At 74.7% G+C, this 56,048-nt stretch carries 52 protein-coding genes and 1 tRNA gene (1 of these 53 running past the window's edge); 35 read left to right on the top strand and 18 right to left on the bottom strand.

Going from position 1 to position 56,048, the window contains the following annotated elements; genetic code table 11:
• Positions 1-394 carry the 3' portion of a ribosomal protection-like ABC-F family protein gene (gene abc-f / locus KVS67_RS01210; RefSeq protein WP_098092828.1) on the top strand. 1,205 nt of this gene lie to the left of the window's left edge, so the window shows 394 of its 1,599 coding nt (coding positions 1,206-1,599); its start codon lies beyond the left edge, outside the window; its stop codon occupies positions 392-394.
• A 30-nt stretch (positions 395-424) separates the two neighbouring features.
• On the opposite strand, the gene KVS67_RS01205 is transcribed toward abc-f, so the two are convergent.
• Genes KVS67_RS01205 through KVS67_RS01195 form a run of 3 tightly spaced genes read right to left on the bottom strand, consistent with a single transcriptional unit; the run spans position 425 to position 2,174 of the window.
• Entirely contained in the window at positions 425-1,342 is a 918-nt protein-coding gene (locus KVS67_RS01205; protein WP_217564706.1) for an SURF1 family protein, read from the bottom strand.
• On the bottom strand, positions 1,339-1,710 hold the full coding sequence (locus KVS67_RS01200; RefSeq protein WP_217564705.1) for a hypothetical protein: 372 nt from the start codon (positions 1,708-1,710) through the stop codon (positions 1,339-1,341). Before KVS67_RS01200 ends, KVS67_RS01205 begins: the two co-directional genes overlap by 4 nt.
• A complete protein-coding gene (locus KVS67_RS01195; protein ID WP_166437592.1) occupies positions 1,707-2,174 on the bottom strand; it encodes a DUF3099 domain-containing protein in 468 nt (155 codons plus the stop codon). The genes KVS67_RS01200 and KVS67_RS01195 overlap by 4 nt, the downstream gene beginning before the upstream one ends.
• 171 nt (positions 2,175-2,345) lie before the next feature.
• Between KVS67_RS01195 and fabG the strand changes: the two genes are divergently transcribed.
• On the top strand, positions 2,346-3,092 hold the full coding sequence (gene fabG / locus KVS67_RS01190; RefSeq protein WP_166437591.1) for a 3-oxoacyl-ACP reductase FabG: 747 nt from the start codon (positions 2,346-2,348) through the stop codon (positions 3,090-3,092).
• A 37-nt stretch (positions 3,093-3,129) separates the two neighbouring features.
• On the top strand, positions 3,130-3,888 hold the full coding sequence (locus tag KVS67_RS01185) for an SDR family oxidoreductase (RefSeq protein ID WP_060974144.1): 759 nt from the start codon (positions 3,130-3,132) through the stop codon (positions 3,886-3,888).
• 73 nt (positions 3,889-3,961) lie between these two features.
• On the opposite strand, the gene serB is transcribed toward KVS67_RS01185, so the two are convergent.
• Positions 3,962-4,798 carry a phosphoserine phosphatase SerB gene (serB, locus tag KVS67_RS01180; RefSeq protein WP_041103833.1) on the bottom strand — a complete coding sequence of 279 codons (837 nt, stop codon included), beginning with the start codon at positions 4,796-4,798 and terminating at the stop codon, positions 3,962-3,964.
• A gap of 86 nt (positions 4,799-4,884) precedes the next feature.
• Between serB and KVS67_RS01175 the strand changes: the two genes are divergently transcribed.
• From KVS67_RS01175 to KVS67_RS01150, 6 genes are all read left to right on the top strand, one after another.
• Positions 4,885-5,709, top strand: coding sequence for an ABC transporter ATP-binding protein (locus tag KVS67_RS01175; RefSeq protein WP_052520061.1), 825 nt, complete (start codon positions 4,885-4,887; stop codon positions 5,707-5,709).
• On the top strand, positions 5,706-6,551 hold the full coding sequence (locus KVS67_RS01170; protein ID WP_036315227.1) for a sulfite exporter TauE/SafE family protein: 846 nt from the start codon (positions 5,706-5,708) through the stop codon (positions 6,549-6,551). Before KVS67_RS01175 ends, KVS67_RS01170 begins: the two co-directional genes overlap by 4 nt.
• On the top strand, positions 6,544-7,386 hold the full coding sequence (locus KVS67_RS01165; RefSeq protein ID WP_217564704.1) for an RNA methyltransferase: 843 nt from the start codon (positions 6,544-6,546) through the stop codon (positions 7,384-7,386). Before KVS67_RS01170 ends, KVS67_RS01165 begins: the two co-directional genes overlap by 8 nt.
• Before the next feature lie 109 nt (positions 7,387-7,495).
• Positions 7,496-7,753, top strand: coding sequence for a type B 50S ribosomal protein L31 (locus tag KVS67_RS01160; RefSeq protein WP_002855042.1), 258 nt, complete (start codon positions 7,496-7,498; stop codon positions 7,751-7,753).
• A gap of 103 nt (positions 7,754-7,856) precedes the next feature.
• Positions 7,857-8,915: a biotin/lipoate A/B protein ligase family protein gene (locus tag KVS67_RS01155; RefSeq protein ID WP_217564703.1), complete on the top strand. Its 1,059-nt coding sequence runs from the start codon at positions 7,857-7,859 to the stop codon at positions 8,913-8,915.
• Positions 8,916-9,288: 373 nt separating this feature from the next.
• Entirely contained in the window at positions 9,289-9,933 is a 645-nt protein-coding gene (locus KVS67_RS01150) for a hypothetical protein (RefSeq protein WP_233437075.1), read from the top strand.
• A 79-nt stretch (positions 9,934-10,012) separates the two neighbouring features.
• On the opposite strand, the gene pepN is transcribed toward KVS67_RS01150, so the two are convergent.
• Positions 10,013-12,661 carry an aminopeptidase N gene (gene pepN / locus KVS67_RS01145; protein WP_095695718.1) on the bottom strand — a complete coding sequence of 883 codons (2,649 nt, stop codon included), beginning with the start codon at positions 12,659-12,661 and terminating at the stop codon, positions 10,013-10,015.
• A 103-nt stretch (positions 12,662-12,764) separates the two neighbouring features.
• On the bottom strand, positions 12,765-14,009 hold the full coding sequence (glgC, locus tag KVS67_RS01140; RefSeq protein ID WP_036336851.1) for a glucose-1-phosphate adenylyltransferase: 1,245 nt from the start codon (positions 14,007-14,009) through the stop codon (positions 12,765-12,767).
• Between the two features lie 113 nt (positions 14,010-14,122).
• Between glgC and glgA the strand changes: the two genes are divergently transcribed.
• The gene (gene glgA, locus KVS67_RS01135) at positions 14,123-15,319 is read left to right on the top strand and encodes a glycogen synthase (RefSeq protein ID WP_095695719.1); all 1,197 of its coding nucleotides are present in this window, start codon (positions 14,123-14,125) and stop codon (positions 15,317-15,319) included.
• 75 nt (positions 15,320-15,394) lie between these two features.
• Here glgA and KVS67_RS01130 read toward each other — a convergent pair whose 3' ends face one another.
• Both KVS67_RS01130 and KVS67_RS01125 read right to left on the bottom strand, forming a co-directional pair.
• A complete protein-coding gene (locus KVS67_RS01130; RefSeq protein ID WP_063190060.1) occupies positions 15,395-17,518 on the bottom strand; it encodes an acyl-CoA dehydrogenase in 2,124 nt (707 codons plus the stop codon).
• Positions 17,515-18,228: a TetR/AcrR family transcriptional regulator gene (locus tag KVS67_RS01125; protein WP_063190059.1), complete on the bottom strand. Its 714-nt coding sequence runs from the start codon at positions 18,226-18,228 to the stop codon at positions 17,515-17,517. Before KVS67_RS01125 ends, KVS67_RS01130 begins: the two co-directional genes overlap by 4 nt.
• Positions 18,229-18,346: 118 nt before the next feature.
• Here KVS67_RS01125 and KVS67_RS01120 point away from each other — a divergent pair, with 118 nt between their 5' ends.
• The 3 genes from KVS67_RS01120 to KVS67_RS01110 are packed head-to-tail and all read left to right on the top strand — an operon-like array spanning position 18,347 to position 21,962.
• Positions 18,347-19,690, top strand: a complete 1,344-nt coding sequence (locus KVS67_RS01120; protein ID WP_063190057.1) for an acetyl-CoA C-acetyltransferase — start codon at positions 18,347-18,349, stop codon at positions 19,688-19,690.
• Positions 19,691-19,722: 32 nt separating this feature from the next.
• Entirely contained in the window at positions 19,723-21,072 is a 1,350-nt protein-coding gene (locus tag KVS67_RS01115; protein ID WP_036383386.1) for a 3-oxoacyl-ACP reductase, read from the top strand.
• Positions 21,073-21,074: 2 nt separating this feature from the next.
• Entirely contained in the window at positions 21,075-21,962 is an 888-nt protein-coding gene (locus KVS67_RS01110; RefSeq protein WP_063190055.1) for a MaoC/PaaZ C-terminal domain-containing protein, read from the top strand.
• A gap of 64 nt (positions 21,963-22,026) precedes the next feature.
• Here the strand turns inward: KVS67_RS01110 and malQ are convergent, their stop codons facing one another.
• A complete protein-coding gene (gene malQ, locus KVS67_RS01105; RefSeq protein WP_208011444.1) occupies positions 22,027-25,497 on the bottom strand; it encodes a 4-alpha-glucanotransferase in 3,471 nt (1,156 codons plus the stop codon).
• A 124-nt stretch (positions 25,498-25,621) separates the two neighbouring features.
• Positions 25,622-25,705 (bottom strand) — tRNA-Leu (locus KVS67_RS01100).
• Positions 25,706-25,821: 116 nt separating this feature from the next.
• Here KVS67_RS01100 and KVS67_RS01095 point away from each other — a divergent pair.
• On the top strand, positions 25,822-27,147 hold the full coding sequence (locus KVS67_RS01095; RefSeq protein ID WP_036315197.1) for a M20/M25/M40 family metallo-hydrolase: 1,326 nt from the start codon (positions 25,822-25,824) through the stop codon (positions 27,145-27,147).
• A 52-nt stretch (positions 27,148-27,199) separates the two neighbouring features.
• On the opposite strand, the gene KVS67_RS01090 is transcribed toward KVS67_RS01095, so the two are convergent.
• A complete protein-coding gene (locus KVS67_RS01090) occupies positions 27,200-27,439 on the bottom strand; it encodes a DUF5703 family protein (RefSeq protein ID WP_036315193.1) in 240 nt (79 codons plus the stop codon).
• Between the two features lie 93 nt (positions 27,440-27,532).
• Here KVS67_RS01090 and KVS67_RS01085 point away from each other — a divergent pair, with 93 nt between their 5' ends.
• The 3 genes from KVS67_RS01085 (at position 27,533) to mshC (ending at position 29,987) form a co-directional block, all read left to right on the top strand.
• Positions 27,533-27,751 carry a hypothetical protein gene (locus KVS67_RS01085; RefSeq protein WP_036315190.1) on the top strand — a complete coding sequence of 73 codons (219 nt, stop codon included), beginning with the start codon at positions 27,533-27,535 and terminating at the stop codon, positions 27,749-27,751.
• A gap of 69 nt (positions 27,752-27,820) precedes the next feature.
• Positions 27,821-28,654 (top strand): undecaprenyl-diphosphate phosphatase, encoded by an 834-nt coding sequence (locus KVS67_RS01080; protein WP_036315183.1) that lies wholly within the window; start codon positions 27,821-27,823, stop codon positions 28,652-28,654.
• Between the two features lie 64 nt (positions 28,655-28,718).
• Complete coding sequence (gene mshC / locus KVS67_RS01075) at positions 28,719-29,987, top strand: cysteine--1-D-myo-inosityl 2-amino-2-deoxy-alpha-D-glucopyranoside ligase (RefSeq protein ID WP_036315180.1); 1,269 nt, start codon at positions 28,719-28,721, stop codon at positions 29,985-29,987.
• A gap of 22 nt (positions 29,988-30,009) precedes the next feature.
• On the opposite strand, the gene KVS67_RS01070 is transcribed toward mshC, so the two are convergent.
• Positions 30,010-30,960 (bottom strand): proteasome assembly chaperone family protein, encoded by a 951-nt coding sequence (locus KVS67_RS01070; RefSeq protein ID WP_036315178.1) that lies wholly within the window; start codon positions 30,958-30,960, stop codon positions 30,010-30,012.
• 91 nt (positions 30,961-31,051) lie between these two features.
• Here KVS67_RS01070 and KVS67_RS01065 point away from each other — a divergent pair, with 91 nt between their 5' ends.
• From KVS67_RS01065 to dop, 5 genes are read left to right on the top strand one after another with little or no spacing between them, the layout of a single operon-like run.
• Positions 31,052-31,792 carry an HAD family phosphatase gene (locus tag KVS67_RS01065; protein ID WP_051995261.1) on the top strand — a complete coding sequence of 247 codons (741 nt, stop codon included), beginning with the start codon at positions 31,052-31,054 and terminating at the stop codon, positions 31,790-31,792.
• Positions 31,789-32,916 carry a site-2 protease family protein gene (locus tag KVS67_RS01060; RefSeq protein WP_036315175.1) on the top strand — a complete coding sequence of 376 codons (1,128 nt, stop codon included), beginning with the start codon at positions 31,789-31,791 and terminating at the stop codon, positions 32,914-32,916. Before KVS67_RS01065 ends, KVS67_RS01060 begins: the two co-directional genes overlap by 4 nt.
• A gap of 16 nt (positions 32,917-32,932) precedes the next feature.
• Positions 32,933-33,997, top strand: a complete 1,065-nt coding sequence (locus tag KVS67_RS01055; protein ID WP_036315172.1) for a tRNA (adenine-N1)-methyltransferase — start codon at positions 32,933-32,935, stop codon at positions 33,995-33,997.
• Positions 33,998-35,752: a proteasome ATPase gene (arc, locus tag KVS67_RS01050; RefSeq protein ID WP_036384806.1), complete on the top strand. Its 1,755-nt coding sequence runs from the start codon at positions 33,998-34,000 to the stop codon at positions 35,750-35,752.
• A complete protein-coding gene (gene dop / locus KVS67_RS01045) occupies positions 35,749-37,476 on the top strand; it encodes a depupylase/deamidase Dop (protein ID WP_036336871.1) in 1,728 nt (575 codons plus the stop codon). The genes arc and dop overlap by 4 nt, the downstream gene beginning before the upstream one ends.
• 15 nt (positions 37,477-37,491) lie before the next feature.
• Here the strand turns inward: dop and KVS67_RS01040 are convergent, their stop codons facing one another.
• Together KVS67_RS01040 and KVS67_RS01035 are read right to left on the bottom strand one after the other, a co-directional pair.
• A complete protein-coding gene (locus KVS67_RS01040) occupies positions 37,492-38,085 on the bottom strand; it encodes a cyclodeaminase/cyclohydrolase family protein (RefSeq protein ID WP_082836666.1) in 594 nt (197 codons plus the stop codon).
• Positions 38,086-38,125: 40 nt separating this feature from the next.
• Positions 38,126-38,590 (bottom strand): pyrimidine dimer DNA glycosylase/endonuclease V, encoded by a 465-nt coding sequence (locus KVS67_RS01035; protein ID WP_036315163.1) that lies wholly within the window; start codon positions 38,588-38,590, stop codon positions 38,126-38,128.
• 124 nt (positions 38,591-38,714) lie between these two features.
• Here KVS67_RS01035 and KVS67_RS01030 point away from each other — a divergent pair, with 124 nt between their 5' ends.
• The 10 genes from KVS67_RS01030 to KVS67_RS00985 all read left to right on the top strand — a co-directional run bounded on the left by KVS67_RS01030 (position 38,715) and on the right by KVS67_RS00985 (position 50,139).
• Complete coding sequence (locus KVS67_RS01030) at positions 38,715-38,906, top strand: ubiquitin-like protein Pup (protein WP_017488237.1); 192 nt, start codon at positions 38,715-38,717, stop codon at positions 38,904-38,906.
• Positions 38,903-40,297, top strand: a complete 1,395-nt coding sequence (gene pafA / locus KVS67_RS01025; RefSeq protein ID WP_063190053.1) for a Pup--protein ligase — start codon at positions 38,903-38,905, stop codon at positions 40,295-40,297. Before KVS67_RS01030 ends, pafA begins: the two co-directional genes overlap by 4 nt.
• Positions 40,298-40,334: 37 nt before the next feature.
• Positions 40,335-41,426: an FKBP-type peptidyl-prolyl cis-trans isomerase gene (locus KVS67_RS01020; RefSeq protein WP_036315158.1), complete on the top strand. Its 1,092-nt coding sequence runs from the start codon at positions 40,335-40,337 to the stop codon at positions 41,424-41,426.
• A 32-nt stretch (positions 41,427-41,458) separates the two neighbouring features.
• Complete coding sequence (locus KVS67_RS01015) at positions 41,459-41,854, top strand: FKBP-type peptidyl-prolyl cis-trans isomerase (protein WP_010078659.1); 396 nt, start codon at positions 41,459-41,461, stop codon at positions 41,852-41,854.
• A gap of 11 nt (positions 41,855-41,865) precedes the next feature.
• Positions 41,866-43,965 (top strand): WYL domain-containing protein, encoded by a 2,100-nt coding sequence (locus KVS67_RS01010; protein WP_166437581.1) that lies wholly within the window; start codon positions 41,866-41,868, stop codon positions 43,963-43,965.
• A gap of 37 nt (positions 43,966-44,002) precedes the next feature.
• Positions 44,003-44,260: a twin-arginine translocase TatA/TatE family subunit gene (locus KVS67_RS01005; protein WP_002855080.1), complete on the top strand. Its 258-nt coding sequence runs from the start codon at positions 44,003-44,005 to the stop codon at positions 44,258-44,260.
• Between the two features lie 20 nt (positions 44,261-44,280).
• On the top strand, positions 44,281-45,138 hold the full coding sequence (tatC, locus tag KVS67_RS01000; protein ID WP_041103787.1) for a twin-arginine translocase subunit TatC: 858 nt from the start codon (positions 44,281-44,283) through the stop codon (positions 45,136-45,138).
• 74 nt (positions 45,139-45,212) lie between these two features.
• Entirely contained in the window at positions 45,213-48,203 is a 2,991-nt protein-coding gene (locus tag KVS67_RS00995; RefSeq protein ID WP_063190049.1) for an RNA helicase, read from the top strand.
• A 19-nt stretch (positions 48,204-48,222) separates the two neighbouring features.
• Positions 48,223-49,317, top strand: a complete 1,095-nt coding sequence (locus tag KVS67_RS00990; RefSeq protein WP_063190044.1) for a hypothetical protein — start codon at positions 48,223-48,225, stop codon at positions 49,315-49,317.
• Positions 49,318-49,407: 90 nt separating this feature from the next.
• Positions 49,408-50,139 carry a polyprenol monophosphomannose synthase gene (locus KVS67_RS00985; protein WP_036315073.1) on the top strand — a complete coding sequence of 244 codons (732 nt, stop codon included), beginning with the start codon at positions 49,408-49,410 and terminating at the stop codon, positions 50,137-50,139.
• A 76-nt stretch (positions 50,140-50,215) separates the two neighbouring features.
• Here KVS67_RS00985 and KVS67_RS00980 read toward each other — a convergent pair whose 3' ends face one another.
• From KVS67_RS00980 to KVS67_RS00970, 3 genes are all read right to left on the bottom strand, one after another.
• Positions 50,216-50,563, bottom strand: coding sequence for an RNA polymerase-binding protein RbpA (locus KVS67_RS00980; RefSeq protein ID WP_060774975.1), 348 nt, complete (start codon positions 50,561-50,563; stop codon positions 50,216-50,218).
• Positions 50,564-50,650: 87 nt separating this feature from the next.
• Positions 50,651-51,841: an SPFH domain-containing protein gene (locus tag KVS67_RS00975; RefSeq protein ID WP_063190042.1), complete on the bottom strand. Its 1,191-nt coding sequence runs from the start codon at positions 51,839-51,841 to the stop codon at positions 50,651-50,653.
• Between the two features lie 70 nt (positions 51,842-51,911).
• The gene (locus KVS67_RS00970) at positions 51,912-52,388 is read right to left on the bottom strand and encodes an NfeD family protein (protein ID WP_020624804.1); all 477 of its coding nucleotides are present in this window, start codon (positions 52,386-52,388) and stop codon (positions 51,912-51,914) included.
• Positions 52,389-52,537: 149 nt separating this feature from the next.
• Here KVS67_RS00970 and KVS67_RS00965 point away from each other — a divergent pair, with 149 nt between their 5' ends.
• Both KVS67_RS00965 and KVS67_RS00960 read left to right on the top strand, forming a co-directional pair.
• Positions 52,538-54,643, top strand: a complete 2,106-nt coding sequence (locus tag KVS67_RS00965) for an NADPH-dependent 2,4-dienoyl-CoA reductase (protein ID WP_217564702.1) — start codon at positions 52,538-52,540, stop codon at positions 54,641-54,643.
• Positions 54,644-54,702: 59 nt separating this feature from the next.
• Complete coding sequence (locus KVS67_RS00960) at positions 54,703-55,251, top strand: hypothetical protein (RefSeq protein ID WP_049147365.1); 549 nt, start codon at positions 54,703-54,705, stop codon at positions 55,249-55,251.
• A 16-nt stretch (positions 55,252-55,267) separates the two neighbouring features.
• Here the strand turns inward: KVS67_RS00960 and KVS67_RS00955 are convergent, their stop codons facing one another.
• Positions 55,268-55,513: a superinfection immunity protein gene (locus KVS67_RS00955; RefSeq protein WP_002854519.1), complete on the bottom strand. Its 246-nt coding sequence runs from the start codon at positions 55,511-55,513 to the stop codon at positions 55,268-55,270.
• A 136-nt stretch (positions 55,514-55,649) separates the two neighbouring features.
• Here KVS67_RS00955 and KVS67_RS00950 point away from each other — a divergent pair.
• The coding region (locus KVS67_RS00950) for a hypothetical protein (RefSeq protein WP_217564701.1) at positions 55,650-56,048 on the top strand (399 nt) is incomplete at its 3' end.

The following is a 56,048-nucleotide window of genomic DNA, read 5'->3' as shown; positions in this document are numbered from 1 at the left end:
GGACGCGTCCGTCCTGGACAACATGCGCCACGCCGCCCCGCAGCTCGGCGACACCCAGGCGCGCACGCTGCTCGGCTCGTTCCTCTTCCAGGGCGACGACGTCGACAAGCCCGCCCGCGTCCTCTCCGGCGGCGAGAAGACCCGCCTCGCGCTGGCCACGCTCGTGGCCTCGAGCGCGAACGTGCTGCTGCTGGACGAGCCCACGAACAACCTCGACCCCGCCAGCCGCGAGGAGATCCTCCATGCGCTGCGCCAGTACGAGGGCGCCGTGGTGCTCGTGACCCACGACGAGGGCGCCGTCGAGGCGCTCGACCCCGAGCGCGTGGTGCTGCTGCCGGACGGGGTCGAGGACCTCTGGAACGACGACTACAGGGACCTCATCACCCTCGCCTGAGTGCGCGGGCCGCCGAGGCGGAGGGCGGGCTCAGTCGAAGAGCGCGTCCTCGGCCTCCTCGTCCGTGAGCCGCCCGTCGCGCCGCCGCCGGACCGGCTTGGCGCGGGGGACCCGGTGCGCGGAGAGCAGCCCGTCGTCCGCGGCGTCGTCGAGGGCGTCGGCCCGGTCGTTGCGGGCGCGCATCCACGCGGAGTACCCCCACACCCCGAAGCCCATGGCCGCGAACAGGTACCACTGGATCGCGTAGGACAGGTGCGGGCCCTCGTCGAGGGTGGGCTCGATGAGCTTCTGCGGCATCGGCTCCACCTCCGGGTCCTCCGTGACCATGATCCCGTAGGCAGTTCCGGCCACGGGCCCGCCCACGGTGTCGGCGATCTCGGCGAGGTCGATCGAGGGCACCTGACCGTCCGGGGCGTCGCGGTCCAGGGCCGGCTCCCCGGGCTTGACCCGCACCACGACCTCGGCGTGGCCGGCGGGCGGGGCCGGCACGGCGTCCGGCTGACCCGGACTGTTGCCCACCGGGAGCCAGCCGCGGTCCACCACGACGACGGGGCCCTCGTCCGTCCGGAACGGCACGAGCACCTCGTAGCCGGGCTGGCCGGCCCGGGGGCGGTTGCGGACGATGAGCGTCTCGTCGACGAGGTACTCGCCGGTCAGTGTCACGGGCGTCCACTCGTCGTCGGTCTGGAACGCGGTGAACAGCCGGGAGGCCTCGGCGAACGGAACCGGGTCGTCGTCGTAGTTCTCCAGGACGCGGTTGACGCGGTGCTGGACCTCCACGCGGCGGTCCCACTGCCACTGCGCGAGCGCATGGCACAGGAACGCGAAGAGGACGCACACCACGAAGCCGAGGATCCACGGGCCGGTGGCGAGGAAGCCGAAGCGCAGGGCAGGAAGGCGTTCGGCGTCGCGGGCGGTCGGGGCCGTCATGGGGGCGGGGGTGCTCATGGGCGCGGGGGCTCCTGCGGGGTCTCGGGCGTCTCGACCTCGGGCGCCTCCGTGGCGGGCGGGTCGAGTGGGCGGGAGCGCCGCAGGAAGCCGCGGGCGCTCAGGAAGTCGTCCAGGAAGGGCCGATGGTCCGCGCAGGCCAGCCAGGTCTTCACCCGGTCCGGGGCGTGGACGCGCGGGTTGTTCCACTCCAGGGCCCAGGCGGCCTCCGCGGTGCAGCCGCGACGCGAGCAGACCGGCCGCTCGGGCCCGTCCGCGGCGGCGTGCGGGGATCGGGCGGCGGAGGCACCGGCTGCGGGGTCGAGGCGGCCGGCCGCGAGGGCGCCCAGCAGGTCCACGTCCGGCTCGCCCGGGCCCGCCCCGATCACGCGGCGCCCCGTCCGGGCAGGCCGGGACCGCCGGCGGACGAGGACCCTCGGCCCAGCGCCCGGGGCGCACGGTCGCGCGGGTCGTCCACGAGGTCGCCGGTGAGCACGACCGGCTCGGGCGCCGCCGCGTCGTCGGGGCGGGGGGCCAGGGCCGGTCCCTGGGTGGGCACGGCGCGCAGGGTGCCGGCCTGCTGCGGGCCGGTGTTGTTCACGCGCACGACGGCGACGTAGGGCAGCACGACCGCGCCGAGGATGAACCCGAGCTGCCACCAGCCGTGGGTGAAGAGCGCGGCGACGAAGCAGGCGGTGCGGAGCAGCATCTGGACCAGGTAGACCTTCATGCGCGCCTCCCGGTCCGCGCTGCGGCCGGCGGCGGCGGTGGTGACCCCCTGGACCTCCGGTGTCGTCCCGCGCCCGGCGCGGGCGGGACGGCCGGCTCGGGAGCTGGCGGCGGAGCTGGTCATGGCGCATCCTCCTGGCACGTCGCGCCCTGCGGAGGGCCCCCGCGCGGCCGCGGACGTAGAGTGGTGGTTCACATGTCGGCGCGCCCGCCCTCGGCGGCGTCCCGCAGGACGGCGTCGACGGCGCCGCGCCGGTGCTCCAGTCTAGTCCCGTCCCGTCCGGAAGGTGTTCCCATGGCCGATCAGACCACCACGCCCGCAGCGGACGCACAGGCCGCCGGCCGCAGCGTCCTCGTCACGGGGGGCAATCGCGGCATCGGCCTGGCCATCGCCCGGGCGTTCGCCGCGAACGGCGACCGCGTGGCCATCACCTCCCGCTCGGGGGAGGGGCCGGAGGGGGTCGGCGCGGTCCGGGCCGACGTGACGGACGCGGCCTCCGTGGACGCGGCCTTCCGCGAGGTCGAGCAGGCCCACGGCCCGGTCGAGGTGCTCGTGGCCAACGCCGGCATCACCCACGACCAGCTGCTGCTGCGCATGTCCGAGGACGACTTCACCTCGGTGATCGACACGAACCTCACCGGCGCCTTCCGCGTGGTGCAGCGCGCCACCAAGGGCATGATGCGCCTGAAGCGCGGACGCATCGTCCTGGTTTCCTCCGTGGTGGGCCTGCTCGGCTCGCCCGGCCAGGTCAACTACGCCGCCTCCAAGTCCGGCCTCGTCGGGATGGCCCGCTCGATCACGCGCGAGCTCGGCGCGCGCGGCGTGACCGCGAACGTCGTGGCCCCCGGCTACATCGACACCGAGATGACGCAGTCCCTCGACGACGAGCTCAAGGCCCAGTACAAGACGTCCATCCCGGCCGGCCGCTTCGCCGCCCCGGAGGAGGTGGCCGGCGTCGTGCGCTGGCTGGCCTCGGACGAGGCCGCGTACATCTCCGGGGCCGTGATCCCCGTGGACGGCGGCCTGGGCATGGGCCACTGACGACCACCGACCGCTGAGCAGACAGGAAGCACAGAACATGACCGAGCAGGACCTGGCCGGACGCGGCGTCGTCGTCACCGGCTCCTCCCGCGGCATCGGAGCCGCCACCGCCGAGCTGCTGGCCGCCCGCGGCGCGGGCGTCGTGGTGAACTACCGCCAGAAGGCGCCGCGCGCGAACAAGGTGGTGCAGAGGATCGAGGACGCCGGCGGCCGCGCCGTGGCCGTGGGCGGCGACGTGACCGTCGCCGAGGATCGGGCCGCGCTGCTGGACGCCGCCGTGGAGCACTTCGGCTCACTCGACGTGCTCGTGCTCAACGCCTCGGGCGGCATGGAGTCCCAGTTCGGCGAGGACTACGCCCTGAAGCTCAACCGTGACGCCCAGGCCGCGCTGGCCGACGCCGCGCTCGAGCGCATGGGTGCCGGCGGGCAGATCGTGTTCGTGACCTCCCACCAGGCGCACTTCATCGACGAGGTCGCCACGATGGACTCCTACGAGCCCGTGGCCCGCTCCAAGCGCGCCGGCGAGGACGCCCTGCGCGAGCGCATCCCCGCGTTCACCGAGAAGGGCGTGGGCTTCGTGGTGGTCTCCGGCGACATGATCGAGGGCACCATCACCGCCACCCTGCTCGACCGCGCCGAGCCCGGTGCCATCGAGGCCCGCCGCGAGGCCGCCGGCAAGCTCTACACCGTGGAGGAGTTCGCCGCCGAGATCGCCTCCCTCGTGGGCCGCGAGGGCCTCGAGGTCGGCCACACCGAGCTCGTGGGCGGCGCCGAGGACTTCCTCGGGCAGGACTGAACCCCACCACACCCCAGACGACGAGGGCCGGATCCGTGGGATCCGGCCCTCGTGACCTCCGGGAGCGGACGCCTCAGAGACCGAGGAGCCACCGCAGGGGGGTGAAGGAGGGCACGTCGACGACGACGTCCGCGTGCTCCCGGAGGATCGGCTTCGCGCACAGCGCCACGCCGCAGCCGGCCGCCTCGAGCAGATCGATGTCGTTGGCGCCGTCGCCCACGCCGACGGCCTGCTCGGGGGTGAGCCCCGCGTCCTCGGCCCAGGCGCGCAGCATGGCGGCCTTCGCCGCGCGGTCCACGACGTCGCCGAGCACCTTCCCCGTCAGGTGCCCGTCCCGCACCTCGAGCTCGTTGGCGCAGTAGGCGTGCACGCCCCACGCCTCGGCCAGCGGGGCGAGCACCTGGGTGAAGCCGCCGGAGACCGCGCACACCCGGCCGCCGGCCGCGGTGACGGCCTCGATCAGCGCGAGGGCTCCGTCGGTGGGCCGGATGGCCCGCACCACGTCCGCCACGACGCCCACGGGCAGCCCCGCGAGCGCCTCGACGCGCGCGTGCAGCGAGGCGGCGAAGTCGAGCTCACCGCGCATCGCCCGCTCCGTCACCTCGGCGACCTCGGCCTCGCGGCCGGCGTGGGCGGCGAGCAGCTCGATGACCTCCTGCCGGATCAGCGTGGAGTCCACGTCCGTCACCACGAGGGGCGCCGGCGCGGCGGCGACCGTCGCCGGCACCGTGAGCACGTCCCACCCGGAACCCGGCTCCGGGGCCGCCGCCCACTCGTCCGCGGCGAAGCGCCAGCCCAGCAGGCCGTCGTCGGTGAGCCGCTCGGCGTCGTCGGGCACGCCGGCCGGGGGCGCGTCCGTGACGAGGAGGGCGGGGTCGGCGGTGACGACGAGGCGGCGCAGGGTGCTCATGCGCGGCATCCTAGGCGGGGGTGCGGGCGCGGCCGGGCGTGCGTCGCATCGGCGACGCGCCGGCCGGCCGGACTAGGCTGGCCCCCATGACCACCCCCGCGCCTCCCGACGACTGGTTCCTCCCGGATGAGGACGCCGTGCTGCAGATGCGCCGCGTGCGCGTGCGCCGCGGCACCACCGACATCCTCGGCCCCCTGGACTGGACGGTCCGCGCGGGGCAGCGGTGGATCGTGATGGGCCCGAACGGCGCCGGCAAGTCCACGCTGCTCCAGCTGGCCGCGGCCCGCCTGCACCCGACCGCCGGCGACGTCGGCGTGCTGGACGAGGTGCTCGGCGCCGTCGACGTGTTCGAGCTGCGCCCGCGCATCGGCCTGTCCTCCGCCCAGCTCGCCGCCCAGGTGCCCGCGAACGAGACCGTGCAGGACGCCGTCGTCACCGCCGCCTACGGGATCACCGGCACGTGGCGCGAGCGGTACGAGACGGAGGATCGCGCCCGCGCGCTCGGCCTCGTGGCGACCTGGGGGCTCTCCCGCCTCGCGCACCGCGCGTTCGGCACCCTCTCCGACGGTGAGCGCAAGCGCGTGCTCATCGCCCGTGCCCTGATGACCGATCCCGAGCTGCTCCTGCTGGACGAGCCCGCCGCGGGCCTGGACCTCGCCGGGCGGGAGGACCTCGTGCGCCAGCTGACGGCGCTCGCCACGGACGAGGACGCGCCCGCGCTGGTCCTCGTCACGCACCACCTCGAGGAGGTGCCCCCGGGCTTCACGCATGCCCTGCTGCTGCGGGACGGCGGCGTCGTGGCGGCCGGGCCCATCGAGTCGACGCTCACCGAGGAGCACCTCTCCGCGGCGTTCGGCACGGACCTGAAGGTGACCCGCACCGGCGGTCGGTACACCGCCGTGGCCCGGTGACGGGGCTGCTGACCGCGCAGCTGCTGGGCATGGACCTGTGGCAGGTCCTGCTCGTGCTGCTCGCGGGGTTCTGGGCCGGCACGATCAACTCGGTGATCGGCTCGGGCACGCTCGTCACCTTCCCGACGCTCGTGGCGGTCGGGTTCCCGCCCGTGACGGCCCAGGTCTCCAACGCGATGGGCCTGGTGGCCTCGGGCTTCTCCGGCACGTACGGGTACCGCCGCGAGCTGGCCCAGTCCCGGGCGCTCCTGCCGAAGCTGACCGTCGCGTCCCTGCTCGGCGGGGTCATCGGCGCCGCCCTGCTCACCACGCTGCCCCCGGCCGTGTTCGGCTACGTCGCGCCGGTGCTGCTCGTGGTGGCCCTGACGGTCGTCGTGCTGCAGCCGCGCATCCAGCGGTGGGTCCGGCGTCGGGCGGAGGACCAGGGGCCGACCCCCGGCGCGGACTCTCCCGTGCCGGTGGGCCCCGTGACCCCGACGCTGTGGACGCTCGTGTTCCTGACCGGCATCTACGGCGGCTACTTCGTGGCCGCCCAGGGCGTCATGCTCATGGCGATCTTCGGCGTGCTGCTGGTGGGCGGCACCCTCGTGCACGCCAACGCCGTGAAGACGTGGCTGTCGCTGGTGGTCAACCTCACCGCCGCGGCGTTCTACCTGGTCTTCGCCTTCGACCGCATCGACTGGCGGGCCGTGCTGTTGATCGCGCTCTCCTCGCTCGTGGGCGGGCTCGTAGGCGCGCGGATCGGCCGGCGCATCTCGCCGACGGCGCTGCGCGTCACCATCGTGATCGTGGGCCTGGCCGGGCTGGTGGTCATGGTGATGCGGCAGGTCTCGGGTGGGTGAGGTCGGGACCCGCGAGGTGCGCCTGGAGCGGATCGAGGACCTCGCCGACCCCCGCCTGGCCCCCTACACGACCATGACGGACGCGGCCCTGCGCCGTCGCGTCGACGCGGAGCACGGCGTCTTCCTCGCCGAGTCCTCCCAGGTGGTCCGCCGCGCGCTGGACGCCGGGCACACCCCGCGCTCCTTCCTGCTGGGGGACCGCTACCGCGGGTCCTTCGCGGACGTGCTCGCCGCCCATCCTGACGTCCCGGTCTTCACCGGACCCGACGACGTGCTCGAGGCCCTCACCGGCTTCCACCTGCACCGCGGCGCCCTGGCCGCGATGGACCGCCCCGCACCCCGGCCGCTCGCCGACGTCCTCGCGGGCGCCCGGCGCGTGCTCATCGCCGAGGACGTCGTGGACCACACGAACCTGGGTGCCGTGGTGCGCTCCGCCGTCGCCCTCGGCTGGGACGCGCTGCTGCTCACCCCGCAGGCCGCCGACCCGCTGTACCGGCGCGCCATCCGCGTCTCGATGGGCACGGTGTTCCGCCTGCCGTGGGCGCGCCTGCCCGGCCCGGTCGCCGCGTCGCTGCCCGCGCTGCGGGCGGCCGGGTTCGCGGTGGCCGCCCTCGAGGTGACGGAGCAGGCCGTGGGCCTGGACTCGCCGGAGATCGAGCCGCTGCGGACCGCCGAGCGCCTGGCCCTCGTCCTCGGCCAGGAGGGGCCGGGGGTCCGGCCCGAGACCCTCGCCCAGACCGACGCCGACGTCGTCATCCCCATGCCCGCCGGCGTCGACTCGCTGAACGTGGCCGCGGCCGCGGCGGTCGCGCTGTGGGAGCTGCGCGCGCGCTGACCGGCCCGGGTGCGGTAGAGTGGGCGGCTGGCCCGCCGTCCGGCGGACCCCCTGACCACACCTCTCGCGCCCCTGGTCCCAATCAGGCGGCTGACACGAAGGATGCACCATGAAGTCTGAGATCCACCCGGATTACCGCTACGTCATCTTCAACGACCTCGCCTCCGGTGAGAAGATCCTCACCCGCACCACCGCGAACTCCGACAAGACCGCGGAGTGGACCGATGGCAACACCTACCCGGTGATCGACGTCGAGATCTCGGCCGCCTCGCACCCGTTCTACACGGGCAAGCAGCGCATCATGGACACCGCCGGCCGCGTCGAGCGCTTCAACGCCCGCTTCAAGGGCTTCGGCGGCAAGAAGTGACCGCGGCGGCCTGAGCCGCGCGCCCACCACGACGACGGGCCCCGCGCCCCCGGAGCGATCCGGGCGGTGCGGGGCCCGTCGCGTCGCCCGTAGGCTGACGGGCATGACGACTCTCCACGGTGAATACAAGGTGATCGGCGGCAAGCTGGTCGCGGCGGACCTGACCCTCGCGGACGGCCGGATCGCGACCGCCAGCATCAACGGCGACTTCTTCCTCGAGCCGGACGAGGCGCTCGAGGACCTCAACGCGGCGGTGGCCGGGCTGTCCGCGGACGCCGAGCACCGGGTCATCCGGGAGGCCGTCGAGCGGGGGCTGCGCTCCGAGGCCGAGCTGTTCGGCGTGGACGCCTTCGCGGTCGCCTCGGCCGTGCGTCGGGCCCTCGGCAAGGCGACCACGTGGGGGGACCACGAGTGGGAGGTCATCGGGCCGGAGCCGATGCCGATCGCGCTGACCGTGGCCCTGGACGAGGTGCTCACCCGGCAGGTGGCCGAGGGACGTCGCAAGCCGACCCTGCGCCTGTGGCAGTGGAACGAGCCGACCGTGGTGATCGGCGCCTTCCAGTCGCTCGCCAACGAGGTGGACCCCGAGGGGGCGCGGCGGTACGGCATCAACGTGGTGCGGCGGATCTCCGGCGGCGGCGCGATGTTCATGGAGGCGGACAACTGCGTCACGTACTCGATGCACGTGCCGTCGTCGCTGGTCGACGGGCTGGAGACGGCGGAGACCTACCCGTTCCTGGACGAGTGGACCATGGACGCGCTCTCCCGGCTCGGCGTGCACGCGTTCTACCAGCCGCTCAACGACATCGCCACGGACCAGGGGAAGATCGGCGGCGCCGCGCAGAAGCGGGTGGGCACGGCCGGGCTGCTGCACCACGTGACGATGAGCTACGACATCGACGCGGACAAGATGCTCGAGGTGCTGCGCATCGGCCGGGAGAAGCTGCGCGGCAAGGGTGTGGCCTCGGCGAAGAAGCGGGTGGATCCGCTCCGCCGCCAGACCGGCGTCTCCCGCGCCGAGATCTGGGAGACCATGATGACCACCTTCGAGGAGCGCTACGGCGCCCGCCGCGTCGAGCTGGACGAGGCCACCCGTGAGGAGGCCGAGCAGCTGGCCCGCACCAAGTTCGCGACCCCGGAGTGGACCGCGCGGGTGCCCTGAGCCGCCTGACGGCGTCCCGGCACCGTCCGGCACGCTTCCGTCCGGGGGCGGTTTGCGGTGGTATTCGACGTGAATACCGCCCGAAACCGCCCCCGACGCGTCGAGGTGTGGCGGGGCGGCTCTGTCAGGATCGGACCATGACCCCCGACGACGACGCCCCCGTCCGCCTGATCGCCCGCTCCGACGCCCCGGGGCGCCCACGGTCGACCGTGGACGTCCACTGCGCCCTCGAGCTGGAGCTGGCCTCCGGCCGCCGCGTGCCTCTGCTCACGGACCGCGGCTGGACGAGCCGGGCGGCGGCCGCACGCCTGCCCAGGAGGAGACGCGACACTGGGACGCGCTGGCAGCGGTCGCGGCCGAGGCCGGGGTGCCGGTGGGGGCCGCAACGTTGCGCGAGCTGCCGCTGGTGGGGGAGACCTCGCCCGAGCTGGCCGCCCTCGTGGACCGGGCGCACCGCGAGGCCCGCGCCCTGAACCGGCTGCTCGGCGTCCACCCGCTGGCCCTCGGCACGGTCGCGCCGGCCGACGTGCTGGGCGCCGACGCGACCGCCGCGCTGCGGACCGGGCTGGCCGCGGGACTCGGCGTCGCGCCGACGGCGTGGGAGGACCCGGGCGTCGTGCTCGCGCCCGCCGCGGACGCCGACCCGGAGCTGCTGCACGTGGTCCTGCTCCACACGACCGCGGTGGTCGCCGGGCCACCCGCACTCGTGGCCCGCCTCGCGGACGCCGACGTCTCCGACCTGCTCGACGACGCCTCCCTCGGCGCGCACCTGCGCCGCCCGGTGGAGGACGTGTCGGCGGCCTGGCTCCACGCGGCCGACCGGCAGGCGCTGTCCCTCGACCCGGACGGCGGGGCCGCGCACGTGGCGCGCCACGCCGAACTGACGGCCGTGCTGGAGACGCGGCCCGTCGTCGTCGAGCGGGTGGGGATGCGCGACCGGGACGCCCAGCGCGCCGCCGACGCCGTGGGCCTGCGCCGGGTGGGCCGGGAACGCGTGCTCCGCGTCGCCGCGCCCTGAGCTGGAATGGTCACGACACGCCGCCTCGCCCGAGGGGAGGCGGCGTGTCGTGACCACTCTGCGCGGGAGGACTTACCGCTCAGCCCGCCGGCTGCGCCGCCTGCACGCGCAGGGACCGCCGCAGGGCGTCCGTGTGCTCCACGACCAGGCGCCGCAGGGCCCCCGGGGCGTCGGGGTGCTCGTCCAGCCAGCGCTGGGCCGCGGCCAGCGTCGGGTGCGACTCCTGCGCGTCCGCGTCGCCGGCCACCGCGTCCTGGCGGCCCGGGAACAGCCCGCCGATCGCGCGCGAGGCCAGCCCGTTGGATCGTGAGGCCCACACCGAGGTCAGGCGCGGCCAGAAGCCGGACTCGTAGGGGGCGAGGAGCTCGACCTCGCCCGCGGCGAAGCCGGCCGCCGTGGCCGAGAGCAGGTCGTTGGACAGCTCCGTGCCGGTGGCCGTGCGACCGGACATGACCGCCTCCCACGCCGCGGCCTTGACCTCGGCATCGGGGCGGGCGGCCGTGGCGAGGCGGTGCCACGTGACCGTCTGGGCGGTGCGGCCGGCCTCGAGCTCCGCGTCCAGGCGGTCCTGGTCGGCCCGGCCGGTCGCGGCGAGGGCCTGGAGCACGAGCCAGCGCAGCTCCGCGTCGATCGCCAGGCCCGGCGCCGACGTCGCCGCGTCCTCGCCGAGCAGGGCGGCCTCGAGGGCCGCGGCCATCCCGACGTCGGCCCGCGCCAGCGTCGCCCACATGCGGGCCGCGGTGCGCTGGCGGTCGGAGCCGGCCTCGAGCGTCCGGGTCTGTTCGGCCAGCACCTCGCCCAGCCGGGCGCGCAGCGCGTCCCGGTCCTCGGCGCGGGCGTACTGGCCCACGGCCGCGGCGGCCTGCGCCAGCACCTGCGCGTGCACGCCCACGGTCGCGATCCGCGCGGACAGCGTCGCCACCGCGTCGAGGAACCGGGCGACCGGCAGCTCGCCGTCGCGGGTCATCGACCACAGGGCGGCCCACACGGTGGCCTCCGCGAGCGGGTCCGCGATGGGGTGGGTCAGGGCCGCGCGCAGCGACCCCGCATCGAGCGCGACGGCGGCGTAGGTGAGGTCCTCGTCGTTGGGCAGCACGAGGCGGACGCCCCCGGGGACCTCGAGGTCCGGCAGGGGCACGGCCGCGCCCTCCGCCCCGCCCGGCACGTCGGCGGTGACCTGGGCGGTGCGGCGCAGGACGCCGTCCTGCCCGGGCGTGAAGACGCCGACCTTCAGCACGTGTGGGCGGAGGATCGACTCGCCCGTGACCGGGTCCGTGCCCTCCTGGCGCAGCGCCGGGGCGTCGCCGTCGACGTCGACCCGTAGCCGGGGCACGCCGGAGGTGTGCAGCCACGCGTCCGCCCACGCGCGCATGTCCCGCCCCGAGGCGGCCTCGAGCGCGGCCATGAAGTCGGCGAGGGAGGCGTTGCCCCACGCGTGGGCGGCGAAGTAGCGGTGCGCGGCGTCGAGGAACGCGTCCCGGCCCACGTAGGCGGCCAGCTGCTTGAGCACGGAGGCGCCCTTGGCGTAGGTGATGCCGTCGAAGTTCTGACGGGCGGCCTCGAGGTCGACGATGTCCGCGACGATCGGGTGCGTCGTCGGCATCTGGTCCTGCACGTACGCCCAGGCCTTGCGGCGGGACGCGAAGGTCACCCATGCGGTCCGGAAGTCGGTGGCCTCGTCCACGCCGAGGGCGCCCATGTAGTCCGCGAACGACTCCTTGAGCCACAGGTCGTCCCACCAGTGCATCGTCACGAGGTCGCCGAACCACATGTGCGCCATCTCGTGCAGGATCACGTTGGCCCGGCCCTCGTACTGGACCGCGGTGGCCCGCGAGGTGAACACGAAGTCCTCGGTGAAGGTCACGAGGCCCGGGTTCTCCATGGCGCCGAGGTTGTACTCGGGCACGAACGCCTGGTCGTACTTGCCCCACGGGTACGCGACGCCGAAGAGGTCGTGGAAGAACGTCAGCCCCCGCTTGGTCACGTCGAACACGGCCTCGGGGTCGAACGCGTCGGCCATCGTGCGCCGGGTGAACAGCCGCAGCGGCACGGCCTGCGCGCCGCTGGCCGGGTGACCGTCCCAGGCGTCCTCCCACTGCGCATAGGGGCCGGCGAGCAGCGTCGTGATGTAGGTGGACTGGGGGAGCGTCGGGGCGAACTCCACCCGGACGACACCGTCCCCGGCCGGCGTCCGGGACACCTCCGGCCGGTTCGAGGCCAGCACCCAGTCCTCGGGCCCGGTGAGGGAGAAGGTGAAGGCGGCCTTGAGGTCCGGCTGCTCGAAGTCCGGGAACACGCGGCGCGCGTCGGCGGGCTCGTACTGGGTGTAGAGGTAGACCTCGCCGTCGGCGGGGTCCGTGAAGCGGTGCAGGCCCTCGCCCGACCGGGAGTACACGGACCGGCCGACCAGCTCCACCACGTTCTGCGCCGCCAGGTCGGGCAGCAGAACCCGGGCCTGGCCCACGACCTCGGTCAGGTCCAGCGTCGTGCCGTTGAGGGTCACCGACTCCACACCCCCGTGGATCCAGTCCAGGTGGGTCTGCACGCCCGGCTCGGCGCACGCGAAGCGGATCACGGTGCGGACCGGATAGGTGTCGGTCGCGGCGTCCCGGGCGTCGGAGAGGTCCACGTCCACGGCGTAGTCCTGCACCGTGAGCAGGCGGGAGCGTTCCGCGGCCTCCGCGCGGGTGACGTTGGTGGCGTCGAGGTCGGGGGTGGTGTCGGTCAAGGCGAGCCTCCGGTCGGGGATCCAGCGGGGACGGCGACGCGCGGACACACCGGGGCGTGCCCGCGCGTCGGCGGTGGTCCGGGACCGGCGGCCCGTGGCCGCGTCAGTGCGGCTTCGGGACGGGCTGGCCCTTGGAGAGCACCGTCAGGCCGGATTCTGTCACGGTGTAGCCGTTCGCCTCGTCCTCCGCCCGGTCGAAGCCGATGCGCGCGCCCGGGGGCACGACCACGTTCTTGTCCAGGATCGCGTTGCGCACGTGGGCCCCCTCGCCGATCACCACGGAGTCCAGCAGCACCGACTGCTCCACCCACGCCTCGTTCTGCACGCGCACGTCCGTGGAGAGCACGGACTGGGCCACGGTGCCGCCGGAGATGACCACGCCCTGGGAGAGGATCGAGTCGTTCGCCGAGCCGGGGCGGCGGGTGGACGAGCGCACGAGCTTGGCGGGCGGGGAGACGGACTGGCGGGTGTAGAGCGGCCACTCGCGGTTGTAGAGGTTGAACTCCGGCCACGGCTGCACCAGGTCCATGTGCGCGTCGTAGTAGGAGTCCAGGGTGCCGACGTCCCGCCAGTAGTGCTTGCCGGCCGTGCCGCCGGGCACCTCGTTGGAGGTGAAGTCGTACACCCCGGCCTCGCCGCGCTCCACGAACAGCGGGATGATGTCCCCGCCCATGTCGTTGTTCGACTCGGGGTTCTCCTCGTCCTGGTTCAGCGCCGCCACGAGGGCGTCCGTGTCGAACACGTAGTTGCCCATCGAGGCCAGGAACTGCGTGGGGTCGTCCGGCAGGCCGGGGGTCGTCTCCGGCTTCTCCACGAACGCCGAGATCCGCGTCCTGTCCTGCGGGTCCGTCTCGATCACCCCGAACGAGGAGGCCAGCTCGAGGGGCTGGCGCACCGCGGCCACGGTCGCCTTGGCGCCCGAGGCGATGTGCTGGTCCACCATCTGCTGGAAGTCCATGTGGTAGACGTGGTCCGCGCCGATGACGACGACGATGTCCGGCCGTGCGTCGTGGATCAGGTTCATGGACTGGTAGATGGCGTTCGCGCTGCCCGTGAACCAGTCCTTGCCCCGGCGCTGCTGCGCCGGCACGGAGGCCACGTAGTTGTTCAGCAGCGTGGACATCCGCCACGTCTCGGAGATGTGGCGGTCCAGCGAGTGCGACTTGTACTGCGTCAGCACGACGATCTCGCGGTACCGGCTGTTGACCAGGTTGGAGAGCGCGAAGTCGATGAGGCGGTACGTGCCGCCGAACGGGACGGCCGGCTTGGCACGGTCGGCCGTCAGCGGCATCAGACGCTTGCCCTCACCGCCCGCCAGCACGACCGAGAGGACCTTCTTCTGCACCATCTGTGTCACTCCTCGTGAGCCGGGTCGTCGCGACCCGCACGCGTGCTCTGGGCGTGCGGGGCATCCGTGCCGCCAGACTATCGACCCCCGCCGGGCTGAACTAGGTTGGGGGCGTGCGCATCGACATCGTGAGCAAAGAGTTCCCCCCGTCCATCTACGGCGGTGCCGGCGTCCACGTCGCCGAGCTGACCCGCGTCCTCGCCTCCCGCGTCGACGTCCGCGTCCATGCCTTCGGCGCGCCGCGCGACCCGGACTACCACGGGGCCCGCGTCCTGACGTACCCGAACCCGCCCGGGTTCGACGCCGCCAACGGGGCCGTGCAGACCCTGGCCACCGACCTCACGATCCTCGGGGACCTCGAGGGCGCCGACGTCATCCACTCCCACACCTGGTACGCCAACATGGCCGGCCATCTCGGCAAGCTCCTGCACCAGGTTCCCCACGTCCTCTCCGCGCACTCCCTCGAGCCGCTGCGCCCCTGGAAGGCGGAGCAGCTCGGCGGCGGCTACGCCCTGTCCAGCTGGGCCGAGCGCACGGCCTACCTCGGGGCGGACGCGGTCATCGCGGTCTCGGACGGCATGCGTCGGGACATCCTGGCCTGCTACCCGGACGTGGACCCGGCGAAGGTGCACACGGTCCACAACGGCATCGACACGCAGGTCTGGACCCCGCAGACCGGCACCGCCGCACTGGAGAAGTACGGAATCGACCCGGACAAGCCCTCCGTCGCGTTCGTCGGCCGCATCACGCGCCAAAAGGGCGTGCCCCACCTGCTCCGTGCGGCCCTGCGGCTGCCGGAGGATGTCCAGCTCGTGCTGTGCGTGGGCGCCCCGGACACCGCGGAGCTGGCGCACGAGGTGAACGGGTTGATCTCCGAGCTGCGGCGCACCCGCCAGGGCGTCGTCGTGATCGAGGGGATGATCCCGCGCCACGAGGTGATGGAGATCCTCACGGCCGCCACCGTGTTCGCCTGCCCCTCGGTCTACGAGCCGCTGGGCATCGTCAACCTCGAGGCGATGGCGTGCGGCACCGCCGTCGTCGCCTCCGCCGTGGGCGGCATCCCGGAGGTCGTGCAGGACGGCGAGACCGGCCTGCTCGTCCCCTTCGAGCAGGTCGACGACGGCACGGGGGCGCCCGTGGACGAGGAGGGGTTCGCCGCCGACTTCGCGGCCGCGCTCACCCGCGTCGTGGAGGACCCGGAGCGCGCCCGCGCGATGGGTGAGGCCGGCCGGGCACGCGCGATCGAGCACTTCTCGTGGGAGACCATCGCGGAGCGCACGATCGAGGTCTACGAGGCCGTGCTGCGCTGAGCCCGCCCGATCACACACACGGGCCCCCGCCACCGCGAGGTGACGGGGGCCCGGTGCGTCCGGGGACGGCCGCGGTCAGCCGCGGCGACCCCGCGCCGCCTTCTCGCGGGCGCGCACGGCCTTCTCGTCCTCCGGCTCCTCGCCGGCGGCCCGGCGGGCCGTGAACCAGGCGTGGGCCTCCTCCTGGCGCTGGGTCTCAGCGTCCGTGGCCACCGCCATGCGCAGGTGCTCGGGCTCGAGGCCGAACGCCTCGACGAGCTCGAGGGCGAAGGGGCGCAGCCGCTCGGCGAGCCGGTTGACGTAGCCGCGCAGGGCCCGGGCGCGCTGGCTCGAGACGCGGCCGTGGGCCACGAACCAGCCGAGGTCGTCCTCGATGACGCGCAGCGCGAAGAGGTCGCGCAGCCACGTCAGGACAGTCTTCGTGGTCTCATCCGTGATGCCCTCCAGGGCGCGGGTGAAGGCCTCCCACTGCAGCAGCTCGCCGTGGTTGCGGGCGGCCTCGATGAGCTCGTGCTGGCGCGTGTTGAACGCCTCCGCCTGGGCCGCCTGGCCCTTGCCCCGGGCCCCCGAGAGGGTGCCGGCGACGTCGGCGGTCTTGGCGCGGACGCGCTCGGTGAGCAGCTCATGCTGCACGGCGGGGTCCTTGAACCAGTTCGCGGAGCGGCGCTCGGACCCGCCGTCGGCCACGGACTGGACGACCTTGTGCAGGCCCGCACGGTGGAGGGCGTCCGAGGCCTGATGGACCACGTAGCGGGAGAGGGCGCCCACATTGAGACGTCCGAACTCCTTCGAGTAGTCGGTCAGCAGACGCTTGCCCACCAGCTGCAGGAGCACCGTGTTGTCGCCCTCGAACGTGACGTACACGTCCAGGTCGGCGCGCATCTGGGCCACCCGGTTCTCGGCGAGGAACCCGGCGCCGCCGCACGCCTCGCGGGCCTCCTGCAGGGTGTCCAGGGCGTGCCACGTGGTCAGGGGCTTCACGGCCGCGGCGAGCGTCTCGAGCTCCTGCCGGTCCACGTCCGTGTCGGAGCGGCCGGAGAAGACGTCGTCGAACTTCTCGACGAGCTCGTTGGAGGCGAAGGCGTCCGCGTAGGCGCGGGCCAGGCGGTCGATCAGGCGGCGCTGGTGGTTCTGGTAGTCCAGCAGCACCTCCTCCCGCTGCGGGTCGGAGGCGTTGAACTGGCGGCGCTGCTCCGCGTAGGCCAGCGCACCGTGCAGGCCGAGGAAGGAGGCCGTGGTGGCGGCGAGGGACAGGGAGACGCGGCCCTGGACGAGCGTGCCGAGCATCGTGAAGAAACGACGCCCGGGGGAGGCGATGGGCGAGGAGTAGGTCCCGTCCTCGGCCACGTCGCCGTAGCGGTTGAGGAGGTTGGTGCGCGGGATGCGGACCTGGGTGAAGTGCAGACGGCCGTTGTCGATGCCGTTCAGTCCGCCCTTGAGGCCGTCGTCCTCGCCGCCCACGCCGGGCAGGAAGGCACCCTCCTCGTCCCGGATGGGGACGTAGAAGCAGTGCACGCCGTGGTTGACGCCCCGGGTGATCAGCTGCGCGAAGACCGTGGCCGCCCTGCCGTGCAGCGCGGCGTTGCCGAGGTAGTCCTTCCAGGCGCCCTTGAACGGGGTGTGGATGACGAACTCCTGGGTCGCCTCGTCGTACGTGGCGGTCGTCGCGATCGAGGCGACGTCCGAGCCGTGCCCGATCTCGGTCATGGCGAAGGCGCCCGGGACGCTCAGGTCCATCGCGCCCGGCAGCCACCGGCGGTGGTGCTCCGCGGTGCCCAGGTGCAGGATCGCCGAGCTGAACAGGCCCCACTGCACACCGGCCTTGATCTGCAGGGAGGGGTCGGCGAGCACGAGGTCACCGAAGGCGGAGAGGTTGCCGCCGTGGTTGTCCTCGCCGCCGAACTCGCGCGGGAAGGCGCGGTGGACCGCGTTGCGCTCCACGAGGACGCCCAGCTGCCGCAGGACGCGGGCGCGGTGCTCGTCCATACCGAGCATCGGGTCGCGCCACAGGGCGGGGTCCTTGGCGAGTTCGCGGGATTCGCGGCGCTCCGCCGCCCAGCGGCCGAGGAGGGCCTCCTCGAGGGCCGCGGCGTCGAGGGAGCCGGGCGTCGGACGCTCGGGCGCGATCTCGGCGACGTCGGAGGGGACCTCGGTGCTGGGCGTCGGGGACTGGGGGGCGAGCTTCTCGTGGACGGTCATGACGATGCTCCTGTTCGTGAGTGGGGGCGGGCGCGGTCGGCGTCCGCCGCCGCGGGGTCGAGGGAGGCGCCGGGCGCGGCGCCGAGGAGGCCGACGAGCAGCCAGTCGGCGATGGCGCGGGCCATCGCCTCGACCGGGATGCGCCCGGCGGCCGGGGTCCGCAGCCAGGTCTCGGCGGCGGCCCGGACGAGGCCGACGGCGGCGCGCGGCCACAGGGCGAGCGGGTCCGCCGGCGCCGGGGCGTGGCCCCGCGCGGCCATCCCGCGCGCCAGGCCCGACTCGAGCACGGCGTAGACGCGCTCGAGGAACGGGCCCAGCACAGGGGCCTCGGCCGCGGCGGGGGGCGGGGCGACGGCGAACGCGTACACCTCGGGCGACGTCGCCGCGACCGTGAGGTACACCTCGACCATGCGACGCAGCGCCTCGGGCTCGGAGACCGGTTCGTCCGCGACCTCGAGCAGGCGGCGCTCCATGTGGGCGGTGACCCGCTCGGACACCGCCAGGCGCAGGCCCTCGCGGTCGCCGAAATAGCGGTAGTAGACGGTCTTGGAGGTGCCCGCGTGGGACGCGATCTCCTCCATCGAGGCGTGGGCGCCCAGGGCGTGCACGGCCGACCGGGCGGCCCGGACCAGTTCCAGACGGCGCTCGGCGCGGTGCCGGTCCCAGCGGACGCTGCGACCGTCCCGGGCGGTGGACGTAACGGGGTTCACGAAACCGAGCGTATCAGGTACTGTGGGTCACAGTCACCCACCCCGCCGATGTCCGTATCGTCCGGGGTGGAAACGCCCCCGCCGCGTCGGCGGTGGGCCCGCCGTCGAGAGGACCGTCATGACCCACCACGAGACCCCCGCGTCCGAGACCGCCTCCCGCCCCGCCGTCGCCGGTGGAGCGCTGCGCCCCGCCGTCATCCTGGGCGGCAACCGCATCCCCTTCGCCCGTGCCAACACCGCCTACGCCGAGGCCGGGAACCAGGAGATGCTCACGGCCACGCTCGACGGCCTCGTCGCGCGGTTCGGGCTCCAGGGCGAGCGCATCGGCCAGGTCACCGCCGGCGCCGTCCTCAAGCACCCGCGCAACTTCAACCTCACCCGCGAGGCCGTCCTGGGCTCCGCGCTCTCCGCCGCCACCCCGGCCGCCGACGTCCAGGTGGCCTGCGCCACCGGCATGGAGGCCCTGGGCACCCTCGCCAACAAGATCCGGCTCGGCCAGCTCGACTCCGCCATCGGCGGCGGCGTGGACTCGATCTCGGACGCGCCCGTCTCGCTCTCGGACGGCGCGCGCCGCGTGCTGCTGCAGCTCACCACCGCCAAGACCACGAAGGACCGCCTGCGCGCCCTCGCCCAGCTGCGCCCCGGGCAGCTCGTGCCCGAGCCGGCCGGCGCGGGCGAGCCGCGCACCGGCATGTCCATGGGCGAGCACCAGGCCCTGACCACCCACAAGTGGGGCATCACCCGTCAGGCCCAGGACGAGCTCGCCGCGGCCTCCCACCGGAACCTCGGCGCCGCCTACGCCGCCGGGTACATGGACGATCTGGTGACCCCGTTCCACGGCCTGGCCCGCGACAACAACCTCCGCCCCGACTCCACGCCGGAGAAGCTGGCCGGCCTGAAGCCCGCGTTCGGCCGCCAGCTGGGGGACGAGGCGACCATGACGGCCGGCAACTCCACCCCGCTCACCGACGGCGCCTCCGCGGTGCTGCTCTCCTCCGAGGAGTGGGCCGCCGAGCGCGGACTGCCCGTGCTCGCCGAGTTCGTGGACATGGAGAACGCCGCCGTGGACTTCGTCGACGGACACGAGGGCCTGCTCATGGCCCCCGCCTACGCCGTCCCGCGCCTGCTGGCCCGGCACGGGCTCACCCTCGACGACCTCGACTTCGTGGAGATCCACGAGGCGTTCGCCGGCACCGTCCTGTCCACGCTCGCCGCCTGGGAGGACGAGGAGTACTGCCGCGAGCGCCTCGGGCTGCCGGGTGCGCTGGGCTCGGTGGACCGCGCCCGGCTCAACGTGCACGGCTCCTCGTTGGCGGCCGGTCACCCCTTCGCCGCCACCGGCGGCCGCATCGTCGCCCTGCTGGCCAAGATGCTGCATGAGAAGGGGGAGGGCTCCCTCGGCCTCATCTCCGTCTGTGCCGCCGGCGGCCAGGGCATCGTCGCCCTGCTCCGCGGCCGCTGAGCCCCGACCGACCCGACCCGAGAGGACCGACCATGACCGACCGTTACGGCACCTTCGTCGCCTCGCCCCTGGGCCGCCGCCTCACCGGCGCCCTGGGCCTGCCTCAGCCCGTCGAGCTGCGCCGGCACACCCCCGGCGACCCCGTGCTGCCCGGCTCCGTGCTCGTCCTGGGCGCGACCCCCGCAGCCGCGGACGCCCGCACCCTCTTGGCCTCGTGGGGCCTCGAGGTCGCCGACGCCCCCCGGGAGGGCGCCCGCCACGCGGCGATCGTCGCGTGCTTCGACGGGGTCGCCACGCCCGCGGACCTCGGCGCGGTGGCGCTGGAGATCGGCGGCGCGCTGCGCTCGCTGGGCTCCTCCTCGCGCGTGGTGACGGTGTTCGAGGACCCCGAGGCCGCCACGGACCCGACCCTGCGCGCCGCCCGCCAGGGCGTGACGGGCCTGACCCGCTCCATCGCGCACGAGATGCGCCGCGGCGGCACGGCCAACGGCCTGGTCCTGGGCGAGGGCGTGCCGCTCACCGCCCCCGGTGCGGCCGGTGCGCTGGCGTTCCTGCTCTCCGGCCGCGCGGCGTACGTCTCCGGCCAGTTCGTGCCCGTCGCCACCGCCGACGGCGCTGTCCCCGCCGACGCGGCGCGCCCGCTGGCCGGCAAGGTCGCCGTGGTCACCGGTGCCGCCCGCGGCATCGGCGCCGCCATCGTGCGGACGCTCGCCCGCGACGGGGCCGTGGTCGTCGGCGTGGACGTCCCGGCGGCGGGCGAGGCGCTGGCCGAGGTCGTGAACGAGGTCGGCGGCACGGCGCTCGCCCTGGACATCACGGCGCCGGACGCGGGCGCTCGCATCCTCGAGCACTGCCGCACCCGGCACGGCCGGATGGACGTGGTGGTGCACAACGCCGGGATCACCCGGGACCGGATGCTGGCCAACATGGACGCCGCGCGCTGGGACTCCGTCCTCGCCGTGAACACCACGGCCCAGCTGGCCATGAACGAGGCGTTCCTCGCCGAGGACGCCCGGGACGTGGCGGGTCAGGGGCTGCGCATCGTGGGCCTGGCCTCCATCTCCGGCATCGCGGGCAACCGCGGCCAGACGAACTACGCGGCCTCGAAGGCCGGGGTCATCGGCCTGACGGCGGCGTCCGCCCCGGTCCTCGCGGCCCGCGGGGGCACGATCAACGCGGTGGCCCCGGGCTTCATCGAGACCGAGATGACCGCGAAGATCCCGCTCGCCACGCGCGAGGTGGGCCGGCGGCTCAACGCGCTGCAGCAGGGCGGCCTGCCGCAGGACGTGGCCGAGACGGTGGCCTGGCTCGCCTCGGACGCCGCCGGAGGCACCAACGGGGCCACGCTGCGGGTCTGCGGCCAGTCGAAGCTGGGGGCGTGAGGATGCAGACCACGCAGCTGTCCGCCCCGCCCTCCCTCGGCCGGCTCTACCTCCGCGCCGCGGGGCGGGCCGCCACGGACGCCGTCGTCCGTCGGCGCCGTCCCCGCGAGCTCCCGGACCGTCAGGTGGTCGTGACCGGCCACCGCATCCCGGCCGTGACCGCGTGGCGCGGGGCCGTCGGGTCCGCGGATCCGGCGGACCTGCCCTCGGTCCTGGTGCACGCCCAGGTGTTCGGCGCGGCGATGGAGCTGATGGCCGACCCCGAGTTCCCGCTGCCCCTGCCCGGGCTGGTGCACCTGAGCAACACCGTCCTGCACCACCGGCCCGTCCCGGCGGAGACCGCCCTGCGCGTCACCGCGCGTGCGGTGGGTCTCGTCCCGCACCACGCGGGTACCGCCGTGGACGTCGTCGTGACCGTCGAGGGGCCCGGCGACGACGGCGGGGAGGCACTGCTGTGGGAGGGCGTCTCCCGGTACCTCGCCAAGGGCGTCCACCTCTCCGGCCTGCGTCCCGAGCGGCCCGCCCGCCCGGACTTCGTGCCCCCGACGCCGACCGCCCAGTGGCGCTTCGGGACGGGGGCCGGACGCCGGTACGCGGGCGTCTCCGGGGACTGGAACCCGATCCACCTGACGGGCGTCTCGGCTCGACTGTTCGGCATGAAGGGCGCGATCGCCCACGGGATGTTCCTGGCCGCCCGGATGCTCGAGGGCCGTGAGCCGGCCGGCGCCGGGTTCCGCTGGCACATCGACTTCGAGGCGCCCGTCGTGCTGCCGACCACCGTGGCCGTCCGCTACGAGCCCGGGCCCGACGGCGGCACGCGCGTGTGGGGCTGGGATGCGCGGCGCCGGCGCCCGCACTTCTCCGGGGAGATCACTCCGCTCGAGCCCTGACGGCCGGGCCGACGCGTCGGCCCGCCGGGACCACCCGTCCCGGCGGGCCGGTGAGCGCGGCGGCTCAGGCGTCCGGCCCGGGCGACCGCCGCGGCACGGCGGCGACGGCCTCGAGCAGCCCGTCCGCGTAGGCCTCCCACGAGTGACCGGCGGCGTGACGCACGGCGCCGGGCCCCAACGCGGCCCAGGCGTCACGATCCGCCAGGATCTCGGCCAGGGCATCGGCCCACGCCTCAGGGGTGCCCGCCGTCACGTGGCGGCCGGACACGCCGTCGAGGACCGCGTAGACCAGTCCGCCGACCCGGTGCGCCAGCACGGGCGTGCCGCAGGCCTGTGCCTCGAGGGCGACCAGGCCGTAGGTCTCCGACGCGCTCGGCATCGCCACCACGTCCGCCGCCCGGAACTGGGCGGCCAGGGCGGGCGCGGGCACCGGCCCGGAGAACGTCACCAGGTCGGCGACCCCCTCCTCCGCGGCCAGGCTCGCCAGGTCCAGCTCGTCGCCCCCCGAGGCGGCCCCGTTCACGTGCAGGCGCACACCCGGGTCGGCGCCCGTGCCACCGGCCCGCTCGCGCAGCACACCGAGGGCGGCCACGAGCAGGTGCGGGCCCTTGTGCCGCTGCACGCGGCCGGCGAACAGAACCCGCAGGGCTCCGTTGTCGTCCGGGGCGCCCGGCCACTGCGCGGCGCCCTCCGGCGTGAACGTCTCGAGGTCGGCCCCGGGGGGCAGCACCCGGGTGCGGGCGCGGGGCACGTCCAGCAGCTCGCGCAGGTCGGCGACCTCGGCGGCGGAGTTGACCACGAGCAGGTCGGCCCGCTCGGCGACCTCGCGCTCGGCCTCGATCCGCGCGGCCGGCTCGCGCAGCTCGGGGTCCTCGAGCATCTTCGCCGCCGCCGTGGTGTGCATGGTCTGCAGGTACGGGGCGTGCGCCGCCCGCGCCAGCGCCGCGGCGGTGGACCCGGAGAGCCAGTAGTGGCCGTGCACGAACGCGACGGGCGGGGCGTCCGCGCCACCGAGGACGGGACCGCCCGGCACGGCGTCCGAGGCGAGCCAGTCCAGGGCCGCGCGGGTGAACTCGGCGCCCAGTCCCGCCAGCTCCTCCTTGGGCACGGGAGCGGACGGCCCGGCGGCGAGGTCCACGACCGTGACCGGCGGGGCCTGCCCGCCGGCGTCCAGCATCCGGACCCGTGCGCCATCCGCTCCCACCGGCTCCTCCGCCCGGGTCAGCAGGATCATCCGCACGCCCCGGCGGGCCAGGGCCACGGCGGCCTGCCGCACGTAGACGTTCATGCCGCCGGCGTCGCCGCGGCCGGGCTGGGCCAGGGGGGAGGTGTGCAGGCTGACCCCGATCCCCACCGGCACGGACGCCCGCAGTTCGGCGTCCACGGCGTCGAACAGCCGGGCCGCCGACGCCGAGTCCGCCAGGTCCTCGACGGAGACCATCCGTCCGGCGCCGTCGCCGAGCGGCACAGTCCAGTTCGGGTACTGGTCCTGGAGGGTGCCGGGCTGGTTCTGGATGCGCCGCTCGCCCACGGCGTCCACGAGCGCCACGCTGTGCAGGGCCGAGGGCGCCTGCGCGAGCAGGCGGTGCAGGGCCACGATCTGGCGTTCGCGCACCTCGGGGCCGGCGTCGGGGACGTCCACGTCCGCCTCGGCGAGCAGCCCGCGCCGGGCCGCGGCGGCGAGGAACGCGCGCACCTCCTCCGCCGACCGGCGGCGTTCCTGGGCGACGTCCACGGTGTAGAGGCCCAGCCGTTCGCGCAGGTCCACCTGGACGCCCTCGAGGTAACCGGCCGTGGGCGGCAGGTCGTGCGTGTTCACCGCCGCCATGGCCAGCCGCCGGTAGCGCTCCGGCGGGGTGGGCTCGCCGTCCTCCTGTTCGAACCACAGGATCGACGTGCCGAGCACGCCGGCCTCGGCCAGGCGGCGCTGCACCCACGGCTCGAACGTGCCGAGGTCCTCGCCCACCACGACGACGCCGGCCCGCTCGGCCTCGAGCGTGAGCACGGCGAGCATCGCCTCGTGGTCGTATTCGACGTACGCGCCCTGGGTGGCACCGGCGCCCTCCGGGATCCACCACAGGCGGAACAGCCCCAGGACGTGGTCCATCCGGATGCCGCCCGCGCCGCGCAGCACGGTGCGCAGCATGTCCCGGAACGCGGCGTAGCCGGTCTCGGCCAGGCGGCGCGGATGCCAGGGGTGCTGCGACCAGTCCTGGCCCAGCTGGTTGAACAGCTCGGGCGGCGCGCCGACGGACATGGTCGGCACCAGCACGTCCCCGAGCATCCACGCGTCCGCGGTCTCGCGGGTCGCCCCGACTGCCAGGTCCACCATGACGCCCATGCGCATGCCGGCCGCCCGGGCCCGCTCCTGCACGCCGGCGAGCTGCTCGGCGGCGATCCACTGCACCCAGCGGTGCAGGTCGACGTCGGTCGCGCGTTCGACGCGGACCCGCTCCGCCTCGACCCCGCCCGGCGCCCAGGCCGGGTCGGCGAGATCGGGTCCGGTGCCGTCGCCGTCCAGCCGCAGGACGGACCAGAGGGCGAAGTCGTCCAGGCCCGGGCCGGCCTCGGCGCGGAACCGTGCGTAGGCGGCCTCGCGCTCGGGGGAGCGGGGCACCTCGTGCACGCGGCGCAGCGCGGGCCACAGGACGGCGGCGACGGCGGCCCGATCGATCCGGCCGGTGCGCTCCAGCTCCGCCTGGACGCGGGCGCCGGCCGACCGCAGCTCCGCCTGCTCCGCGGCGGGCAGGTCGGCGAACTCGGGGATCGAGGGCACGTGCACGACCAGCGCCGAGAGGAACCGACGGGAGACGGGGGAGTAGGGGGAGTCCGCCGGATGGGGGCCGGGCTCGATCGCGTGCAGGGGGTGCAGCAGCAGGAAGTCGGCACCGTGCCGGGCGACGATCTCGGCCAGGGACGCCATGTCCGCCGCGTCGCCGATGCCCCACGAGTCCGCCGAGGTCACCGAGTAGCCCTGCGCGGCCGCGCCCCAGCCGCGGCGCTCGAGGAAGGGACGCGCCGTGCTCAGCCGGGTCGGGGCGCAGACCAGGACCGCGGAGGCGGTGGAGCCGGAGCCGCTGGTCACCTCCAGCCGGTGCCAGCCCGGGGCGAGGTCGGCGGGGATCTGCACGTGGACGCGCTCGCGTTCGACGCCGTCCACGAGGCGGACCTCGGACACCGGCTCGCTCACGCTCACCTCGAGGGTCCGCCCGTCCTCCGTGCGCACGCGGGCCACGACCGGCTCGCCCGCGGCCACGTGGCACGGCACGGACAGGCGGTGGCCGGACCGGGCGGCCACGGTGGGCGGGAGCACGTCCCGCCAGGGGGCCGTCTCCGCCTCCTCCAGCGCCTCGGCCAGAGCGGCGACCCCGTCCGGACGGACCGACACCCCGAGGGCGGCGAGCACCTTCACGAGGGCCTCGTCCGGCACGGTCTGGGCCGAGCCGTCCTGCCCGACGTACTCGGGCTGCACCCCGTGGGCTCGCGCGAGCCGGTGCAGCAGTGCGGGGGCTTCCAGGGCCATCAGGTCCTCCATGCCGTCGTGCGGTTCCACCGACGGCGCCTGCCGTCGCACAGACACCACTCTAGAGGGGACGCCGGTCCGGGGAACACGCAGGGCCCCGGTCGTGACGACCGGGGCCCTGCTGCTCGACGAGCGGTGCGCGAGGGGGGACTTGAACCCCCACGTCCTTGCGGACACAGCGACCTCAACGCTGCGCGTCTACCAATTCCGCCACTCGCGCTCATCGGTGGAGCCCTGGGAGAGGCTCCGTCGCCCACCGCGTTCCGGTCCTGTCCGGTCCGTCCCGCTCCGGGCAACTCGAGAAAGATAGCACGGGTTCGGGCTAGGCTCAAAACCATGGTCGAGAACATCGAGAACCCCGCCCGCTCGCGCCCCGAGGACCGCGTCGTGGAGATCTGCCGCGACCTCATCCGGATCGACACCACCAACCGCGGGGGCAACGTCTCCGTCGGTGAGCCTGAGGCCGCGGAGTACTGCGCCCGGCTCATGACCGAGGCGGGGATGACCCCCCGCTTCTTCGAGTCGGCGCCGGGCCGGGTCTCCGTCGTCGGGCACCTGCCGGGCTGGGATCCGGAGGCGCCGGGGCTCGTCATCCACGGGCACACGGACGTGGTCCCCGCCGAGGCGGACGAGTGGAGCGTGGACCCGTTCGGCGCCGAGCTCAAGGACGGCATGATCTGGGGGCGCGGCGCCGTGGACATGAAGGGCATGGACGCCATGGTGCTCGCGGTGCTGCTGCACCTGGCCCGCACGGGCCGCCGGCCGCGGCGACCCCTGACGGTTGCGTTCTTCGCCGACGAGGAGGCCGGCGGCGTCTACGGCGCACGCTGGGTCGTGGACCATCACCCCGAGGTGTTCGACGGGTGCACCGAGGCGATCTCCGAGGTGGGGGGCTTCTCCACCGAGGTGCACGGCTCGCGCGCCTACCTCGTGCAGACCGCGGAGAAGGGGCTCGCCTGGCTCAACCTCACCGCGGAGGGCGCCCCCGGGCACGGCTCGGCCCCGCACCCGGACAACGCGGTCACCCGGCTGGCCGGCGCCATGACCCGCATCGGCGGGCACGAGTGGCCGCTCGTGTACACCAAGACCACGCGCGCGCTGCTCGAACAGGTGGCCGAGATCATGGGCGTGGACTTCGACGAGACGGACCCGACGCCGCAGCTCGACGCGCTCGGGCAGGCCCGTTCCTGGGTGGCCGGCACCCTGCGCACCTCGTCCAACCCGACGGGGCTGACCGCCGGCTACAAGCACAACGTCATCCCGTCCTCGGCCACCGGCACCGTGGACGTGCGCCTGATCCCCGGGGAGGAGGAGTCCGCCCTCGCCACGATCGCCGAGCTCGCCGGTCCCGACGTGACCATCGCACCCGAGCACCGGGACGTCACCCTGGAGACCCCCTTCTCCGGGGACCTGGTGGAGCTGATGATCGCCTCGCTGCAGGCGGAGGACCCCGAGGCCCAGGTGCTGCCGTTCATGCTCGGCGGGGGCACGGACAACAAGTCCCTCTCCCGGCTGGGCATCACCGGCTACGGCTTCGCGCCCATGCGCCTGCCCGCCGACCTGGCCTTCACGTCCCTGTTCCACGGCATCGACGAGCGGGTGCCCGTGGACGCGCTCGAGTTCGGCTGCCGGGTGCTCGAGCGGATGCTGGAGCCGCGCTGATCCGGGCCGCGGGCGGCGACGACGGCCGGGGCGGCGTCGTCGCGCCCGCGCCTCAGAGGGTCTGCAGGGTCGAGGCCACGCGCATCACGCGGCGGCGCATCCAGTAGCGGCGCGCCCCGTCACGGTAGTGCACGGAGCGCTGCAGCTCCCATTGGCCGTACTCCGCGTGCTCCACGAGGCGCCGCCGGGCGTCGGCGAGGGACTCGTGGGCGGCGACCGTCATCACCAGGTACTCCCACTTCTGTCCGCGGGAGATCGCGTCGAGGGTCGAGGACATCAGCTGTTCACGCACCCGCCCATCCTGGCAGACGGCGTCGGGTCCGGCGGCCGGTCCCGCACGGCCCACCCCTGGCCGCGTCACCGGCCACCGGGTTACCGTTCACCCATGAGCTCTGACGCCCGCATGGCCCTCGAGGCCCTCACCACCGCCCTGAACGAACACCTCGTGGCCGCGCAGAACAAGCGGGGCGAGGACGACCCCGCCGTCGAAGCCGCCTTCTTCGCCGTGGCCGACGCCTTCGAGGCCTACGAGGACGCCCTGTACGCGGACACCGAGGAGGTCACCCCGCTCGACCTCTTCGACGACGAGGACGACGACGACTGACCGTCCTGCTCGTGACGGATCGCACGGCCCCGGGTTCCCACCCGGGGCCGTGGCGTACAGTGACCCTCCGTGACGTGGATCGAAGCCATCATCCTGGGCCTGGTGCAGGGCCTCACGGAGTTCCTGCCCATTTCCTCCTCCGCCCACATCCGCATCGTGGGCGAGTTCCTGCCCTCCGCGACCGACCCGGGGGCGGCCTTCACGGCCATCACGCAGCTCGGCACGGAGCTGGCGGTCCTCATCTACTTCTGGCGCGACATCACCCGCATCATCGGCCGGTGGTGCGCCGCGGTCACGGGGCGGATCCCGCACTCGGACCCCGATGCGCGCATGGGCTGGCTGATCATCGTGGGCTCGATCCCGATCGCGGTCCTGGGCCTGCTGCTGGAGGACTGGATCGACACGGAGTTCCGGTCGCTGTGGATCACGGCGACCATGCTCATCGTGTTCGGCGTCCTGCTCGCCCTGGCGGACCGGCTCGGCCGTCAGACCAAGCCGCTCGAGAAGCTCACCGTGCGGGACGGCGTCCTCTACGGCCTGGCCCAGGCCCTCGCGCTGATCCCGGGCGTCTCGCGCTCCGGCGGCACCATCGCGGCCGGCCTGGCCATGGGCTACACCCGGCCCGCCGCCACCCGCTACGCGTTCCTGCTGGCGGTGCCCGCCGTGTTCGCCTCCGGCCTGTACAAGCTGTACACCTCGCTCACCGATCCCGGCACGCAGGGCCCGTACGGCATGGGGGAGACGCTGGTCGCGACCGCGATCGCCTTCGTGGTGGCCTACGCGGTCATCGCCTGGCTCATGCGCTTCATCAGCACCAACTCGTACCTGCCGTTCGTCTGGTACCGCATCCTCCTGGGCGGCGTCCTGTTCGCCCTGCTGGGCGCGGGCGTCATCAGCGCCTGAGCCCGCTCCCGCCGCCGGGCATGGCGGCCCGGCACCGCCGAACCACCCCGATCTGAGGAGTCCCGTGAAGTCCTGGAGCACCCCCGCCCCGCCCGCCGTGCCGAGCCGCCCCGACCGGCTGCGGCTGCACGACACCGCCACGGGACGGACTCGGCATCCGGGCAACGACGCGCAGCGCGCCTCGCTGTACGTCTGCGGGATCACCCCGTACGACGCGACGCATCTCGGCCACGCGAGCACCTATGTGGCCTTCGACCTGCTGCACCGCTACTGGCGCGCGGCCGGTCTCGAGGTCGCCTACGTCCAGAACGTGACCGACGTGGACGACCCCCTGCTCGAGCGGGCCGAGGCGACCGGCGTCGACTGGCGCGCGCTCGCCGAGGAGCAGACCGACCTGTTCCGTGCGGACATGGCCGCCCTCGAGGTGCTCGCCCCGGACCACTACGTCGGCGCGACCGAGGCGGTGGGCCTGGTGGTGGACGCCGTCGAGACGATGCTGGCGGCGGGCCGGGCCTACCGCGTGCCGGGCGGCGACGGCGAGCCCGACGGGGACGTCTACTTCGACGTCCGCGCGGCCCAGTCCGCGACCGACTGGCGCCTCGGACAGGTCTCCGCGATGGGCCTGGACGAGATGGCCGCGGTGTTCCCGGAGCGGGGAGGCGATCCCGACCGCCCCGGCAAGCGCGACCCGCTGGACCCGCTGCTGTGGCGCGTGCACCGCGAGGGCGAGCCTGCCTGGGACGGGCGGTCGCTCGGCTCCGGCCGGCCCGGCTGGCACATCGAGTGCTCCGTGATCTCCCGGGCCCACCTGCCGGCGCCGTTCACGGTGCAAGGCGGCGGCTCCGACCTGCGGTTCCCGCACCACGAGTTCTCCGCCGCGCACGCCACCGCCGTCGACGGCCTGCCGCTCGCGCACACCTACGCGCACACCGGCATGGTGGCCCTGGACGGCGAGAAGATGTCCAAGTCCCTCGGCAACCTCGAACTCGTCTCCCGCCTGCGGGCGCGGGGCGTCGAGCCGGTGGCCGTCCGCGCGGCGATCCTCGCGCACCACTACCGGTCGGACTGGGAGTGGTCCGAGCAGGTGCTGGCCGACGCCCAGGCGCGGGTGGCCCGTTGGCGCGCCGCCCTGGACGGACCGCATGCCGCCGCCGGCGTCGCCGTGCTGGACGCGGTGCACGCGGCGCTCTCGGACGACCTCGACGCCCCCCGCGCGCTGGAGGCCCTCGACGCATGGGCGGCCGGCACCCTGCCGGGCCTGGCCGAGGCCGCCGCCGACCCGCTGCCGGTGGTCGACGTCGTGGCGGCGCTGCTGGGTCTGCGCCTGCGCTGACCCCGCCGGGCGCGGCCGGGCGTCAGCGTCCGCCGCGCCCGCGCAGATAGCGCTCGAACTCCCGCGCGATCGACTCGCCCGAGGCCTCCGGCAGCTGCTGGGTGTCCTGGGCCTCCTCGAGCTGCCGGACGTAGGCGGCGACGTCGGGGTCCTCGGCGGCCAGCTCGTCCACGCCGCGCTGCCAGGCCCTCGCGTCGTCCTCGAGCCCGCGCGTGGACACGCTCACGTGCAGCAGGTCCTCGACCGCCTCGACCAGCCCGAGCAGCGTCTTGGGGGAGGGCGCCTGGGCCACGTAGTGGGGCACCGTCCCCCACAGCGAGAGGCTCGGCAGGCCGCGGCGCGCGGCCTCGTCCGCGATGACGCCGATGATCCCGGTGGGCCCCTCGTAGACCGGACGGTCCGCGCCGACGGCCACCCGCACGTCCACGAGCGGCGAGGTCGGGCGGGCGCGCAGGGGCCGGGTGTGGGGCACGTCCGCCAGCAGCGCGCCCAGCGTCACGACGGCGTCCACGTCACGCGCGTCGGCCGCCGTGAACAGCTCCTCGAGGAACGCGCGCCACCGCACGTTCGGCTCCACGCCGACGGCGAGGAGCACACGCACCCCGTCCGGCGGGGCAGCCTCGCCCGCGACGGGCCGACCCTCACGGTCCAGGAGCGCCTCGTGCAGGGTGACCGCCGGCCAGTCCAGCGTCCCCAGCCCGTCGGCGTCGCGCCGGACCAGGGGTCGAGTGACCTGGTAGTCGTAGAACTCGCCGTCGCACACCCGTCCCGCGTCCGCCGCGTCCCACTGCTCCCGCAGCGCGCCCAGGGCCCCGGTCGCGGCCTCCCCGGCGTCGTTCCACCCCTCGAAGGCCAGCAACAGGACCGTGGGGGCCCGCCGCCCGGCCTCGAGCTCGTCCACGGTCGCCGTCAGGTGGGTCCGCAGCGGGCCCAGGACGTCGTCCGGCTGGTCCTCGGAGGTAGCGTCGGTCATGGCGGCCAGCCTAGACACGGCCCGACGACGGGGCCACGGCCCGCGACCCGCCCCGCACACCCCGGCGGCGGCGCTCGATAGGATGCACTCCATGCCCCGCCACCCCGCGCCCGCCCCGGACGACCGTGCCCGCCGCCTGCCACGCGCCGTCCTGTGGGACATGGACGGCACCCTCGTGGACACGGAGCCCCTGTGGAACGCCGTCCAGCGCCGCCTGGTGGTCGAGCACGGCGGCACCTGGTCGGATGACCTGGCCGCCTCCCTCGTGGGACGCCCCCTCGACGAGGGAGCGCGCCGCCTGCAGGAGGCCGGGCTGGACCTGCCCGTGCAGCGGATCATCGACCTGACGATGGACGAGGTCGTCCAGGGGGTCGTCCGTGGGGTGCCATGGCGGCCGGGTGCCCGGGAGCTGCTCGTCGCGCTCGCCGAGGCCGGCGTGCCGGGCGCCCTCGTGACGATGTCCCATGCCCCACTGGCCCGCGCACTGGCCGAGCGGGCGCCGGCGGGCACGCTGGACGTCGTCGTCTCGGGGGACATGGTCTCCCGGGGCAAGCCCGACCCGGAGGCGTACCAGCTGGGCCTGCAGCTGCTGGCCGAGCGGACACCGGGGCTGACGGCCGCCGACTGTGTGGCGGTCGAGGACTCCCCGGTGGGCGTCGGCGCGGCCGTGGCCGCGGGCCTGCCGACGGTCGGCGTGCCCAGCGTGCTGCCGCTGCCGGCGGGGCTCGCGACCGTCGAGTGGACGACGCTCGCCGGCCGCACGCCGGCCGACCTCGCCGCGGTCCGCCGGATCGCCGCCGCGCGCGGGCCCGGGGCGGACGGGGCCGGATGAGCGGGCCCGCCTCCGTCCGGCTGGGCACGATCGCCGGCGCGCCGGTGCGCCTGTCCTGGTCCTGGCTCCTGATCGCCGCGGTCATCACCCTCGCGTTCGGCCCGCAGATCCAGCGCGCGCTGCCCGCGATCGGCGGCGGCGCCTACGCGGTCGCCCTGGGGTACGCCGTGCTCCTGGCCCTCTCCGTCCTGGTCCACGAGGCCGCCCACGCCCTCACCGGCCGCGCCTTCGGCCAGCGCACCGAGGAGATCGCGCTCACCCTGTGGGGCGGGCACACCCAGTTCCGCAGCCCGTCCGCTCGACCGCTGGACACGGTCCTCACCGCGATGGCCGGCCCCGCCGCGAACCTCGTGCTCGCGGGCCTCGCCCATCTGGCGGCCCGCGCCGTGCCCGGCCCGTCCGTTCCCGCCCTGCTGCTCGAGGTCACGGTGTGGGCCAACCTCCTCCTGGCCGCGTTCAACGCGCTGCCGGGCACCCCGCTCGACGGCGGCCGCATGGTCGAGTCCGCCGTCTGGGCCGCCACCGGCTCCCGGGCCCGTGGCGTCGAGGCGGCCGGCTGGGCCGGGCGCGTCGTCGCGGTGGGCGTCCTCGCGGCGGTGCTCGGCCCCCCGACCCTCGCAGGCCGCGCGCCGGACCTGTTCGTCGTCGTCCTGGCGGCCTGGGTCGCCCTCACGCTGTGGCGGGGCGCGGACGACGCCGTGCGCCACGGGCGCTGGAGCCGCCGGCTGGAGACCCTGCGGCTCGAGCAGGTCGAGGCGCCCGCCATCGCCCTGCCCGAGCACCTCAGCGTCGCCGAGGCCCTGGCCCAGGCGGACGGCGGCCGCCGCGCCGTCGTGGCCGTGGACGGGGCCGGTCGGCCCCGCGGCGTGCTGGACCTCACGGCCGCGGCGGGCCTGACCCCGGCGCGCCGCACGACCACCGCCCTGGCCGCGGTCGCCGTCGCCCTGGCTCCGGAGGCCGTCCTCGTCCGCGACGACGTCCCCGCCGCCGGTCCCGACCTGGCCGCCCGCCTGGCCGACCCCCAGACCCCCGTGTGGGTGCTGACCGACGCGCACGGCCTCGTGCGCTCCGTGGTGCCCCGCGAGACGATCCTCGCCGCCGTCGACGCGACGCGGCGTCCCTGAACCGAAGGAGCCCCCCATGACCGAACCCACCGGCGTGAGCGCGCGCCGCGGCCCCCTGCGGGCCGGCCAGCGCGTGCAGATCAAGGACGCGAAGGGCCGCCTCAACACGATCACCCTGCTGCCCGGCGGGGAGTTCCACAGCTACCAGGGCGTGCTGCGGCACGACGACCTGATCGGCGGCTTCGAGGGCGTCGTGGTCGAGAACTCGGCCGGCCAGCCGTACCAGGTGCTGCGCCCCCTGCTGAACGACTTCGTCCTGTCCATGCCCCGCGGCGCCACGGTGGTCTACCCGAAGGACGCGGCGCAGATCGTGCAGCAGGCGGACATCTTCCCGGGCGCCGTCGTGGTCGAGGCCGGCGTGGGCTCCGGCGCCCTGTCCATGTCCCTGCTGCGCGCCGTGGGCGACCACGGGCGCCTGCACTCCTACGAGCGCCGCCCGGAGTTCGCGGACGTCGCCCGGGCCAATGTGGAGGCCTTCTTCGGCGCCGAGCACCCCGCCTGGTCGGTGCACCTCGGCGACGCGCAGGAGGAGATGCCCAAGGTCCACGAGCCGGGCTCCGTGGACCGGGTGGTCCTGGACATGCTGGCCCCCTGGGAATGCCTCGACGCCGTCGCCGAGGTCCTGGCCCCCGGCGGTGTGTGGCTGAACTACGTGGCCACCGCCACCCAGCTCTCCCGCGTGGCCGAGGCCATCCGGGACTCGGGCCGCTTCACGCAGGTCGAGGCCAACGAGACCCTCGTGCGCGGCTGGCACCTGGACGGGCTCGCCGTGCGCCCCGACCACCGCATGGTCGCGCACACCGGCTTCCTCCTCACGGCCCGCCGCCTGGCCTCGGGCGAGGAGGCGCTGCGCCTGAAGAAGCGCTCCAAGGTCTCCGAGTTCAGAGCCGAGGACGTCGAGGCCTGGCAGCCGGCCGACGAGGCCCGGTGGACGCCCGAGGCCCTCGGCGAACGGCCGATCACAGACAAGAAGGCGCGCAAGGCGGCGAAGGAGGCCCGCCTCATGGCCGCGCGGTCACGCGCCGCCGAGCAGGGCGTGGACGCGTACGGTGGGAGGACCCCGACCGGGGTGCAGGACTGAGTGGACGGAGCACCGGTGGACCACCACGCGCAATCAGGCACGGAGCACGCCGAGCAGCGCCTCGCCGAGGCGCGGGAGCTGCTGCGGCAGTCCCAGGCCGAGGCCGAACGGCTGCGGCACCAGCTGCAGTCCGCCCAGCGGCACGCCGCCGGCCTGAGCGAACGCCGTCGGGCCGCCGAGGCCCAGACGCAGACGGCCGCCCGCAACAACCGGCGCATGGTCGAGCTGCTCGAGGCCACGCGCGCCGAGATCGCCACGCTCAAGGAGAACCTGGACGCCGTCACGCATCCGCCGTTCACCTTCGCCACCCTCGAGGCCGTCCACGCCCCGCGCGAGCCCGAGGAGGGCGTGGAGACCGGCGCCGTGGTGCGCGGGGGAGCGGACGTCGTGCAGAACGGCCGGCGGCTGCGCGTGACGGTCTCCCCGCTGCTCGACGCCGCCCGCCTCACCCCCGGCGCCCAGGTGCTGCTGGACGAGTCCAGCTCGATCGTCGGCGTCGCCCCGGGCACGGGGTCGGGTCAGCTGCTGCGCGTCAAGGAGGCGCTGCCCGACGGCGGCCTCGTCCTGGCCGGCACGGCGGACGAGGAGCGCGTGGTGCGGCGCGCGCCCGCGCTGGAGGGCGTCGACCTGCGCCACGGGGACGCCGTCACCGTGGACGCCCGCGTCGAATGGGCGCTGCGGCGGGTCGAGCTGTCCGAGGTGGACGAGGTGCTGCTGGAAGAGGTCCCGGACGTCACATTCGAGGACATCGGCGGCCTCGGCCCGCAGATCGACCGGATCCGCGAGGCCGTCGAGATCCCGTTCCTGCACCCCGAGGTCTACCGCGAGCACGGCCTGCGCGCCCCCAAGGGGATCATGCTGTACGGCCCGCCCGGCACCGGCAAGACCATGCTCGCCAAGGCCGTGGCCAACGCCCTCTCGGCCCGCAGCGCGGACGGCGAGCGCTCGTTCTTCCTCAACGTCAAGGGACCCGAGCTGCTGAACAAGTACGTGGGCGAGACCGAGCGGCAGATCCGCGTCATCTTCGACCGGGCCCGCGAGAAGGCCGACGCCGGCTTCCCCGTGGTCATCTTCTTCGACGAGATGGAGTCGCTGTTCCGCACGCGCGGCTCCGGCGTCTCCTCGGACGTGGAGACCACGATCGTCCCGCAGCTGCTCACCGAGATCGACGGCGTCGAGGCCCTCGAGAACGTGATCGTCATCGGCGCCTCCAACCGCGAGGACATGATCGACCCGGCCGTGCTCCGCCCCGGCCGACTGGACGTGAAGATCCGCGTGGACCGTCCCGACGCCGACGGCGCCGCGGAGATCATGGCCAAGCACCTCACCGTAGACGTGCCCCTGCACGCCGACGACGTCGTCGCGGCCGGCTCCGCGGACGCGGCCCGCGCGACGCTCATCGCCCGGACGGTCGCCGCCCTCTACGACCGCGGCGCGGACACCGCGCTGGCGGAGCTGACGGACGTGTCCGGCACGACCCACGCCCTGCACCTGGCCGACCTCGTCTCGGGCGCCGTGGTGGCCGACGTCGTGGACCGCGCCAAGCGGCACGCGGTGCGCGACTACCTGGCCGCCGGCCAGGCCCCGGCCGCGCTCGGCGTCCGCGAGGGCCACCTGCGCGAGGCCGTGGCCGCGGTGCTGGAGGACCAGACGGACCTCCTGGCCACGGTCGCGCCCGCCGAGTGGGCGCGCACCTCCGGCTGGCGCGGTCCTCGGCTGCGCTCGCTGCGCATGGTCCGGGGGGTCGAGGCATGAGCGCGTTCGGCCGCGGGGCCGCGGACGGCTTCGCCCGGGCCGCCGCCGTCGACGTCGGCCCGACCCCCGCCTTCGAGGGCCAGCGCCGGCTGTTCCACGGCGCGGCGGTGCCCCCGAACGGGAGGGACGCCGCCGGCTGGGGCGTGCACCGGGTGATGGGCACGGAGACCGAGTTCGGCATCCACGCGCCGGCCAACCCGGGGGCGCACCACAGCGTGCTCTCGGTCGAGCTCGTGAACGCGTACGCGGACCTGGTCACCCGGTCCGGCTCGGCGGTGGCCGGCACGGAGTGGGACTACACGGGGGAGTCGCCGCTCGTGGACGCCCGCGGCTGGCGGCTGCCGCGTTCGGCGGCGCACCCCTCGCAGCTGACCGACGAGGCGCTCGTGGGCCCGGACGGGGAGCCCGTGCACCTGCTCCTGTCCACCGTGCTGGCCAACGGTGCGCGCTGGTACGTGGACCACGCCCACCCGGAGTACTCGTCGCCGGAGACGACCACCCCGCGGGACGCCATGGTGTGGGACGCCGCCGGTGACCTGGTCGCGCAGGCGGCGGCCGAGCACATCGGCCAGGCCGAGGGCGCCCCGGAGGTGCTGGTCTACAAGAACAACGTGGACGGCAAGGGCCAGTCCTACGGCGCGCACGAGAACTACCTCGTGGCCCGGTCCCTCGACTTCGAGGAGCTCACCGCCGTCCTGCTGCCGTTCTTCGCGGCGCGGCAGGTGCTCGTGGGCGCGGGCCGCGTGGGGCTCGGCCCGGCGGGGGAGCGGCCGGGCTTCCAGCTGTCGCAGCGGGCCGACTACTTCGAGGAGCCCGTGGGGCTGGAGACCACGATCCACCGGCCGATCGTCAACACGCGGGACGAGCCGCACGCCCGTCCCGAGGCCTACCGCCGGCTCCACGTGATCATCGGCGACGCGACGCTGAGCCAGCACGCCACGTGGCTGCGGATGGGCATGACCGCGCTCGTCCTCGCGATGGCCGAGGCCGGGACGGCGCCCCGGCTCACCCTGGACGACCCGGTGGCCGCGTTGCAGACGATCAGCCACGACCCGGGTCTGCGGGCCACGGTGCCGCTGCTCGAACGCACCGCGGACGGCCCCGTGCGCCGGCACTGGACCGGGCTGCAGATCCTGCGGTCCTACCTGGACGCGGCCCGCGCCCACTGCGCCGCCTTCGGGGTGACGGATCCGCAGACGCGCGAGGTGCTGGAGGCCTGGGCCATCGACCTCGACGACGCCACCGCGGATCCGCTGTCCCTGAGCGACCGCGCCGACTGGGCGGCCAAGCTGCGCGTCCTCGAGGGCCTGCGGGCCCGCACGGGCGCGGACTGGACCGACCCCCGCCTCGCGATGGTGGACCTGCAGTACGCCGACCTGCGCCCGGCCCGCTCCCTGCACCGCCGCCTCGTGGCCGCCGGCGCCCTCCGGACGCTCGCCGATGAGGCGGAGATCCGTGCCGCCGTCGCCACGCCGCCGCGGGCCACCCGCGCGTGGACCCGCGGCAACCTCGTGGGCCGCCACGGTGACCGCGTGGCCGGCGCCGCGTGGGAGACGCTGCTGCTGCGCGGGGCGGGGGAGCGGGTGCACCGGCTGCACCTGGCCGAGCCGCTGGTCGGCGCCGCCGTGGACCTGCCCGGCTGGTGGGAGGACGCCGCCGCGCCCCGGCCCGACGACGAGGCGCTCGTGGCCACGCTGGCGCCGCTGTTCGGCGCACGGGCCTGAGGCGGGGGCGGGCGCTCAGCCCGTGACGGCCGCGCGCACGCGGCCCAGCAGGGCGTCCGCCCGCGCGACGAGACGGTCCGCCCGGTCGACGTCGGTGCGCACGATGCCCTCCAGGCCCTCGTCGCGGAGGGGGCCCAGGTTGGTCTCGAGGGTCACCGCGGCGGCGGTGAGGCCGCCCCGGACGCAGCCGAGCGCCGCACCGACGTCGGAGAGCACGTTCGGGTTCGCCGCGTCCAGCACACGCTCGGCCAGGTCCAGTGCACGCGCGGCGGCATCGACGATCCCGCGGGGTGGCCGGACGGCCTCGGCCAGGGCGGCCTGGATCGCGGCCGAGCGCCGGGCCCGGTCCTCCGGGGTGTCGCGGGGCAGCCCGAACGCCTCGGCCACGGCGCCGAAGCCCCGCTCGTCGCCGTCGGCGAGGCCGAGGCACGCCGCGATCAGGCCCTCCGATGCCCGGGCGTCCTCCTCGGCTGCGCTGAACCGGGCCGCCATGGCCAGCAGTCCGGCGCCCTCGGCGACCGCCAGCGCGCCCGTCGCGCCGCCACCGGGGGTGGGCTCGCCGGAGGCGAGGCGGCCCAGATAGCTGTCGATGCTCTCGTCGCGGATCATGCCCCCACGGTGCCAGACCGGGCCCGACCGCGGCCCGCCCTCAGGCGCGCTCCCAGGACGCGACCGGCCCCGGGACGATCGTGAACAGCGGGTGCACGTCGGGGACGGGCGTGTCCGACCACCGTTCGAGCCAGGCGGGGCTGCGCGCGGCCAGCTTGGCGCACAGGTGACGCCACTCCAGGTCGCGCTGGCCCGTGGTGGCCGGGATCGGTGCGAGACCGGCGGGCGGGATGCGCACGGCGCCGTCGGGGGCGGGGCACGGCCGGTCGATCCGGGAGTGATCGAAGCGATAGCCGCGCGCCGTGGCCTCGGCCTCGAGGCCGGAGAGGAACGCACCGACGGCGCCGGACGGGTCCGGGTGCTCCCGGAACCTCAGCAGCTGCGGGTGGTCCCGATATCCGCGCGTGCGGCCGGCCAGGACGGCCTGCGCGAGCAGGGCCTCGCGCCAGGCGCCCGTCAGGCCCTGGCGGTCGAGGTGGCGGGGATGAAGGGTCCACAGGCGCATGCCCCCATCCTGCCAGCGTGGGGCAACCCGGGGACGTGGGGCTGAAACGTGGCCCGCGCGTGGGGCAGGATGGGTGGACGCGGACGGAGCACACCGACCCGCGTCGACGCACGAGGAGGCCACCATGTCCCAGGAGCAGATCCGCCCACGCCCGTCCGGCGGCGACGACGAGACCGGCGCCGCGGCGGGCCAGGCGCACGTGAAGCCCGCGGCCCAGGACCAGGGCCTGGACAGCCTGCTGGACGAGATCGACTCGGTGCTGGAGTCCAACGCCGAGGAGTTCGTCAAGGGCTTCGTCCAGAAGGGCGGCCAGTGACCGACGCGGACCGCGCCCGCCGGATCTTCGGGCTGGAGACGGAGTACGGCGTCCAGCACTGGAACCCGCAGGGGCGCCCGCTGAGCCCCGAAGAGGTCGTCCGCTATCTCTTCCGGCCCGTCGTCGAGTGGGGGAGGTCCTCGAACGTGTTCGTGGCCAACGGCTCCCGGCTCTATCTCGACGTCGGGTCCCACCCCGAGTACGCGACCGCCGAGTGCTCGACGCTCGACGAGCTCATCGCCTCGGACGGGGCGGGGGACCTGCTGCTGCACGACCTCGTGGTCCAGGCCGAGGAGCGCATGGCCGCGGACGGGGTCGGCGGCCGGATCCACCTCTACCGCAACAATGCCGACTCCTCGGGCAGTTCCTACGGCTCCCACGAGAACTACCTGCTGCGCCGGCGCACCGAGTACCGGCGGCTCACCGAGGCGCTCGTCCCGTTCCTCGTCTCCCGGCAGATCCTCGTGGGCGCGGGCCGCGTCGTGCCCGCCGGCACGTGGCCCGAGGGCGAGGGCCCGGCCCACTTCGCGTTCTCCCAGCGCGCCGACTTCGTGCAGGACGGCGTGTCCTCCTCCACCACGCGGTCCCGGCCGATCATCAACACGCGGGACGAACCGCACGCGGACGCCTCCGAGTACCGGCGCCTCCACGTGATCGTGGGGGACACGAACCTCTCCGAGCACACCCACCTGCTGCGCTTCGGCGCCACCGACCTGCTGCTGCGGATGATCGAGGCGGGCTTCCCGCTCGGGGACCGCGTCGTCGCCCACCCCACCCGCGCGGTGCGGCAGATCTCCCACGACCTCACCGGCACGGCCCGCATCGCGCTCCGCGAGGGGGAGGCCTCCGCGCTCGAGCTGCAGGAGCACTACCTCGAGCGGGCCCGCGCCTTCGTCGCCGCGGAGGGTGCCCACCACGACCGGGTGGGGGAGATCCTCACCCTGTGGGGCGAGGTGCTCGACGCCGTCCGCACCGGTGACCGGTCCCGCATCGAGGACCGCATCGACTGGGCGATCAAGCTGCGCCTGCTGGAGGACTACCGGGCCCGCCACGACCTGGGCTGGGACGCGCCCCGCCTCGCCCAGCTGGACCTGGCCTTCCACGACATCGACCCCGACCGGGGGCTGTTCCGCATGCTGCTGCGGCGCGGCGCCGTCGCGCGCCTGCTGCCCGAGGACGCCGCCCGGTCCGCCGTGGAGACCGCCCCGCCCACCACCCGGGCCCGCGTGCGCGCGGACTTCGTGGCCCGTGCCCGGGAGCGCGGCCTGGACTACGCCGTCGACTGGACGACCCTGAAGCTCACCGACCATCCGCTGCACGCGATCGTGACGAAGGACCCGTTCGACACGTCGTCGGCCGCCGTCGACCGGCTGTTCGAGCGGATCGCCTGACAGCGCGCGTCCAGGACGCGCCGTTAGGGTGACCCGCATGAGTTCGTTCGAGACCCCCCAGCCCCCGACGGCCCGCCGCCGTCGCCGCCTGCTGCCGCTGCTGTCCCTCGGCGCCGCGGGCCTGATGCTGGCCACCGCCTGCGCCACCGGCGACGACGGCGCGGACCAGCCCCACCGCGACACCGCGTCGGCCTCCACGTCGGCCGCCCCCGAGCGGGCGGCCGTCGGCGAGGGCCAGGGGGAGCCGGACGCCCTGACGGGTGTCACCTTCACGGAGGGCGACGGCGGGGCGCCGACGGTCGAGATCGACGGGGAGATCGACACCGACCAGCCCACCACGCGGGTGCTGACCGCCGGCGAGGGGGAGCAGGTGCAGGAGGGCGACGTCCTGAAGATGTCGATCGCCGTCGTCGATCCGGCCAGCGGCGAGGTGGTCGCCGAGAACTTCAGCGGCGAACCGGAGGCCGTGCCCGTGGACGACCAGCTCAAGTCCATGAACCCGGAGATCCACGAGATGCTGGTGGGCAGCGGTGCCGGCACGATCGTCGCCGCGTACAGCCCCGAGTACGACGTCCCCGTCCCGCAGACCGAGAGCGCGTCGCCGAGCGCCTCCCCCTCCACCCAGACGCAGCCCGCCCAGCTGTTCGTCTACAAGATCGACGCCATCCTGCCGAAGCAGGCCGAGGGCGAGGAAGTGACCGAGCGGGACGAGCGCCTGCCCGACGTCACCGTGGACGAGCAGAGCGGCCGGCCGAGCATCGCGAAGCCCGACGGCGAGGCGCCCCAGGAGCTGGTGGTCCAGTCCCTGATCGAGGGCGAGGGCCGCGAGGTCGGCGCGGACGACACCGTGACCGTGCAGTACGAGGGCGTGACGTGGTCCGACGGCGAGGTCTTCGACTCGTCCTGGGAGACGGGCCAGGCCATCACGTTCTCCCTCAACCAGGTCATCGAGGGCTGGAAGGAGGGTCTGGCCGGCCAGAAGGTGGGCTCGCGCGTCCTCCTGTCGATCCCGGCCGAGAAGGCCTACGGTGAGCAGGGCAGCCCGCCGGCCATCGGCGAGAACGAGCCCCTGCTGTTCGTGGTGGACATCCTGGACGCCCAGGCGCCCGCCACCGAGTCGGCGAACTGACCCCGTCCACGAGAACCCCAGAGGAGAGCACCGTGTCCTTCGGACAGCGCGACTACGACCGCACCAAGCCCGAGATCGACTTCCCGGGCGAGACCCCGCCCACCGAGCTCGTGGTGGAGGACCTGATCGAGGGCTCCGGCCCGGCCGTCGAGGCCGGCTCCCGCGTGCAGGTCCACTACGTGGGCGTGGCCTGGTCCACCGGCGAGGAGTTCGACGCCTCGTGGAACCGCGGCACCCCGCTGCCCCTGACCGTCGGCGTCGGCCAGGTCATCGCCGGCTGGGACCAGGGCCTGCTCGGCATGAAGGTCGGCGGCCGCCGCCGCCTCGAGATCCCGCCGCACCTGGGCTACGGCGCCCGCGGCGCCGGCTCCGCGATCGGGCCGAACGAGACGCTCATCTTCGTCTGCGACCTCGTCTCGGTCGACTGACCCCGGGCCCCGTGACCCCACCCGCCCCGCGGCGCGCCGGCGACGAGGCCGCCGAGCGCATCATCTCGCTGCTGTGGCTGCTGCTCTCGGCGCCGCACGGCCTCGAGCGTGACCGGATCCGACGGCAGGTCGTCGGCTACGAGGGGCTCACGGACGCCGCCTTCGAGAAGCTCTTCCAGCGGGACCGCCGCGTGCTGCGCGCCGTGGGGGTCCCGCTGGAGACGCTCGAGCCCGCCGGCTTCGACGAGGGCGAGGCGGGGGTGCGGCACCGCGTCGTCCGCGATGCGCTGCTGCTGCGCGACCTCGACCTGACCGTGGACGAGCGCCGCGCCCTCGTGCGGGCGCGGCGCCTGTGGGGCGACTCGCCGCTGCGCGCCGACGTCGTCCGCGCCGTGGGCCTGCTGTTCCAGCCGGCCACCGACCTCACGGGCGATGACGAGCTGGCCGGGTACCACACCCTCATGCCCCGGGCCGACCCCCGGCTCGAGGCCCTCACCCAGGCCGTGGCCGACGAGGCCGTGCTGCGCTTCCCCTATCGCGACGCGCGGGGGCGGGCCACCCGGCGCACCGTGCGGGCCTGGTTCCTCACCCTCGTGCGCGGCCGCTGGTACCTCACCGGCTGGGACCTCGACCGCGGCGCCGAGCGCAGCTTCCGGCTCACCCGGATGGAGGGGGAGCCGCGCCGCGTCGAGCGGGCGACGGACGCCCCCGGCCGTCCCGAGGACCACGACCACGCCGGCCTCGTGGCGCGCCTGGCCGGGCAGGCCGACGCCGAGCGGGTCCGGGTGTGGCTCGCGCCCGGCCGGGGTCAGGGCGTCCGCGCGGTCGGTGAGCCGGCCGAGCCCCGCGTCGAGGACGGCGCCGCACCGGGACCCGACTGGGAGCTCTGGGAGGCCCCCGCCGGGCCGCGCGAGGACGGCCTCGCCGCGGAGATCGGCGGCCTGCTGGGCTGCGCCGTGCCCTCGGCCGCGCACCCGGACCTGACCGACCGCGTCCGTGCGGGCCTGGCCGCCGCGGCGGAGGCCCACGCCGGCCCCGCCGACCCGGCCCTGCTCGAGGTGGCGCTCGCCGCGCCCGTCCGGCGCCGCGCCCGCGACTCGAGCGAGGACCTCGTGGGCCGCCTGCTGGACATCGTGGGGCTGGCCAACCGGGCCGGTGGGGTGGACCGGGCGGAGCTGCGCGCCCGCCTCGGCATCACCGACGAGCACCTCGACGCCGACCTCGAGACGCTGCGCTACTGCGGCATGCCCGAGCGCGACTTCCCGGGCTTCCAGTTCGAGGTGGCGGAGGTGGCCGGCCGCGTCCACGTGGAGCGCGCCGCCGACCTGGCCGGTCCCGTGCGGCTGACGCGCCCCGAGGCGCACAGCCTCGTCGCCGCCCTGCAGACGGTCGCGGACCTGCCGGTGCTGGACGACGCCGACCGCGAGGCCGCCCGCTCCGCCCAGCGCCGGATCCGCGCCGCGGTCCTGGACGCGGGGGCCCCGGATGCGGACGACGCGGACGACGCCGCCCTCCGGGAGGCCGAGGCGCACACCGCCGGTGAGCCCCCGGTCGCCGTCGCCGCCCACTGGGACGTGGCCGTGGACCCCGCGACGGTGCGCATCCTGCTGGCCGCCGTGGCGGAGCGGGCCGTCGTGCACCTGACCTACCGCTCCGTGCATGCCGACGCCCTCACCGAGCGGGACGTGGAGCCGCTGGCCCTGGTGCAGGACGGGGCGCGCCTCTACCTGCAGGCGTGGTGCCGTCGCGCCGAGGACCACCGGGTGTTCCGGGTGGACCGGATCAGCGCGCCCGCACCCACGGGGGAGACGTTCGCGTCCCGGGCCCAGCCCGCGCGCTGGCGGGTCCATCCCGACGACGCCGCGGGGGTGCCCGTGCTGCTGCGCTGGGCCCATCCCGTCCGCGACGCGGCCGCCGGCTACCGCCCGGACGCCCAGGCCGACCTGCCCGACGGCGACCGGCTCACCCGGGTGCATCTGACCGACGCCGGCGTGGCGGCCGCGCTGGTCGGACGCCACGGCGGCGCCGTCGAGGTGCTGGCCCCCGCCGACCTCCGGACGACCGTGGCGGACGCGCTGGGCGATGCCCTCGCGGCCCTGCCGGCGCGGTAGCCTGGACCCCGGAACCCCATCGAAAGGACCCTTCATCATGGCTGGACTCCAGGGCTGGCAGCTCGTCATCATCATCCTGCTTGCGATCCTGCTCTTCGCGGCGCCGAAGCTGCCCGCGATGGCCCGCAACCTCGGCCAGTCGATGCGCATCTTCTCCTCCGAGGTGAAGCAGATGCGCACCGAGGGCAAGGGCACCACGGACGAGCGCTCCGGCGCCGGTTCCACCGCCGCGGACGAGCCGGTCGAGGGCCGCGTCGTCGAGCGTGACGAGACCGACCCGCGCGACCCGCGCTGAGCCGGAAGGACCCCCACCCGATGACCGAGGTCGACGAGGTCGCCCGCCGCACCCGGCGCCGCCGGAAGCGGCGGGACAACCCCACCGGCGAGATGCCGCTGCGCGAGCACCTCACGGAGCTGCGCAACCGACTGCTGAAGTCGGCGCTCGCCGTCGCCGTCGGCATGGTGATCGGCTTCCTCGTCTACCAGCCGGTCATGGCGGAGCTGTTCCGCCCGGTCAAGGAGATCGCCAGCCAGGGACACACGGCGGCCGTCGCCTATGACACGGTGGCCTCGCCGTTCGACCTCATGCTCAAGGTCAGCATGTTCATCGGGCTCATCCTGTCCAGCCCGGTCTGGCTCTACCAGATCTGGGCATTCATCGTGCCGGGTCTGAAGAAGGCCGAGAAGAAGTACGCCCTGGGCTTCATCGCCGCGGCCGTGCCCCTGTTCATCTTCGGCATCGCGCTGGGGTGGCTCGTGATGCCGCAGGCCGTCCAGTTCTTCGTGGGCTTCACTCCCGAGGGCGGCGCGAACCTCCCGACGGCGTCGGTGTACATCAGCTTCGTCACGCGTCTCTACCTCGCGTTCGGCGTGGCCATGGTCCTGCCGGTGCTGCTGGTGGGACTGAACATGCTCGGCATCCTGCCGGGCCGCACGATCGTCCACCACTGGCGCATCACCGTCTTCGTGATCATGCTGATCGCCGCGATCGCCGCCCCCGGTGCGGACGCCATCTCCATGTTCTACATGGCGATCCCGCTCGTCGTCCTCTTCGGCGTGGCCATCGTCCTGTGCCTGTGGGGGGACCGTCGTCGTGACCGCCGCTCGGGGCAGCGCGAGGTGGACGTCGAGGCGGAGCTCGCCGAAGGCCCGAAGCCGCTCGATCAGATCTGAGCGTCGTACGCGGCGGCCCTCCCGCCCGGACGCACGACCACGACGGTGTCCGGACCCGCCAGTAGGGTGGGGCCATGGCCCACCATCCCGCGTCCGCGACCCCGCACGACGAGCCCGAGCTGAGCCCGGCGGAGCGCTACGCCCGTGCCCGGGCGGCCCGGCACCACGCCGGCTCCGAGCTCGGCCGGTTCGCCGCACGCGTGGGCTTCCCCCTCGACGACTTCCAGCGCCGCGCGTGCGCCGAGGTGGAGGACGGCCACGGCGTCCTCGTCGCGGCGCCCACCGGCGCCGGCAAGACGGTGGTCGGCGAGTTCGCCGTCCATCTGGCCCTGGCCCGCGGCACGAAGGCGTTCTACACCACCCCCATCAAGGCTCTCAGCAACCAGAAGCACGCGGACTTCGCCCGCGTGCACGGTGCGGAGAACGTCGGCCTGCTCACGGGGGACACCTCCGTCAACCCGGATGCGCCCGTCGTCGTGATGACCACCGAGGTGCTGCGCAACATGCTGTACGCGCAGTCCGACACCCTCATCGACCTCGGCTTCGTCGTCATGGACGAGGTCCACTACCTCGCCGACCGGTTCCGGGGCCCGGTGTGGGAGGAGGTCATCATCCACCTGCCCGAGCACGTGCAGCTGATCTCCCTGTCCGCCACGGTGTCCAACGCCGAGGAGTTCGGCGCCTGGCTCGACACGGTCCGGGGCGCCACCACCGTGATCGTCTCCGAACACCGGCCGGTGCCGCTGTGGCAGCACGTCATGGCCGGGGGCCGGCTCTACGACCTGTTCGCCGAGGACATCGCCTTCGAGGACACCGCGGACCGGGACGGGGAGGCCCTGCTCAACCCCGAGCTCAAGCGCCTGGGGGAGGAGACCGAGCGCCGGTTCCAGCGCGCGGACTGGGGACGGCCCGGGCGGCAGCAGCACCGCGACGGGCGCGGGGGCGGCCCGAAGGGCCGGGTCAGGGGCGGCCGACGCACGACTCGCGACGGCGGCCGGGGCCGGAACGGCTCCTCCGCGCTGGACCGGGAGCGGCCGGTCTCCGGTCGGCCGGGCGGTCACGACGGCGGCCAGCGGCGCGGACCGCGGCTGTCCACGTCGCGCCCAGAGATGATCCGGGCCCTCGACCGCGACGGGCTGCTGCCGTGCATCACCTTCATCTTCTCCCGGACCGGCTGCGACGCCGCCGTGGAGCAGTGCCTCCGGGCCGGGCTCGACCTCACCACGGCGCGGGAGAAGGCGCTCGTGGCCGAGCGGGTCGAGGAGGCGGCGCGTCTGCTGCCCGTCGAGGACCTGGAGATCCTCGGGTTCTGGGCGTGGCGCGACGGCCTGTCCCGGGGCTTCGCGGCCCACCACGCCGGCATGCTGCCCCCGTTCAAGGAGGCCGTCGAGGACCTGTTCGCCGCCGGCGCGCTCAAGGCCGTGTTCGCCACGGAGACCCTCGCCCTCGGCATCAACATGCCGGCCCGCTCCGTGGTGATCGAGAAGCTGGTCAAGTTCAACGGCGAGAACCACGTCGACATCACGCCGGGGGAGTACACCCAGCTGACGGGCCGGGCGGGCCGCCGCGGCATCGACGTCGAGGGCCACGCCGTGGTGATGTGGCGTCCCGGGCTGGACCCGGCCGCCGTCGCGGGCCTGGCCTCGCGCCGCACCTACCCGCTGCGCTCCTCGTTCCGGCCTACCTACAACATGTCCGCGAACCTGCTGGCACAGGTCGGGGCGGAGCGGGCACGGGGCATCCTCGAGTCCTCGTTCGCCCAGTTCCAGGCGGACCGCTCCGTGGTGGGGCTGGCCCGCGAGGTCCGCTCGAAGCAGGCCAGCCTCGAGAAGTACGAGGAGGCCATGCAGTGTCACCTCGGCGACTTCGCCGAGTACCTCACCCTGCGCAAGGAGCTCGCGGCCGCGGAGAAGTCCGGCTCGCAGGGGCGCCGTCGGGCCCACCTGGCCGCCGTGAAGGACTCGCTCGCGAACCTCGCGGTCGGGGACGTCGTCGAGCTCGACGCCGGCCGCGCGCTCGGCCGGGCCGTCGTCGTGTTCCCCGCCGGCAACCTCCAGAACCCGCGCGTCGGCGTCGTGACGGACAAGGCGCAGCTGCGCCGCATCACGGTGGACGACGTCGCCGGGCCGGTCGAGCCGGTGGCCGGCGCCGCCCTGCCCCAGGTGGTGCAGGTGAAGACGCCCGCGCAGCGCAAGGACGTCGCCGCGCTCATGCGCGAGGCCGTGCGCACGGGCCGCCCGCCCGCCGGAGGCCGCCGCACGGCGGGCTTCCGCCTCCGGGAGGACCCGGCCGCGCCCCGGGTCGAGGAGCTGCGCCGGGCACTGCGCCGCCACCCGTGCCACGGCTGCCAGGACCGCGAGGAGCACGCCCGCTGGGGCGACCGCTGGTGGGCCATGCGGCGGGAGGTCTCCGTCCTGCGGGAGCGCATCGCGGGCCGCACCAACACCATCGCCCGCACGTTCGACCGCGTCGTCGGTCTGCTGCGCGCCTACGGCTACGTCCAGGAGGACGCGTCCTCGCCCCGCGCGGCGCTCACGGAGCGCGGCGAGGCCCTGCGCCGGATCTACGGCGAGCGGGACCTGTTCACCTCGCTGGTGCTGCAGGATCCGGCCACGGACGGCTTGACGCCGGAGGAGTGGGCCGCCGTCGCCGCGCTGCTCGTGTACCAGGGCAGGGGGGAGGCCGAGCCCGGACTGGTCCCGATGCCGACCCCGCGGCTCGCGCGCGTCGCGGAGGCCGCCGAGCGCATCGAGGAGCGCCTGCGCACGGACGAGGCCCAGGCCCGGCTCGAGCCGACGCCCCGGACGGACCCCGGGCTGGTGGCACCCATGCACCGCTGGGTGCGGGGCGCCACCCTGCGCCGCACCCTTGACGGCGCGGACCTCGCCGCGGGCGACTTCGTCCGCTGGGCGCGGCAGGTCATCGACGTGCTGGGCCAGCTGGCCAACGTCCCCGGGGACACCCGTCGCAGCCGTGCCTGCCGCCGGGCCGCGGACCTCGTCTCCCGCGGCGTCGTGGCCACCTCGCTGCCGGCGGCCTCGGCGCCGCGCGCGGACGAGGACTGACACGGGCTAGGGTGGGCGGGTGAGCGCACACCTGTTGACCCGCGGCATCATCCACTCGACGACGGACCCGTACGCACAGGCGCTGCTGGTCCGGGACGGGATGATCGCCTGGCTCGGCGCGGACGACTCCGCGGACCGCGTGGCCGACCCGGGTGACGAACGGCGGGACCTCGACGGCGCCGTCGTCGTGCCCGTGTTCGTCGAGCCGCTGGCCCGGCCCGCGGACGCGCGGGACGCGCTGAGCCGCGGCACCGCCGTCGTGACGGTCCTGGCCGGGCCCGAGGACACGGGCGCCGCGCCCGCCGACGAGGACGTCCAGACCGTCGTCTACCGGCACGCCGACCGCGTGGACGCCGAGGCGGCCGGGGTGTGGCTGCCCGTCGGGACCGACACCGACCCCGCCACGCTCACCGGCCTCCTGACGGCCTCGACCCAGGCGGGGGAGCAGGCCTACCTCGTCCCCAACGGCGGTGCGGACGCCGGGCCCGCCGCCCAGGACGTGGCCCTGACCGCCCTGCGCTCGGTCGCGGAGGAACTCGGCACCGCCGCCCTGGGCCGCGTGCGCCATCGGCTCGTGGTCACCCACCCGGTCACCGCCGAGGACCGCGCCTTCCTGGCCGCCGCCGGGGTCAGCGCCACCGTCGTCCCCGACGCGGACGGCGTGCTGCACGCCCCCGTGGCGAGCCTGCTGGCCGACGCCGTCACCGTGTGCCTGGGCGCCGGCCCGGCCGGGGACCCGTGGGCCGCCGTCCGGTCGGCGCTGTCCCACCCCGACCCGGACGAGCGCATCTCCGCCCGCTCCGCCTTCGCCGCCGCGACCCGCACCCCGCTGCGCGCGCTGCCCGACGCTCCGGCGGCACGCCTGTCCGTCGCCCCGCGCCTGAGCGTGTCGGCCCCGGCCGTGTTCGGCGTCTGGGACGCCGACGCGGTCGCTGTGCAGTCGCCGGACGGCCGGGTGGCGGCGTGGAGCACGGACACCCGGGCCGGCACGCCGCTGCTGCCGGCCCTCGACGCCGAGACCGCCCTGCCCCGCTGGCGGGCCACCTGGGTGGACGGCCGGATCGCCGCGGAGGACGTGGCCCGCGACGCTCACGACGCCGCGACGCCGGCCTGAGACCTCCGCTTCCTATACTCGAACGGATGCGATGGCCCGTCCGACCGGCGGGCCGCCCCCACGACCCCGGCCGGAAGGCGAGAACCGCACATGCGCGTGCTGACCATCATCCCCACGTACAACGAGATCGAGTCGCTGCCGCTGACCCTCGGCCGACTCCGTGACGCCGTCCCGGAGTCCGACGTTCTCGTGGTGGACGACGCCTCCCCGGACGGCACCGGCGACTGGGCCGACGCCCGCGCCGCCGAGGACCCCTCCGTGCACGTGCTGCACCGCACCACCAAGGACGGCCTGGGCGGCGCCTACATCGCCGGGTTCCGCTGGGGCCTGGAGCGCGGCTACGACGTCCTGGTCGAGATGGACGCGGACGGCTCGCACCAGCCCGAGCAGCTGCCGCGCCTGCTGGAGGCCGTCCGCACTGCGGACCTGGTGATCGGCTCGCGCCGCGTGCCGGGCGGCAAGATGGTGAACTGGCCGACCTCCCGCAAGATGATCTCGTGGGCCGGCTCCCTGTACCCGCGGATCATGCTCGGCCTCAACCTGACGGACATCACGGCGGGCTACCGCGCCTACCGGGCCGACACGCTCCGTGCGATCGACCTGGACGCGATCGAGTCCAAGGGCTACGGGTTCCAGGTGGACATGACCTTCCGCACGGCCCGCCTCGGCAAGCGGATCGTCGAGGTCCCGATCACGTTCGTGGAGCGTGAGCTCGGCGAGTCCAAGATGAGCGGCGGCATCATCGGCGAGGCCGTGGTCAACGTGACCCGGTGGGGCCTGGCCGCGCGCTGGGAGGGCCTGCGCGCCCGCCTCGGCCTGTGAGGCGCACAGCCCCCGAACGACGACGGGGCCGGATCCATGGCGGATCCGGCCCCGTCGTGCATGGGGGAGCGGCGGGTCAGGCGTCGACCTCCTCGCCGCGGCTGGCGCGCAGCTTGTTGAGCTGGATCTTGTAGGTCTCCTCCAGCTCCTCGAGGCTGCGGCGCTCACGCAGCATGTCCCAGTGGGTGCGCACGGGCTTGCCCTCGGTCTCAGCCGGCTTCTCGCCGCTGACGAGGAACGCCTCCTTGCCGGTCTTCGAAGTCCAGGTGGCCGGCACGTCCGCCTCCACGGAGAAGGTCACGAACACCTGCTCGCCGTCCTCCGTGCGGTACTCCACCCGCTGCCGGGCGGCGGGCTCGACGCCGGCCTCGGACTCCAGGGACTGCGCGCCCAGGCGCATGCCCCGCAGGCTGCGATCGCTCACGTTTCCTCCTCGTCAGGCCGCGCCGAGGCCCGCGCGGGGGCGCGGGCCGATCGAGGCGCGGCGGGTCGTTCTCACCGATGGAACCATTCAGTGTCCCACAGCATTCCCGTCGGCCTCGCCGGCCGGGCGGGTGCCGGGGGTGCGGCCGGCCGACGGGTCGGGCTCGATCTCCTGCGGCGTGGCCAGGGCCTCGTCGAGCGAGGTCTGCGGCATGTCCTCCGCCGTCACCGCGCCCGCGGTCATCGCGTCCATGACGCCGCTGGCGCGCAGGGCGTCCGCGGTGGTGGGACGGGACCCACGCGGCCGACGCGCGCGCTCCGGGGTGACGCCGGAGTGCTCGGCTCCCGGCTCGCCCGCGCGGTCCCCGGAGTCCCGACGCCGGGGTGCGCGCTCCGGGGTGGGGCGGTCGCCGTCGCCGGGGGCGAACGCCTCACCGAGGCCCTGCAGGGCGCGGGTGAGCTCGGCGGGGACCACGAACATGGTGTTGGCCTGGCCGTCGGCGATCTTGGGCAGGGACTGCAGGTACTGGTAGGCCAGGACCTCGGAGTCGGCGCCGCCGGAGTGGATGGCGTCGAAGACCACCTCGATCGCCTCGGCCTCGGCGTTGGCGCGCAGCACGCGTGCCTGAGCCTCGCCCTCGGCGGAGAGGATCTGGGACTGGCGCTCGCCCTCGGCCGTGAGGATGGCGGCCTGCTTCGTGCCCTCGGCGGTGAGGATGGCGGCGCGGCGGTCGCGCTCGGCGCGCATCTGCTTCTCCATCGAGTCCTGGATGGACATGGGCGGGTCGATGGCCTTGAGCTCCACCCGCGAGACCCGCAGGCCCCAGCGCGTGGTGGCGTCGTCCAGCACGCCGCGCAGCTGGGAGTTGATGGAGTCGCGAGAGGTCAGCGCCTCCTCGAGGTTCATGCCGCCCACGACGTTGCGCAGGGTGGTGGTGGTGAGCTGCTCCACCGCGTGGATGTAGTTGGCGATCTCATAGGTCGCGGCCTTGGCGTCCGTGACCTGGAAGTAGACGACCGTGTCGATGGAGACGACGAGGTTGTCCTCGGTGATCACCGGCTGGGGCGGGAAGGAGACGACCTGCTCGCGCATGTCCACCATCGGGAGCATGCGGTCCACGAACGGGATGATCAGGGTCAGCCCGGCGCCGGCCGTGCGGTTGTACTTGCCGAGGCGTTCGATGTTGGCCGTCCGCGCCTGCGGGATGATCTTGACCGAGGAGGCCACGATCACCGCCGCGAGGACGGCGAGGACGACGAGGACGATGAGGGTTTCCATCGGGGTCCCTTCTTCTGGGGTCGGTGCGGTCGGTGCGGTCGGTGCGGTCGGAACGAGGACGTGGGGCGGCTCAGGCGCCGTCCGCCTCCCAGTCGATGCGGGGGAGCGGGCGGACCACCAGGGTGGCCCCGTCGATGCGCAGGACGGTCACCTCGTCGCCGGGGGCGACCTCGGGCGCCCCGGGCTCGACGCGGGCGGACCAGGTGTCGCCGTCGACGGCGAGCGTGCCGGCGTCGCCGGTGATCGCGCCCTGGGCCGCGACGCGGCGCCCCGGAAGCGTGTCCAGGTAGGAGGCGCCGGCGCCGGTGTCCTTGCGCAGGTGGCGCAGCGCGACGGGGCGCACGGCGGCGAGCATCAGCAGGGCGACGGCGGCGAACGCCGCGAGCTGGAGCGCCAGCGGGCCGCCCACGAGCGCGACCACTCCCGCCGCGCCGGCCCCGGCGGCGATCATCAGGAAGACGAGGTCGAGGGTCAGCAGCTCGACGCCGGCCAGGCCGGCGGCCAGCACCAGCCACAGCCAGCCCGCGTTCGCCTCGATCCACTCCATGCGTGCGCTCCCCTCCGTGTCGGGTGCGCGGACGGGTCTGCCGCGCGTCGACGTGTGATCCCCATCCTGCCCTACGCAGTGGCGTTGGACACAGCGTGTCCCCAGGCGGTCCTGGAAGGAGGGAGCTACCGCCCGGTAATGTGAGTTGCATGACATCTTCACCCGTCGCGGTCTCGCCCCTGCTCCAGCCGATCACTCTGGGCCCCCTCACGCTGCCCAACCGGGTGGTCATGGCCTCGATGCACATGGGACTGGAGGACCGGCACGACGACCTGCCGCAGCTGGCGGCGTTCTACGCGGAGCGGGCACGCGGCGGCGTCGGACTCATCGTCACCGGCGGCCTGGGCGTCGTCCCGGAGGGCACGGTGACGCTGGGCGGGGGGATGTTCGCCAGCGAGGAGGACGCGCGCGCCCATCGCGTCGTCACGGACGCCGTCCACGCCGCCGGGGGCAGGATCCTCGCCCAGCTGCTGCACGCCGGGCGCTACGCCCCCAGCCCCGACCTGGTCTCGGCCTCCGCGGTGCGAGCGCCGATCTCGCGGCACACGCCCCGGGAGATGACGGCCGCGGACATCGAGCGGACCGTGAACGCGTTCGCACGCGCGGCCACGTTGGCCCTGGAGGCCGGATACGACGGCGTGGAGATCATGGCCTCGGAGGGCTACCTCCTCAACCAGTTCCTCGCCCCGGCGACGAACCGACGCGCGGACGAGTACGGGGGCGACGCCGAGCGCCGACGCCGGTTCCCGGCGGCGGTGGTCGCGGCCGTGCGCGAGGCGCTGGGGGAGCGCGGCGTGCTCTCGGTGCGCACCTCGGCGGCGGACCTGGTCCCCGACGGGCAGACGCGCGCGGAGATCGCGGACACCGCCCGGGCCTTCGAGGCTGCCGGAGCGGACGTCCTGATGACCGGCATCGGGTGGCACGAGTCGCGTGTGCCGACCATCGTGACCTCCGTGCCGCGCGCCGCGTTCCTCGCCGCCTCGGCTGACCTGACCGCCGCCGTCGACATCCCCGTGATCGCCTCCAACCGGCTGACCACCCCCGCCGAGGCGGAGGAGGCGCTCACGTCCGGGGCCGCCGCGCTCGTCGGGCTGGCCCGGCCCCTGCTGGCGGACCCCGAGTGGATGGCCGCGATCAGCGACCCGCGCGCTCGGACCCTGACCCCGTGCATTGCCTGCAACCAGGCCTGCCTCGACCACGTGTTCACCGGGGCCAAGGTCTCGTGCCTGATGAACCCCCGCGCCGGGCGGGAGACGGAGCCGGAGTACGCCGCGCCCGTCCCGGTGGCCCTCGGCCGCCGACGCCGGATCGCCGTGGTCGGCGCCGGGCCGGCGGGCCTGACGGCCGCGGAGCGCGCAGCCCGGTTCGGGCACGAGGTCACCCTGTTCGACCGGCACGCCGAGCCCGGTGGCCAGTTCCGGCTCGCCCGGCGCATCCCCGGCAAGGAGGAGTTCGGTCCCGCGCTGGAGCACCTGGCGGCCCGCGCGGCGGCATCCGGGGTGACGCTCGTGACCGGGGAGGAGGTGTCCGCACAGACACTCCTCACGGACGATGGGCGGCCGGGCTACGACGAGGTGCTCCTCACCACCGGCGTGCGGCCCCGGCCCGTCGCTCTGCCCGGGACGGGGGAGCCGGGTGCGCCCGCCGTCCATGCGTACGACGACGTGGTCCTGGGCCACGTCGACGTCGGTCCGCGCGTCGCGGTGATCGGCGCCGGCGGCGTGGGCGTGGATGTCGCCGAGGCCCTGGCGGCCGGCACGGAACGGCCGGACGGGACACCCGAGACGCAGGAGCACTGGCGGGCCCGCTGGGGCGTGGCCCTGACCGCGGAGACGCCGGGCCAGCTGACGAAGCCGGCCGCGGCCCACCCCGGACGCGAGGTCCACCTGCTCCAGCGCAGCCCCGGACCGATCGGCGTCCGACTGCGCCCCACCACCGGCTGGGTGCACCGCGCCGAGCTGCGGCGGCACGGGGTCCACCTGCACTCCGGTGTGACCTACGAGGGCCTCGGCCCCGACGGCCTGCGCGTGACCGCGCCGTCCCCGGAGGACCCCGAGGCCCGCGTGGCGCTGACCCTGGACGTGACGGACGTCGTCGTGTGCGCCGGGCAGGAGTCCGAGACGGATCTCGTCGAGGACCTGGTGGCCGCGGGCTACGCGCCGGAGTCGGTGCGTCTGATCGGCGGAGCCGCCGAAGCCCGCGAGCTCGACGCCTACCGGGCCATGGACCACGCCGTGCGGGCCGTGCAGGGCTGAACGGCGCCGCCGGCCGGCGGGCCCTCGCGGGCGAGCGACGTCGGGGCTACGGTCGGGGCATGGCTCTCATCTACACCGCACGCCTGGACCCGGACAAGCCCGAATGGATCCGCCGCCGCCTCGTGGCGCACGGACTGCCCGAGGACGTGACCGCCGAGAAGGTCGGCTCGTACCGGTTCGACGATCCCACCGGCGAGATCGGCGTCGAGTCGATGCTCGTGCGCGTGGGGGACCGGCTCTACCAGACTGCGTTCGCCTACCGAGGCGACGCACCCGCCGAGGGGGACGTCGTGGCCGAGGTGGAGCACTCCGTCCTGGGACACCGCTGGGTCGTGGACGCCGCCACCGACCCGGACGCGCGCCGTATCCTCGCGGCCGCCGTGCGCGGCGAGATCCCGCAGGCCCGGCTCGAGATGCATGACGAGTCCGGGACCTACCTCGAGACGCGCGCCCCGGATCTCACCCTCCGCGTGATCGGCGCCGATGCGACGGGGGAGCTCGAGGTGCCGGTCGAGCTGTCGGAGACGGGCGAGGCGGACGTCGACGGCCCGCGGTGCCTCATCGCCGAGGGAGACGGTGTGCGGGCCGTCGTCGCGCGTCTTACCTGAGGGGCGGTCCGCGCGGTCAGAGGCCGCGCGGACCCCAGGACCGCAGCCGGCGATGGCTGGTGAGCGACATGTACAGCGCGATGCACCAGCCGAGGACGGTCCACCCGGTGAGCAGGTTCACCCAGAACACCGCCCACACGTTGGAACGGCCACGGACGGCGGCGACGGCCCATGGAGCCAGGTAGCCCGCCGTGGCGATGGCCAGGACGACGGCGATCGTCGCGTGCAGGGGGCGGTCGCGCTGGTCGGTCATGATCGTCATGGGTCCAGGCTACGCGCGAGACCCGCCGCGGAGGGCGCCCTGTCCACCGTTCCGCAGTGCGCCGATAATGTACATTATGTCAACTTGCCCGTTCTGCGCCTCCCCTTCGGGGGCCGACCTGTGAGAGGGTCACACGATGGATGACACTTTCTGGGGCATGTCGGCCACGGGCTGGACTGCCTACTACACCCTGCTGACCGCCGGACTCCTTCTGGTCGCCATCGCCGCTGCCTTATACGCCCGGAACCAGGTGCAGATCGCCCGGGCCGCCCAGCGAGAAGCAACTCGCCCGTACATCATCGTGACTGCGGAACCGTCGCCAATCGGCTGGCGGGTCATGGACCTGGTAATCCGAAACATCGGGCAACGCCCTGCGTACAACGTCAAGGTCAGTTTGACCCCAGAGCCTGTCCGGGCCAACGAAACGCCCGGAGCCCCCATCAGCGAAGTGCAGTGGTTAAGAGAACCCATTCCGATGCTTGCTCCAGGTCAGGAGTTGCGCACGTTCTACGACGCCATGGAGGAACGCCTGAAC

This window comes from Micrococcus sp. GbtcB5 (assembly GCF_019091605.1).
In the GTDB taxonomy this organism is placed as follows: domain Bacteria; phylum Actinomycetota; class Actinomycetes; order Actinomycetales; family Micrococcaceae; genus Micrococcus; species Micrococcus luteus.
Note: the sequence above shows the minus strand (reverse complement) of the source record. Positions and strands in the feature narration are given on the sequence as shown.

What these genes read in the sequence shown, in the direction of transcription:
- KVS67_RS01205 (WP_217564706.1), bottom strand. Translation starts at nt 1,342, where the DNA reads ATGAGCACCCCCGCCCCCATGACGGCCCCGACCGCCCGCGACGCCGAA.
- KVS67_RS01195 (WP_166437592.1), bottom strand. Translation starts at nt 2,174, where the DNA reads ATGACCAGCTCCGCCGCCAGCTCCCGAGCCGGCCGTCCCGCCCGCGCC.
- fabG (WP_166437591.1), top strand. Translation starts at nt 2,346, where the DNA reads ATGGCCGATCAGACCACCACGCCCGCAGCGGACGCACAGGCCGCCGGC.
- KVS67_RS01185 (WP_060974144.1), top strand. Translation starts at nt 3,130, where the DNA reads ATGACCGAGCAGGACCTGGCCGGACGCGGCGTCGTCGTCACCGGCTCC.
- serB (WP_041103833.1), bottom strand. Translation starts at nt 4,798, where the DNA reads ATGAGCACCCTGCGCCGCCTCGTCGTCACCGCCGACCCCGCCCTCCTC.
- KVS67_RS01175 (WP_052520061.1), top strand. Translation starts at nt 4,885, where the DNA reads ATGACCACCCCCGCGCCTCCCGACGACTGGTTCCTCCCGGATGAGGAC.
- KVS67_RS01160 (WP_002855042.1), top strand. Translation starts at nt 7,496, where the DNA reads ATGAAGTCTGAGATCCACCCGGATTACCGCTACGTCATCTTCAACGAC.
- KVS67_RS01155 (WP_217564703.1), top strand. Translation starts at nt 7,857, where the DNA reads ATGACGACTCTCCACGGTGAATACAAGGTGATCGGCGGCAAGCTGGTC.
- glgC (WP_036336851.1), bottom strand. Translation starts at nt 14,009, where the DNA reads ATGGTGCAGAAGAAGGTCCTCTCGGTCGTGCTGGCGGGCGGTGAGGGC.
- KVS67_RS01130 (WP_063190060.1), bottom strand. Translation starts at nt 17,518, where the DNA reads ATGACCGTCCACGAGAAGCTCGCCCCCCAGTCCCCGACGCCCAGCACC.
- KVS67_RS01120 (WP_063190057.1), top strand. Translation starts at nt 18,347, where the DNA reads ATGACCCACCACGAGACCCCCGCGTCCGAGACCGCCTCCCGCCCCGCC.
- KVS67_RS01115 (WP_036383386.1), top strand. Translation starts at nt 19,723, where the DNA reads ATGACCGACCGTTACGGCACCTTCGTCGCCTCGCCCCTGGGCCGCCGC.
- KVS67_RS01110 (WP_063190055.1), top strand. Translation starts at nt 21,075, where the DNA reads ATGCAGACCACGCAGCTGTCCGCCCCGCCCTCCCTCGGCCGGCTCTAC.
- malQ (WP_208011444.1), bottom strand. Translation starts at nt 25,497, where the DNA reads ATGGAGGACCTGATGGCCCTGGAAGCCCCCGCACTGCTGCACCGGCTC.
- KVS67_RS01095 (WP_036315197.1), top strand. Translation starts at nt 25,822, where the DNA reads ATGGTCGAGAACATCGAGAACCCCGCCCGCTCGCGCCCCGAGGACCGC.
- KVS67_RS01085 (WP_036315190.1), top strand. Translation starts at nt 27,533, where the DNA reads ATGAGCTCTGACGCCCGCATGGCCCTCGAGGCCCTCACCACCGCCCTG.
- KVS67_RS01070 (WP_036315178.1), bottom strand. Translation starts at nt 30,960, where the DNA reads ATGACCGACGCTACCTCCGAGGACCAGCCGGACGACGTCCTGGGCCCG.
- KVS67_RS01065 (WP_051995261.1), top strand. Translation starts at nt 31,052, where the DNA reads ATGCCCCGCCACCCCGCGCCCGCCCCGGACGACCGTGCCCGCCGCCTG.
- KVS67_RS01060 (WP_036315175.1), top strand. Translation starts at nt 31,789, where the DNA reads ATGAGCGGGCCCGCCTCCGTCCGGCTGGGCACGATCGCCGGCGCGCCG.
- KVS67_RS01055 (WP_036315172.1), top strand. Translation starts at nt 32,933, where the DNA reads ATGACCGAACCCACCGGCGTGAGCGCGCGCCGCGGCCCCCTGCGGGCC.
- dop (WP_036336871.1), top strand. Translation starts at nt 35,749, where the DNA reads ATGAGCGCGTTCGGCCGCGGGGCCGCGGACGGCTTCGCCCGGGCCGCC.
- KVS67_RS01040 (WP_082836666.1), bottom strand. Translation starts at nt 38,085, where the DNA reads ATGATCCGCGACGAGAGCATCGACAGCTATCTGGGCCGCCTCGCCTCC.
- KVS67_RS01035 (WP_036315163.1), bottom strand. Translation starts at nt 38,590, where the DNA reads ATGCGCCTGTGGACCCTTCATCCCCGCCACCTCGACCGCCAGGGCCTG.
- KVS67_RS01030 (WP_017488237.1), top strand. Translation starts at nt 38,715, where the DNA reads ATGTCCCAGGAGCAGATCCGCCCACGCCCGTCCGGCGGCGACGACGAG.
- KVS67_RS01020 (WP_036315158.1), top strand. Translation starts at nt 40,335, where the DNA reads ATGAGTTCGTTCGAGACCCCCCAGCCCCCGACGGCCCGCCGCCGTCGC.
- KVS67_RS01005 (WP_002855080.1), top strand. Translation starts at nt 44,003, where the DNA reads ATGGCTGGACTCCAGGGCTGGCAGCTCGTCATCATCATCCTGCTTGCG.
- tatC (WP_041103787.1), top strand. Translation starts at nt 44,281, where the DNA reads ATGACCGAGGTCGACGAGGTCGCCCGCCGCACCCGGCGCCGCCGGAAG.
- KVS67_RS00995 (WP_063190049.1), top strand. Translation starts at nt 45,213, where the DNA reads ATGGCCCACCATCCCGCGTCCGCGACCCCGCACGACGAGCCCGAGCTG.
- KVS67_RS00985 (WP_036315073.1), top strand. Translation starts at nt 49,408, where the DNA reads ATGCGCGTGCTGACCATCATCCCCACGTACAACGAGATCGAGTCGCTG.
- KVS67_RS00975 (WP_063190042.1), bottom strand. Translation starts at nt 51,841, where the DNA reads ATGGAAACCCTCATCGTCCTCGTCGTCCTCGCCGTCCTCGCGGCGGTG.
- KVS67_RS00970 (WP_020624804.1), bottom strand. Translation starts at nt 52,388, where the DNA reads ATGGAGTGGATCGAGGCGAACGCGGGCTGGCTGTGGCTGGTGCTGGCC.
- KVS67_RS00965 (WP_217564702.1), top strand. Translation starts at nt 52,538, where the DNA reads ATGACATCTTCACCCGTCGCGGTCTCGCCCCTGCTCCAGCCGATCACT.
- KVS67_RS00960 (WP_049147365.1), top strand. Translation starts at nt 54,703, where the DNA reads ATGGCTCTCATCTACACCGCACGCCTGGACCCGGACAAGCCCGAATGG.
- KVS67_RS00955 (WP_002854519.1), bottom strand. Translation starts at nt 55,513, where the DNA reads ATGACGATCATGACCGACCAGCGCGACCGCCCCCTGCACGCGACGATC.